Here is a 57301-nt window from a genome sequence, read left to right on the forward strand (position 1 = left end):
CGCCAGCCTGACGCCGTCGCAACTGCGGATACTGGAGGGGCTGAAGGCCGGGCGGCTGAACAAGCAGATCGCCTTCGATCTCGGCGTGTCCGAAGCCACCATCAAGGCGCACCTGACCAGCGTTTTCCGCAAGCTGGGCGTCCACAATCGGACCCAGGCGGTGATCCTGGCCAAGTCGCTGGATCCCAGCTAGCTCGACACGCCAGTCAGCTCGACAAAAAGGCTTTCAACGCCGCCGGCTTGATCGGCTTGGGCAGCAGGACCGCCCCGGCCGCCGTCGCCTGTTCGTTCAGGCCATCGCGGGTGTCGGCGGTGACCAGGGCGATGCGGCGCACGCCGTGGGGCCGCAGCCAGTCAATGACGGCGAAGCCTTCCGGCCCGTCGCCGAGGTGTAAATCGACCACGGCGGCGTCGAAGGGACCCTGAGCCGCCTTGGCCGCCGCCACGCTGGACACCAGCGTCGGCTTCGCGCCCCAGCGGGTGAGAAGGGCGTTCAGCGCATCCAGGATCACCGGCTCATTGTCCACGCACAGCACCCGCAGGCCCGCCAGCGGCAGGCGCGCCTCGCGCACCGGCGCGACCTCGGGGATCACGTCGGCGGGACTGCGCGGCACGGTGATGCGGAAGATGGTGCCGCGTCCGATGCGCGAGCTGAGCTCCAGCGGATGGTCCAGCAGGCTGGACAGGCGGCGCACGATGGCCAGGCCCAGGCCGGCGCCCGGCTCGTCCACCGCACCGGGCAGACGCACGAACTCGCCGAAGACGGTCTCGTGATCGGAATCGGGGATGCCGCGCCCGGTGTCGCAGACGAACAGCTGCACCGTCTCGCCCTGCCGCCGCGCCCCGACCAGCACCCGACCTGTGTCCGTGTAGCGGATGGCGTTGGCCACCAGGTTCTGCAGCATGGATCGCAACAGATCGCGGTCGGACGCCGCCCACAGGCGGCTGGGCATGATGGTCAGGCGCAAGCCCTTGGCCTCGGCCACGGGTGCGAACTCGCGGCGCAATTCGTCGAACAGGCCGCCCAGCGACAGTTTGGTCACATTGGTCCGCACCCCGCCGGCCTCCAGCTTGGACAGGTTCAACAGGGCGGTCAGCAGGCGGTGGGCGCTGTCGATGGCGCGGTCGGCGTTGACGGCCAGGGTGCGGCTGGTCGGCTCCGTCAGCGCAGGCTCCTCCTTCAGCGCGGCGATGAACAGGCGGGCGGCGTGCAGCGGTTGCAGCAGGTCGTGGCTGGCGGCGGCCAGGAACCGGGTTTTGGAGGCGGTGGCGTCCTCGGCGACGCGACGGGCCTCGTCCAGCCGGGCGGTGCGATCCGCCACACGCGCCTCCAGCCGTTCGTTGGCCTCTTCCAGTTCGCGCGCGGCGCGGCGCAAGGCGGTGATGTCGGTGTAGCTGGTGGCGTATCCCCCGCCGGGAATGGGCGCGCCCGAGGATCGCAGCACCCGGCCGTCGGGCTGTGCGCGTTCATGGTCGTGGGGGATGCGGCGGCTCAGCGCCTCCAGCCGCCGCTCGACCCAGGCCTCGATATCGTTGGGGCTTTCGCCGCGCTCGGCGTTCAGGCGATAGATGTTGGCGATGGGCAGGCCGACGTGGACGAAGCCGACGGGCAGTTCGAACATGGAGACATAGCGCCGGTTCCAGGCGGTGACGCGCAGATCTTCGTCCACCACGATCACGCCCTGATCGATGTTGTCCAGCGTGGTCTGCAGCAGGTCGCGGTTAAACTGAACGGCTTGCGACGCCTCGTCCAGCATCCGCACCACGTCCTCGGGCGCGCGTCCGACGCCGGCCAGGGCCGCTGCGATGACCCGGCGAGCCGAGGCTGCGCCGATGGCGCCCGCCAGCATCCGTTCCGCCGCGCGGGCCAGGGCGGCGTCGGCCGGATCGGCGTCGCGCAGTCGAGTGTCGGTCTCGCGTCCCCAGGCGGAGAAGGCGCGCTCGGCCCGCTCGTCGCCGATGAAGCGGGCGACCAGGGCGCGCAGGTCGCCGACCGAGGCGCCCGATGGCGAAGGCCTGGCCTCCATCCAGTCCGGCCCCAGCCGATCCACGAAGGCGCGGGCCTGGACCCGGTCGATCAGACGGGGCTGAGCGAAGCGGGACACCCCGACATAGGCCGCCAGATTGAGCCCCAGGCTGACGAAGACCCCCAGGGCCAGTGGATCCTTGACCCCCAACATGACGTGCAGGTGCCAGGGCGCGCCGGGCGCCAGCTGGGGCAGGGCCAGCATGACGATCCAAACCGCCATCCCGACCGTCATCCCTGCCAGGGCCCCGTGCGCATGGCCGCCGCGCCAAAGGACCGCGCCGAACAGGGCGGGCGCCAGCTGGGCCATGGCGGCGAAGGACACCAGGCCCATGGCCGCCAGACCGCGCGACTGATCCGTCGCCTGATAATAGAGCCAGGCCAGCAGCAGGACGGCGACGATGGCCGCACGTCGAACCTGAAGGATGGTCCCCGCCATGTCCGAGGCGTCGCCCCGCACCCGCCAGCGATCGCGCGCCAGGAAGGGCAGGATCAGGCTGTTGGACACCATGGCCGACAGGGCCACGGCCTCAACGATGACCATGGCGGTGGCCGCCGAGAAGCCGCCGACGAAGACAAGCGCCGTCAGCATGGTCTCGCCACGTTCGAACGGCAGGGCCAGCACCAGCAGGTCGGGGTTTACCGCCGGCGCGAACAGGGCGCCCGCCGCCACCAGCGGCAGCACCGCCAGACTGGTCAGCAGCAGATAGAGGGGAAAGATCCAGCGCGCCCGCTTCACGTCCGACGGCTGGGCGCCCTCGACGAAGGCGACGTGGAACTGACGCGGCAGGCAGAAGATGGCCAGGGTCGACAACAGGGTGATGGCGGTGAAGCGCGGCGTGACCTCGGGCGGGGAGGCCAGGGCCCCCAGGCCTTCGATGATGCGCGGCGGCGAGCCTTCGTTGAGCAGCAGGACCAGGGCGAAGACGGCGACGAACAACAGGGCGCCCAGCTTGACCATCGACTCCAGGCCGATGGCCTGGATCAGGCCGCGATTGTGCTCGGTCAGGTCGGGACGGCGCGCCCCGAACAGGATGGCGAAGAAGGCCAGCACGCCCGCCAGCACCAGCACCGTCAGTCGCTCGGACCCCGCCACCGGCGTGCCCGCCGTCAGCAGGGCGCCGGCCATCGACAGTGACTTCAGCTGAAGCGCGATATACGGCAGCGACCCCAGGATGGCGACGACCGTGACCGCCGCGCCCAGGGTCTGGCTCTTGCCGTAACGCGAGGCCACGAAGTCGGCCATCGAGCCGACGTTCTCGCGCCGGGCGGCGGCCGCGATCCGGCGCCACATCGGGAACAGCAGCGTCAGGCCGATCACCGGCCCGATATAGATGGGCAGATACTCCCAGCCGTCCCGCGCCGCCGTGCCGACCGCGCCGTAATAGGTCCAGGAGGTGCAGTAGATGGCCAGGGACAGGGCGTAGACCGACGGACCCAACCCCTTGCCGCGCGCCCGCGCCGCCGGCCGTTCCTGATACCAGGCGACGGCGAACAGCACCGCCATATAGGCGGCGACCAGGCCGAGGATCGTCAGGCTGAACATGGGGGCATCTGAACCGGGCAGGGGCTGTTTCACAAGCGAAAGGCGGGCCGTCTCGCGACGACCCGCCCCTCGTTCCGCCTGAAAGCAGGATCAGGCGTTCAGATCGACGTCCTTGCCTTCCTTGACCAGCAGGAAGCCTAGCACGACCGTCGCGAGGGCGACGATGATCGGATACCAGAGACCGGAGTAGATGTTGCCGGTCGCCGCCACGATGGCGAAGGCGGTGGTCGGCAGGAAGCCGCCGAACCAGCCGTTGCCGATGTGATAGGGCAGGGACATGGAGGTGTAGCGGATGTTGGTCGGGAACATCTCGACCAGGGCCGCCGCGATCGGTCCGTAGACCATGGTCACGTAGAAGCCGAGGATGAACAGGATCAGCACCACCATCGGCTTGTTGACCAGGGCGCTGTCCGCCTTGGCCGGATAGCCGGCGGCGGTCAGAGCCTCGCCCAGTCCGGCGTCCCAGGTCTTCTTCTGGGCGGCGAAGTCGGCGGTGGTCATGGCGTCGCCGCGGAAGCTGGGGACCACGGCCTGATCGCCGATGCGGACCTCGGCGACCGTCCCGGCAGGCGCCGCGACGTTGGTGTAGGTCACGCCCGCCTTGGCCAGATAGGATTTGGCCACGTCGCAGGAGTGGTTGAACACCGTCTTGCCGACGGGATCGAACTGCAGATTACAGTCGGCCGGATCGGCATAGACCGTCACCGGCGCCGAGGCGGCGGCGGCGGCGAGACGCGGGTTGGCGGCCTGGGTCAGGGCGTTGAACAGCGGGAAATAGGTCAGGGCCGCGATCAGGCAACCGGCCAGAATGATCGGCTTCCTGCCCACCTTGTCCGACAGCCAGCCCCAGAAGATGAAGAAGGGCGAGGCGGCCAGAAGCGCGATGGTCAGCAGGACGTAGACCAGGGTGGCGTCGACCTTCATGACCCGCTCCAGGAAGAACAGGGCGTAGAACTGGCCCGTGTACCAGATGACGGCCTGGCCCGCGGTGAGGCCGATCAGGGCGATCAGCACGATCTTCAGGTTGGGCCATTTGCCGAAGCTGTCCTTCAGCGGGGTCTTGGAGCCCTTGCCCTCGGCCTTCATCTTCTTGAAGGACGGGCTCTCGGCCAGCTTCAGACGAATCCACAGGGAGACGCCCAGCAGCAGGATCGAGACCAGGAACGGAATGCGCCAGCCCCAGTCGGCGAAGGCTTCCTCACCGACCGCAAGCCGGACGCCGAGGATGACCACCAGGCTGAGCACCAGACCGGCGGTGGCCGTGATCTGGATGAAGGAGGTGTAGAAGCCGCGCTTGCCCTTGGGGGCGTGCTCGGCGACGTAGGTGGCGGCGCCGCCGTATTCACCGCCCAGGGCCAGGCCCTGGATCAGGCGCATCAGCACCAGGATGATCGGCGCGGCGATGCCGATGACAGCATAGGGCGGCAACAGGCCGACGACGAAGGTCGACAGACCCATCAGCAGCATGGTGACGAGGAAGGTGTTCTTGCGTCCCCAAAGGTCGCCCAGCCGCCCGAAGACGATGGCGCCGAAGGGCCGCACCGCAAAGCCGGCGGCGAAGGCCATCAGGGCGAAGATGTAGCCGGTCGTCTCGTTGACGCCCGAGAAGAACTGGACGGTGATGATCGCCGCCAGCGAACCGTAAAGATAGAAGTCGTACCACTCGATGACGGTGCCGACCGATGAGGCGAGGATGACCAGGCGATCGCTGCGATCGACGGTGTGTTCCTCTTCCCCAGACGCAATTGGAGCGTCGGTAGCCATGATCCATTTCCTCCCAAGTCGCCGTTATCGGCCGTTCTGCGCATCCCTGCGGATACGTGGACGCCGACATTGACCGAGAGGGAGGCGGCTGGAGAGAGCGACTTTGGTCGAGGATCGCCGGTCGCCAAGGCGACCTTGGAGTCGAGGGTCTATCAGCCGTCGATGGAGAGGACCGGTCCCAGTTTGGGCTGGACCTTGCCGCGACGCGCGCTGCGACGCTTCAGCCAGCCGCGGATGCGGGTCTGGATCGGATTGTCGATGGCGAAGTGGAAGGCGAAGGCGAAGGCGACGGCCGCCGCGACGCCCAGGCCCCACAGGCCCCATTGGGCGGCGACGGGCAGAGAGATGCGGGCCTCCACGGCGTTGACCACGCCGAACCAGACGATGCGGATCACCTCGTTGGAGATGAACATGGAGAAGGAGACCATGGCGGCCGTCTCGACCAGTTTGGAGGGTTTCTTCACCGGCACGGCGCCGGCGGCCAGGATGATGATCGAGATCAGGGTCAGGGCGGCCAGGGCGTGCTTGTCGTGAAGCTCAAGCGCGAAGAAGCCGACGGCGGCGAGCACGCCGGTCCAGCCGGCCAGGCGCGGGGCGATCCAGACCTTCTGGGCGAACCAGGCCAGGCACATCCCCAGGAAGAACAGCGGCAGGGCGCGGATGATGCCGTAGCGCATGGGCATCTGATAGACGGGATAGCCGAGGAAGTGCCAGCAGAGCTGGTTGGCGACCAGATAGACGCCGACGCCGACCGCCAGCGCCGACCATGGACCCAGACGCATCAGGCCGCGAATGATCCAGGGGAAGGCCAGATAGCAGCCGATCAGGGCCGAGATCGACCAGGTCGGGGCGTTCCAGCCCAGGCCGCCGTGAACGCCGTAAGACTGGAGCAGCAGCAGCTGGGCGGGCAGCTGGTCCCAGGCGAACCATTCGGGATTGCGCGGTGGTACGCCGGCGGCGGCAGCCAGCAGCACGAAACCGACCAGCGACAGGCCCATGATCAGGTGGGCGGGCACGACGCGCAGGAACCGCTTGAGGAAGAAGTCGCCCGGCGACAGCCGGCCCTTGTCCACCGCCGCGCCATAGACGCGCATCAGCACATAGCCGCTGTCGATCAGGAAGAAGTTGGTCAGCAAAAATCCGCCGCGCTCGAAGATCGGATTGATCACGTGCGCCAGGGGGACAGGCCCCGCCGCCTGGAAGTGATGCAGGATGATCAGGAAGGCCACGATGAAACGCAAAGCGTCCAGCCAGCCGCCGCGCGCGATCTGAACTGTCTCATTGCGGGTCGAAATGACGGACCAGGGCATCGTTGGAGCCTCCTTCCGGCGTCTCGCCGCAAGAGATGCGCCAGTTCGCGCGATTGGGGAAACCCTAGCCGCGCACCAGACGCAGGAACTCTTCGCGGGTGCGGGGATCGTCGCGGACGACGCCGATCAGGTGGCTGGTCGACAGGCTGGCGCCCGGCGCGTTGACGCCGCGCAGGGTCATGCAGCTGTGCTCGGCCTCGATGACGACGCCGACGCCGTGCGGCTTCAGCACGGTCTGGATGGCTTCGGCGATCTCGGAGGTCATCTTCTCCTGGATCTGCAGGCGCCGCGCGAAGCCGCGCACGACGCGGGCCAGCTTGGAGATGCCGACGACGCGGTCGGTCGGCAGATAGGCGACGTGCGCCTTGCCCACGACCGGCAGCATGTGGTGCTCGCAGAAGCTGACGAAGCGGATGTCCTTCAGCACGACCAGCTGGTCGTAGCCGCCCGTCTCCTCGAAGGTCTTCTCCAGATAGGAGAGGGGATCGACCTCATAGCCCTCGAACAGTTCGCGATAGCTGCGGGCCACGCGGGCCGGGGTCTCCAGCAGGCCTTCGCGGTCGGGATTGTCGCCCGCCCATTCGATCAGGGTGCGGACGGCGGCTTCGGCGTCGGCCTGGGAAACCTTGGTGGTGCGGGCGTCTGTCATGGGGCCTACATAGCGGGGCGGTTAAGGGAATGGGAGGGCCTGTCCCGACCCTTTACGAAGCGCGGCCGTTTTCAGACCTCGGCGCCGAGAAAACACCGTCTGAATGGTGCACTTCGTCTCAAATCCAGACTACGCCGCGTAAAAAAACACCGTCTGAATAGTGCACTTCGTCTGAAACCGGAGGCGGGTTCAGGTCAGGCTGAATGGTCAAGTCGGGATGCGTACGGCGAGGTTCAAGGCTTGTCGCGAGACTTTCGGACCCGGGTCGCTGTCGTGCGACAAGCGCCGCTTGTAACCTTCTTCATTTCCGTGCGTTACGGCTCAGCTAAAGGCGAGAGGACGGCATGACGGACGGCGAGATCAAGCAAGACCAGGCCGCCTTCGGGATCGCCGGACTGGACGACATTCTGGCCGGGGGGCTGGAACGTGACCGGCTGTATCTGCTGGAAGGCAATCCGGGCACCGGCAAGACGACCGCCGCCATGCGGTTCCTGATGACCGGCGTCGAGCGCGGCGAGACCACCCTCTACATCACCCTGTCCGAGACGGAAGAAGAGTTGCGCGCCACGGCGCGGTCGCACGGCTGGTCCCTGGACGGGATCGAACTGTTCGAACTGGTGCCGCCCGAAAGCCTGCTAGACGAACAGCAGCAGCAGAGCCTGCTGTATTCGTCGGACCTGGAACTGGGCGAGACCAGCCGGATGATCCTGGAGGCGGTCGAACGGCTTCAGCCCCAGCGGGTGGTGATCGACAGCCTGTCGGAAATCCGCCTGCTGGCCCAGGGGTCGCTGCGCTATCGCCGTCAGGTGTTGGCGCTGAAACACTATTTCGCCAAGCGCGGCGTGACCGTTCTGCTGCTGGACGACTTGACCACCGACGCCAATGACAAGACGGTTCACAGCGTCACGCACGGCGTGATCCAGTTGCAGGAACTGGCGCCGGAATATGGGGCCGAGCGGCGCCGGGTGCGGGTGATGAAATATCGCGGGCGTCGCTTCCGCGGCGGCTATCACGACTTCACCATCAAGACCGGCGGGCTGGAGGTCTATCCGCGCATCGTCGCTTCAGAACACCGCACCCGGTTCAAGCGTGAGCCCATGTCCAGCGGGGTGGCGGGCTTGGACGCCCTTTTGGGCGGCGGCATACAGCGGGGTTCGAGCGCGCTGATCCTGGGGCCGGCCGGCACCGGCAAGTCGCTTTTCGCCGTCAGCTTCGTGATGTCCGCGATCGCGCGGGGCGAGAAGGCGGCCATGTTCATCTTCGATGAGGAGCTGGGTCTGCTGTTCGCGCGGATGCTGGAGATCGGCATCGATCTGCAGGCCTGCGTTGACGACGGCTCGCTGATCGTGGAGCAGGTTGATGCGGCGGAGCTGTCGCCGGGCGAGTTCGCCGCCCGCGTTCGGGACTGCGTTTCCAAACGAGACATCAAGACCGTCGTGATCGACAGCCTGAACGGCTATCAGGCCGCCATGCCGCAGGAGCAATTCCTGGTGCTGCACATCCACGAACTGCTGCAATATCTGAACCGCCAGGGAGCTTCGACCTATCTGACCGTGGCCCAGCACGGGCTGGTCGGGGACATGAAGGCGCCGGTGGACGTGACCTATCTGGCCGATACGGTGGTGTTGCTGCGCTATTTCGAGGCGGCGGGCCTGGTGCGCCGCGCCATCTCGGTGATCAAGAAGCGCGCCGGCGGCCACGAGAAGACCATTCGCGAGTTCGATATCGGTACAGGCGGCCTGACGCTGGGCGAGCCGTTGTATGGTTTCCAAGGCGTCCTGCGGGGCGTGCCCAACTTCGTAGCCCAGGACGGCGAAGGTCTGATGGGCGATTCTTCCGCATGACCCGGGGGGGAGAGCTTTCGGAACGCGCCCTGATCCTGGCGCCTGCCGGCCGGGATGCTGTGGTGGCCGCCCAGATCCTGACCGAGGCGGGGACGGTGGCGCAGGTTTGCGACACGTTGGACGACCTTCTGGCGCGCATGATCGAAGGCGCGGCCCTGGCCGTGGTCGTCGAAGAGGTGATGATCAACGGCGACCTCAACGCCCTGTCCGCCTGGATCGAAGGCCAGCCGTCCTGGTCGGATTTTCCTTTCCTGGTGCTGAACCGGCGCGGCGGCAGCGTCGAGCGTAATCCGGCGGCGCAACGTCTGTCGCAAACCCTGGGCAATGTCAGCTTTCTGGAACGGCCGTTTCATCCGACGACCCTGGTCAGTGCTGTGGACACGGCCCTGCGCGGTCGGCGCAGGCAGTATGAGGCGCGTGAGCGGATCGTCGAGATTCAGCGCGCGGAGGCCCTGCTGGAACGTCGGGTCGCGGATCGCACCGCCCAGCTGGAAGCGGCCAACCGCGAACTGGCCGCCCAGATCGTCGAGCGCGAAAAGGCCGAGACGGCCCTGCGTCAGGCGCAGCGTCTGGAGGCCGTCGGCCAGCTGACCAGCGGCGTGGCGCACGACTTCAACAACCTTTTGACCGTCGTGCTGGGCAATGTCGATCAGTTGAGGAAGAACGAGACCGATCCCAAGGTCCTGCGTCGGCTGGACATGATGCGCGAGGCCTCGCAGCGCGGGGCGCGGCTGACGGCGCAGATGCTGGCCTTCTCGCGTCGGCAAAAGCTTGAGCCGCGCGCCGTCGATTTGAACGAGACGGTGCGCAGCATGGGCGACATGCTGCAGAGCGCCATCGGCGGCAGCGTGCATATCGAGCCGCCGCAACTGGCGACGGACCTGTGGCCGGCGATGATCGATCCGACGCAGATCGAACTGGTCATCCTGAACCTGGCCATCAATGCGCGCGACGCCATGGAGGTCGGGGGGGCGCTGACCATCCGCACCGAAAACGCGCGGCTCGATGCGTCAGGACGGCCCGACGATCTCCCGGCCGGCGACTATGTGGTGGTGTCGGTCAGCGATACCGGCTCGGGCATGACCGACGAGGTTCGAGCGCGGGCGTTCGAACCCTTCTTCACCACCAAGGACGTCGGCAAGGGATCGGGCCTGGGGCTGAGCCAGGTGTTCGGCCTGGCCAAACAGTCCGGCGGCGGGGTCAGCATCGATACCGAGGTCGGCAAGGGCACGACGATCCGCATCTTTCTGCCCCGCGCCGACGCCGCGCCGACGCAGGAGCGCGAGCCGAGCGGCGAACTGCTGGCCGCGCGCGACGCCGGCATGGTCGTTCTGGTGGTGGACGACGACGAGGCGGTCAGGACCGTCACCGCCGGCTACCTCAGCGATCTGGGATACGACGTGATCGAGGCCGACAGCGGCGGGGCGGCGCTGGAGACGCTGGACCATCATGACAGGATCGACGCCATGGTGCTGGACTTCGCCATGCCGGGGATGAACGGCGGCGAGCTGGCGAAGGAACTGAAGGCGCGCCTGCCCGAAGCGCCCATCCTGTTCGCCACCGGATACGCCGACGCCGAGGCCCTGACGGACGTGGGCGAGGACATGATCGTGCGCAAGCCGTTCACCCAGGCCGAACTGGCGCGCAAACTGTCTCGCACCCTGGCGGCCTGATCCCCACGAATACGCGTTTGGTTAGCGGCCTGTTAACCATCCTGTCGGCATTTTCTGCCCAGTAGTTTGGGAGCGGTGTCGATGAACGGCGCAGAAGTTCTGGATGTCGGGCGCGACGCCATCTGGCTGACGATACAACTGTGCCTGCCGGTCCTGATCGTGGGCCTGGTGGTGGGCGTGGTGATCGGCCTGTTTCAGGCCCTGACGCAGATTCAGGAACAGACCCTGATCTATGCGCCCAAGATCATCGCCATCTTCGTGTCCCTGATCCTGTTCCTGCCGCTGATGGGCGCGCTGTTGGGCGGCTTTATGCGCCAGATCGCGGCCCGCATCGCGGGGATGTAGTGGAGGCCGCCTTATGGACTCTTGGGCAACCGCCGATCAGGTCTGGGCCGGGGGACTGATCTTCGCCCGGATCGCGGCGATCCTGATGCTGATCCCCGGTTTCGGCGAGACCTATGTGCCGCCGCGCGTGCGGCTGTCGCTGGCCCTGCTCATCAGCCTGGCGCTATGGCCGGTGGTGCGCGGATCGCTGCCGGGCCTGCCCGACAGCCTTGGCCTCATGGTCGGATGGATCATCCGCGAGGTGGCCGTCGGCCTGATGATCGGTCTGTTGCTGCGGATGTTCATGACGGCCTTGTCGACGGCGGGTGAGATCATCTCGTTGCAGACGACGCTGAGCTTTTCCCAGACCGCCAACCCGATGCAGGCCCAGCCGGGCACGACCATCGCCGCCTTTCTGACCCTGCTGGGGGTGACGCTGCTGTTCGCCACCGACACCCATCACCTGTTCATCGCCGGCATGGTGGGTTCCTATCGCCTGATCTCGCCGGCCCAGCCGCTGGTGATGGCCGACTTCACCCAGATGGCGGTACGCACCCTGAGCGACAGCTTCATGCTGGGGGTCCAACTTTCGGCGCCGGTGCTGGTGTTCGCCCTGATCTTCAACCTGGCGTCCGGCCTGGTGGCGCGGGTCATGCCGTCCTTCCAGGTCTATTTCGCCGCCGCGCCGCTGAGCGTCATCCTGGGCCTGTCGATCTTCGCACTGAGTCTCGGCGCGCTGGGCACCATCTTCATCGACCGCTACCGCCGTCTGGCGGAGTATTTCGTGTTCGGAGGCCCCAGTGGCTGAAGGCGCGGATCCCGAGTCGAAAACCGAAGAGGCGACCCCGCGAAAGCTTGAGGACGCCCGAAAGAAGGGCGACTCGGCCAAGTCGCCCGATGTCGCCCAGGTGATGTCGCTGGCGGGCGCGGCGGCCGTGATCCTGATGGGCGGGGGATGGTTCGCCTCGTCCATCGCCGAACAGATGCTGCCCTTCATCGCCGCCCCGCACGAGATGCTGGGCACGCTGAACTCGGGCGCCGGCAACCAGATCATGGTGCGCACCGTCTGGGCCATCGCGCCGTTCCTGGGGGCGGTCATGCTGGCGACCATCCTGGGCGGGGTCGGGGGCAATCTGGCGCAGTCGGGCCTGATCTTCACCGCCGAGAAGCTGAAGCCGAAATGGTCGGCGGTCAGTCCGCTGCAGGGGTTCAAGCGGATCTTCGGACCCGACGGCCTGATGCAGTTCGTCAAGACATTCCTGAAGCTGATCGCCGTCTGCGTGGTCTGCTGGATGGTGCTGAAGCCGCACCTGCGCGAGTTCGAGAACATGGTCTCGATGAGCCCGCTGGCGATCCTGCCGCTGGCGCGCGACATGGCGGTGTCGCTGTTCTTCGCCTCGATTCTGTTGCTGGCCGCGACGGCGGGCGCCGACTTCGTCTGGCAGAAGATGCGCTTCGCCAAGCGGATGCGGATGACCAAGGAAGAGCTGAAGGAAGACTACAAACAGTCCGAGGGCGACCCGCACATCAAGGCCAAGCTGAAGCAGATCCGCATGCAGCGCAGCCGCCAGCGGATGATGGCCAATGTGCCCAAGGCCACCGTCATCGTGACCAACCCGACCCACTATTCGGTCGCTCTGCGCTATGAGCCGGACCAGGGAGACGGGGCGCCGATCTGCGTGGCCAAGGGCGTCGATGCCTTGGCCTTGCGCATTCGGGAGGTGGCGACCGAGCACGGGGTGCCGATCGTCGAGAACGTGCCGCTGGCGCGCGCCCTGTACGCCGCCGTCGAGGTGGACGAGATCATTCCGCGCGAGCATTTCGACGCCGCCGCCAAGATCATCGGCTTCGTCTTCCAGTCCAGAAAGCGTCGGTAAGAGTGCGTCAGGATTTGAGCGTATGATCTGGCCACTGATTCGCGAGGCTGCATGACGTCCACCCGACGCCCTTCGTTCGATATTCTGTCGGCCGTGATGGCGTTCGGCGTGGTGGCGGCCATCGCCGCCCTGGCCTATCCGGCGTTTCGCGACAATCCGACCTCGGCGCCGGGACTGGTGCTGATCCTGACGGTGGGAGCGATCGCGCTGATCGGCCTGTTCGGTTTCCGACGGGCCGCCAACGCAAAGCCCAGCAGCGACGCGGCCATCGAGGTGCTGGAGGCCATGGCCGAGCCGGCCGCCCTCGTGTGGGATTCAGGACAGATCCTGGCGTTCAACACCGCCTGGGCCGTGGCCAACGGCGCGACGGGCGCCCTGCCGCGCGGCAAGTCGGCCCAGGCCCTCTACATGGCCTTCGCCCAGGCGCGCAAAGGCGAGCCGGGCCGCGCCATCGTCATGATCGGCGCGCGCGAAGTCGAGGTCGTGATCGGCCAGGCGGGCGAGGGACGGTTTCTGATGCGCGCGGCGCCCGACGCGGTCCTGCCCATCACCCTGGCTCCTGTGCATGCGCCCGCAGCCGCGACCGGAGAGGCGCGCGCCATGGCCGCCGGGGCGCCGTTCGGTTCGGCCGTGATCGGCGGCGACGACCTGTTCTCCGGCCGGGCGGAAGAGGCCAATCCGGCCCTGGCCGTGCTGACCGGGCCGGGCGCCGCGCGCGATGCGGCCTTCGGCGATCTGTTCGATCCGGGCGGCGTCGCCGAGGCGCGGCTGAAGCTGGCGGCCGGGTCGTCGGGGCCGATCGAGCTGATCGCGCGGGCCTATCCCGACAAGATGCTGCACCTGTATGTGGCGCCCGAGGGCGACAAGCGACGCATCTGGCTGTTCGACGTGTCGGGCCAGAAGTCGATGGAGCTGCAGCTCAACCAGGCCCAGAAGATGCAGGCTGTGGGCCAGTTGGCCGGCGGCGTGGCGCACGACTTCAACAACCTGCTGACCGCGATCCAGCTTCAGCTGTCGGGCCTGCTGGAACGTCACCCGGTGGGCGATCCGTCCTACGAGGGGCTGAACGAAATCCGGCAGACGGCCATTCGGGCGGCGGATCTCGTTCGCAAGCTGCTGGCCTTTTCGCGCAAGTCGACCGTTCGCCGCGAGCGGCTGGACCTGGGCGAACTGGTGGGCGAGTTCGCCATCCTGCTGCGGCGTCTGCTGCGCGAGGACGTGCGGCTGGAGACGGATTACGGCCGCGACCTGCCGGTGGTGCTGGCCGACAAGTCCCAGCTGGAGACGGCGGTGATGAACCTGGCCGTCAACGCCCGCGACGCCATGCGCGGCGTGGTCGAGCCGGGCGCCGGCGTGGTCACCATCGCCACGCGCCGCCTGACGGGCGACGAGGCGCGGGCCCTGGGCTGGGTCGATGCGCCGACGGACGAGGTCGCCCTGATCGAGGTGTCGGACACCGGCCCCGGCGTGCCGCCCGAGCTGGTGGACAAGATCTTCGAGCCCTTCTTCACCACCAAGGCGGTGAACGAGGGGACGGGCATGGGCCTGGCCACCGTCTACGGCATCGCCCAGCAGGCGGGTGGCCATATCACCGTCAGCAATATCGAAGGGGCGGGCGCCGCCTTCCGCATCTTCCTGCCTGCCGCCGGCGAGGCGGAACTGGCCGAGGTTCAGCCGGTCGAGGTCAAGGTCAAGGCGCCGCGCGACCTGTCGGGCGCCGGACGCATCCTGTTCGTCGAGGACGAGGACGCGGTGCGCGGCATCGCCGCCCGCCTGTTGCGCCAGCGCGGCTATGAGGTGATCGAGGCCGCCGACGGCGAGGAGGCCCTGTTGCTGGCCGAGGAATACGCCGGTCAGATCGACATGATGATCTCGGACGTCATCATGCCGGGGCTGGACGGGCCGTCGCTGCTGAAGAAGGCGCGGCAGTATCTGGGCGATGCGCCGGTGATGTTCATCTCGGGCTATGCCGAGAGCGACTTCTCGGACCTGTTGCAGGACGAGGTCGGGGTGTCCTTCTTGCCCAAGCCGCTGGACATCAAGACCCTGGCGGAGCGGGTGAAGCAGGAACTGCACGCGGGCTAGAGCCATCTGCGCTTGAGTTGATGCGGGCCTGGGAGGGGTTCATCACAACGGGCGCGACGAGATCACGGCGAACACGACGAGACCGAATACGCGTCGGCTCCTTTCAACTTCATGTTCAGGCCGTTTATCGATCTGCGGCTTCGCCGCCGCAGGCCATCAAGACGCTCCGAACCGGACACGGCTCCGTCGTGTTCGCCGTGACCTCGTCGTGATCGCTGTGACGAACCTTTTCTGGATTACGCTGATGCGTTGGTCGGTCTGACTCAGCCGCCGAATGTTCAGGCGGCGCGGCGAAGCGCCGAGGGCGCCTTTACATACAGGCCGCGGCGGCCGTTGACGGCGCGGAAGGCGACGGTCTCGCCCTCCAGTTTCTCTTCGGCGCCCAGGAACAGGCAGCCGTCGTCGACCAGGCGGCGTTCCAGCCCGTCCAGCAGACGGGCCCGCCGCGTCGGCTCCATGTCCGACAGGACGTTGCGGCAGAAGATGACGTCGAACCGCGCGTCGTCGGTCGGCTCGTCCAGCAGGTTGGCGCGGCCGAAACGCACGGCGTCGGCCAGTTCAGCCTTGACCATCCACTGGTCGTCCATCGGTTCGAACCAGCGCAGCATGGTCTTGGCCGTCAGGCCGCGCTGGATCTCGAACCCGGTGTAGAGACCGGAGCGGGCCTTCTCGATGGCGCGTTGCGACAGGTCGGTGGCGACCAGTTCGACCGGCACGCCGAGCTCCAGCCCGGTCATGGCGATGGACCAGGCCTCTTGCCCCGTCGAGCAGCCGGCCGACCAGATCTTGATCCGACCGTCAGGCCGCGCCTTGGACAGGGCCGGCAGCAGTTCGCTTTCCAGGATGCGGAAGGGGATGCGGTCGCGGCGGAACCAGGTCTCGGCGTTCAGCAGGGCCTCGATCACCGACCAGGCCAGGGAGGCGACCGGATTGGCCCACAGGTTCGACAGCAGGGCCTCGACATTGGCGTAGCCCTCGCGCCGCGCGATCGGCCCCAGCCGGTGTTCGGCCAAGTGGATGCGATCCCGCGACAGCCGATAGCCGGCGCGGGTGGCGAGGAGGGACTGCAGTTTGTCGAAGTCCTCTGGGGTCATGCGGCGATCGCTCCGACCTCCGTCAGCTTGGATTGCAGGATCTCGCCGTCGAACGGCTTCATAACATAGTCGTCGGCGCCGGCGGCCAGAGCCTCGGCGATCCGTTCAGGGCGGGTTTCGATCGTGCAGAACAGCACCTTGGGTCGTTTGCCGCCCGGCATGGCGCGCAGGCGGCGCAGGAAGGTGATGCCGTCCATCACCGGCATGTTCCAGTCCACCAGCAGAACGTCGGGCATGGCGCCGGTGCAGTATGCGAAGGCCTCGGCCCCATCCGCCGCCTCGTCGACCTCATAGCCCAGGCCCTCGACGATGCGACGCGCAACCTTGCGGATGATGCGGCTGTCGTCGACGATCAGGCAGGTTCGGAAGTCCAAGATCGATCCCTCAAAAACACAGCGGCTTTCGCCCGAGGCGCATGGACCCTTTTTATCCCAGACGCCAGTTAATGAGTCGTTTGGAAATGCCTCAGACCGGCATTCGGGCGACCAGTGCGACCTTTCCGTCTTCAACCTTGACGCGTAGCGCGCCGCCGGCCTCGTTCACGGTCAGCCACAGCCAATAGGGCTGGATCCATTGTCCGGCCAGGCCCTCGGTCAGGCGCTCGCCTGCCAGGCCGACGACGGCTTCGGGCTTCAGACGGGCTCGTGCGCCTTCGGCGAACCCTTCCAGATAGATCATGCCGTCCTCGACCCGAGACTGGATCACGGCGACGCCGCCCATCGGCAGGGCGCCCATGGTCAGATAGGCCAGATTGGTCAGGGCGCGGGCCTGGGGCTTGGTGAATTCGCCATCGCTGATGCGCCAGTCCATCGCGGCGCGGCCGCCCTGAACCATGCCGGACACCAGGCCTTCGATCTCGCGCGCGGTGAAACGTTCGCTGGTGGTGGCCGCGCCGAAAGCGACGCGGGCGAAATGCACCAGGGCGACCATCTTCCTGGCGCTCTGTTCGATCAGGGCCAGGGCGTCGTCGCGCATGTCCTGAGCGGTCGGATCTTGCATCAGGTCCAGGCCGGAAACGATGGCGCCTGAGGGGCTGATGAAGTCATGGCACAGCTTGGCCGCGATGTAGGTCGCCAGCTCCGTCCCATCGACGGGAAGGTCCAGCGGAGCGGCATCTGTGTCGTGGATGGATGTCATGATGTCTGGCGCGCTCAGGTCACAGTTCGTGTCGCGCGCGAAGTTGGAGTGATTTGCTGGTTCATGGAACCGCCCGGATGGTCTATCGACCCGCCAATGACGACCTCTTCCTCTACCGCTCTCGCCCGCGACCTGAAGTCCGGTGCGCTTTCCCTGGCCATCGCCGAGATCGCGGAGGAGGCCGCGCGGCTGATCCTGCCCTATTGGCGCGCAGGCACGGCGGTCGAGACCAAGTCCGACGACAGCCCGGTGACCCAGGCCGATCGCGCAGCCGAGGCCCTGATCCTGGAACGGCTGGCGGCCCTGTATCCCGGCGTCCAGACGGTCGCGGAAGAGGCGGTTTCGGCGAACGGCGCGCCCGCCAGCGCAGAGGACTGGTTCTGGCTGATCGATCCGCTGGACGGCACGCGCGGTTTCGTGCGCGGCGGCGAGGCCTTCACGGTCAATATCGCCCTGATCCATGGCGACCATCCCGTGGCGGGCGTGGTGACGGCGCCGGCGACGGCGACGACCTGGCGCACCGACAAGCCCGAGGGCGGCGCCTTCCGCCGTCAGTTCGGCGCGCTTCAGGCTGGCGAGGCCCATGCGGGCGAGGACTGGCGTCCAATTAGGGTGCGCGACCGTCCTCAGGAGGGCATGGCCCTGCTGAGCCACAGCGTCACCGACGAAGAGGCGACGCGCCTGGCCGCCCGTCATGGCTGCTCGCGCTGGCAAGGAACGGATTCGTCGCTGAAATTCTGCCTGATCGCCGAGGGACGGTTCGACGCCTATCCGCGCACCGGCCCGACCTCGGAATGGGACACCGCAGCGGGTCAGGCGGTTCTGGAAGCGGCCGGCGGACGTGTGCTGGCCGACGACGGTCAGCGACTGTCCTATGGCAAGGCCAAGTTCCTGAACGGCGCCTTCGTCGCCATGGGCGGCTGAAGGCCTAGCGTCTCGCGTTCGCCAGCAGGGCCTCGGCCCGCTCGGCCAGAGCCTCGACGCCGAGTTCGCGCGCCGTCATGGCGGCCTCGCCCAGGATCAGACCCAGATCGGTCGGGGCGTCGCCGCCCAGACGATGCCGCGCCAGCAGGATTTCCACCATGCCGATCTGATCGGCGGCCCAGTCCAGCGGCGTCGCCGTCGCCATCCGCGCCCTCAGGCGCGTTTCCAGCGTCATCAGGGCGGTCAGGTTCTTGACCGCTTCGGCCAGGGCGACTTCGCGCGCAACACGACGTTCGCGCACCAGGGCGCCGATGATCAGTTCGCCGCCCTGCGTCAGGGCCTCGGCCTGGGTCAGCAGCATCAGCGGCTGGGCGTCGTCGTCGACGCGCAACACCTGAATGGCGGCCCAATCCAGCGGGCTGTGGTCCGGGGTGAACTGATCGGCGGCGGCGTCGAACATGATCCGGCCCTGGGCGCGGGCCTCTTGATGTCCCGCGATGGCGGCCAGCGCCGACAGGCCCGCGCCGCACAAAGCCAGGGCGCGGGCGCGGGTCAGGGGGCGATGATCCGGCGAGGCGGTCTCGACCAGGGCGCCCAGGTCGCGGCCGGCCTGATCCAGCAAACGCACGTCGCGCTGGACCACGCCCATCTCCAGCGACAGGGCCGCGCTGTCCATTCGCAGGTCCATGTCGTGAGTGTCGTCGCTGCGCACCGCTGCGTCCATCAACACGGCGGCGTCGGACAGGCTGGCGACATCGCCGCTCAGCCGGGCCGTGCGGACCTTGAGCCGGGCGTGCAGCGCGGCCATGCCCGCCGTGATGCGTCGGCTGCGCGGGCGACCGACAGCCGCCAGGGTGGCGAGGGCCCGGTCCAGTCGCGCGGGATCGCCGCACAGGTCGAAACGCAGCATCAGCACCGCCGCCTTGTCCATGGCGGCCAGGGCGATCTGATCCTCGCCCACGGCGGTGCGCGCCAGGCTGTCGGCGCAGCGTTCGGCACGATCCAAGCTGTCGGACGCGCCGCCGCGCCGGGCATGTTCGCGCCAAAGGGCGCAGGCGCGGTGCTCGGTTTCGAACGGACGGGCGCAGGACACGCGGCCTGAATCTATCGTCTCGCGGCGCGCCTCGGCCTGCAACAGGTCCACGCCGATCAGCTCGACCCAGCCCAGGTCTTCACTCTCGCGCGCCTGGGCGAAGAGTTTTCGAAGATCGCGGCCGAATTCGAACATGCGCTTGACCTCAGTTATCCCGCTTCGGGACGCAGACTGCGTCTCTCGGGGCGTCCAATGCAAACGCAGCGCCGCGAAAGCGGTTCGGCTTGACCTTATGCGGACTTTCATCAGTCCAGGTTCGGCGTCTTCTGCTGGCAGCGTTGCAGGGCGGCTCTGGCCTCGGACGCATCGCCGTTCAGCGACTGCACGGCCGCGATGCGCGCCCGCGTCTGATCGGCCTCGGCGGCCGGCGCAGGCTTGCCCGCCGCCGTCGCGGCCTGCATCGCCGCCAACGACCAGTAGAGGGCCGCATCGTACAGCCGCCGCCCCTGCGCGCTCTCCCCGCCCTCAAGCTCAGACGCCGCCTGGGTCAGCCCCGCACAGCGCACGGCCTCGTCATACGAGACCAGCCCCACAGACGGGGCGGCCTGCAGCATGAAGACAGCGCTGGAGAGGGCGAGAAGCGACGACATCCCGCGATCATGGCTCAGCGACGTGACCAAAGGAAGTCGTTTGGCGCGCCGAAGCTCAGCCCCGTTCCTTCGTCTTGGTGAAGGCGATCTTGGGGAAGCGTTCGCCGACGTAGCCGGTTTCCCAGCTCGACTTGGCCAGGAAGACCGGGGCCTGGTCAATGTCGCGGGCCATCTGGGGGCGGTATTTGCCGCTGAAGTCCTCGATGTCGGCGTCCGTGCCCCCTGAGGCTGGAGTGACCCAGCGGGCTTCGGCGTAGGGTGACGGTTCGAAGATGACGTCCAGGCCGTATTCCTCGCCTAGGCGGTCGGCCATGACCTCGAACTGAAGTTGGCCCACGGCGCCGACGATGAAGTCTGAGCCGATCTCGGGGCGGAACAGCTGGGTTACGCCTTCCTCGGCCAGGCCTTCCAGCGCCTTCTTCAGGTGTTTGGCCTTGAGCGGATCTTTCACCCGAACCCGTTGCAGGATTTCCGGCGCGAAGTTGGGCAGGCCGGCGAAGCGAACCACGCCGCTCTCTGATAGGCTGTCGCCGACCCGCAGCACGCCGTGGTTCGGAATGCCGATCACGTCGCCGGCGAAGGCGTCGTCGGCCAGTTCGCGGTCACTGGCGAAGAACATGATCGGCGCATTGACCGACAGGGACTTGCCCGTGTTCTGCACCTTCAGCTTCATGCCGCGCTTGAAGGCGCCGCTCGCCATGCGGAACATGGCGATCCGGTCGCGGTGGTTGGGGTCCATGTTCGCCTGGACCTTGAAGACGAAGCCGGTGACTTCGTTCGCGCCCGGTTCGACCACGGTCTCGACGGGGGCGGGGGCGTTGCGAGTCTCGGGCGGAGATTCCTTCCTGGCCTTCATCGTCTTGGGCGCCGGGGCCCAGTCGCCGATGGCCTTAAGCAGTTCGTCGATGCCGAAGTGGCGCAGGGCCGAACCCCACAGCACCGGCGTCATGTGACCTTCGAGGAAGGCCTGACGGTCAAAGGCCGGATAGCCGCCCTCGACCAGTTCGACGGCCTCGGCCAGATTGTCCTGCTCGCCGGCCTCGAAATATTGCGCCGCCTGGTCCAGCGGCAGGGCGGGAGGGTGGTCCGGGTCTTCGGCCGAACCGGCGATCTTGCGGGTATAGGGCTGGAACCGGCCGGTGCCGACCTCGACCATGCCGCGCAGGCGATTGCCGCTCTCGGCCGGCCACCAGATCGGGGCCGGGTCCAGCTGAAGCCGCGACGCGATGTCGTCCAGCAGGGTCATCGGGTCCTGGGCCTCGCGGTCCAGCTTGTTGATGAAGGTGATGATCGGAATGTCGCGCAGGCGGCAGACCTCGAACAGTTTCAGCGTCTGCGGCTCGATCCCCTTGGCGGCGTCCAGCACCATGATGGCGCAGTCGGCGGCGGTCAGGGTGCGATAGGTGTCTTCGGAAAAGTCCTCGTGCCCCGGCGTGTCGAGCAGGTTGAACATCTTGCCGTCGTGCTCGAACGTCATGACCGAGGCGCTGACGGAAATCCCGCGCTCCTTCTCGATCTTCATCCAGTCAGACCGGGTGCGCCGGTTCTCGCCGCGCGCCCGCACGGCCCCGGCCGCACGAATGGCGCCGCCGGCCAGCAGAATATGCTCGGTCAGGGTCGTCTTGCCCGCATCCGGGTGGGCGATGATGGCGAAGGTCCGGCGGCGCGCGGCTTCTTCAGGCAGGGTCAAGGAGGACATGGCGCGCGACTACCCCGCCGCGCGCCGAAAGTCACTCGCTGGCGGGCGCTGGGGCGGATTCAGCAGCCGGGGACGTCTCGCCGCCTTGGCGTGAGCGGTAGCTGCCGATCAGGGTGCGCGCGATGGCCGAGCCACGGTCGCCGTGCGGGTTGGACGCCATCGGTTCGAGCATGGCGATCGCACGATCATATTCACCGCGTGCAGCATGAGCCTGGGCTGTCGATAGGCGGATGGAGGGGATCTGCGGCGCGAACTCCACGGCGGCCAGCAGGGTTTCCATGTCGTTGTCGTTCGGGAAGCCCGGCGCGCCGTTGCGCGTCGTCGACAGCATGGAGAGCGTTCTGAAATCTGTGTCGTCCAGCGCATAGGCGCGGGCCAGATACCGACGGGCCTCGCCCATCGCTGTCATGTGATCGACTTCCTCGTCGTCTCTGGCGGTCATTATGCTTTCGGCCAGGAGGAGAAGGGACTCCGTATCGTCCGGTTTCGCCTCGACCAGGTCGCGCACGATGGTCTCGCCGGCCTGACGATCACCCATGCGAATCTCGGCGCGGGCCAGCAAGCGTTGCGCGAACGGGTCGTTGGGGAAGGCGGCGGCGCGGTTACGCACTTCAGACAGGAGGATGGCGCGTTGATCCTCGTCGTTGCTGACGTTGGATAGGCGCAGGTTCAACAGTAGCAGCGAATCTTCGCCGGGCGACAACGTCGTCACGGTCACTTGCGGGACAGGAAATTGCTCGGCCGAGAAGCTCTTCATCGGCACGCGGCCTCGTACATAGACCTTCAATGCGCGATCGATTTCAGCCATCGCCATGCCGGTCGCCGCCTCCAAGGCGGCGGTCGATGATTCGCCTGCGCGAAGGCGGCTGAAGTAGTTGAGCATCTGCCGTGTTCGCGTCGGATCAGACATCAGCCAGTGGGTCAGCAGCCACGCCTGAGCATAGTACATGGCGACGGCGTTCCCATCGCCATACTGACTTGGGCGGTTGGTGACGATATCGGCCATGGGCAGCCAGCGACCGTATTGAAGCCAATCCGCCCGCCCCTTGTTGAAGTCGCCGATGGCCACGCGGCGAGGCGACAGGTCCGCCGTCATGAAATATTCGGCGTAGCCTTCGATGAACCAGCCCGGATAGCCGGAGCCGGACGATCCCATCATGAAGTGGTGGGCGTATTCATGCAGCAGGGTGTCCAGGCTGCCGCGTTCGCGCACGGCGATGGCGAAGACGCCATCCTCGCTGGGTCGATAGAAGCCGGCGATGGTTTCGGGAATACCCGGCCAGACTTGGCCCAAACTGCGGCGGTCGCCGACCAGATAGATGGCCAGTTTCCTGGGCGCGCGGGCAGCGGGATCGGCGCCGTGCAGCAGACGCAGCGAGCTTTCGAACAGTTCCAGCTGGAGGGCGTTGTCGCGCAGGACGCCGGCGTCACCGTCGCTGTAGACAATGAAGCCGGCCGTTTCGGCCCGCCGCCATTCGGCTGAGGCTGGACTGGCCGCACAAAGAAGAACGGCAAGAACGATCAGCGCCGCGCGCCACTGGTCCTTGAGCCTCATGCATCCCCCGATACTGATATCCTAATCAAGTCATGCAATCCGAGCGGGTGTTCGTCCAGTCGAAAACGCTGGGCGACCCTCTTTGAAATAACCCCTCGCCATCAGGGGATAATGGAGTCATGCTATCTTCTGGAGGAGACGATCAGGCCGTCAGAGTCCGACGCTCCCCTCCCGGATCGATCCGGGATCATAGGGAAAGGACAAAGACGATGGCTGTCATCCATCCTCAAGACCGTATCGCCCATACGCCGCGCGAGCATGCGCCCCTTCATCCGGCCTTGGGGCTGGCGGTCGGGTTCGGCTTTATCGTGGCCGTGGCGACGCTGGTCCACGTGGTCTTCAACGCGGTCTTCTGACTGCGTTTTCGGGCCGCGATCAGGCGGCCAGGCGGTTCCAGACGGCGCGGTCTGCGGAGACGGCGTCAAGGCGACGGCCCTTGGCCTGAAGCTGATGCATGACCTGCTGCGGCAGGGCGCAGAAACGCGGCTCGACCAGGTCGGGGTCGCAGGCGACGGCCGGGGCGGCGAACAGGGCGGCGTTCACGTCGGGGCTGCGCTGAGCGATCAGCCAGGCTAGGCGGCGCGCGCGTTCGGGATCGTTGCGATGCAGCAGCGGGTCCTCGGCGAACAGTTCGCAGCCCAGTTCGAGCACATAGTCGAACTCCAGCTTCTCGAACCGGCGCGTGTCGGCGGGCGTGGCCGGGCAGGCCTCGTCCAGGTCGAACACGACATCGTTCAAAAGAAACAGCATGGGCGATACGCTCGACTGGCCGGACGCGAGTTCGTCCGTAAGCTCACAATAGGCGCCGCCGCTTGCAGTCCCGTTCACGGACGCGGTTAAGAGTTTCTGACCGAGCGCGGGCGTCGCACGGCCTGATTTCGACGAAAAGCGACCCCGATGACGCAACGTGACCCTTGCGGAGCGGCGCGGGCTCGGCTTACCTGATCACGCATTGTTACAGGTCCGGCGTCGCGCCGGGGAGAGGCCGTCATGACGACCCATGAAGATCGCGCCGGGCTGAAGGTCGCGGGCGAGCTGATCGCCCTGATCGAGCAGGATGTGCTGCCGGGGCTGGGCCTGGATGCGGCGAGCTTCTGGGCCGGGGCGGCGAATATCTTCGAGCGGTTCGCGCCGGAGAATCGGGCCTTGCTGGAGCGACGCGACGCCTTGCAGGCTCAGATCGACGACTGGCATGGGGCGCGGCGGGGCCAGCCCTATGACGTGGGGGCGTCGGAGGCCTTCCTGAGAGAAATCGGCTATCTGGTCGATGAGCCGGCGGCCTTCACCATCGGGACCGAAGGCGTGGACGCCGAGATCGCCCAGATGGCCGGGCCGCAGCTGGTGGTGCCGGTGCTGAACGCGCGCTTCCTGCTGAACGCCGCCAATGCGCGCTGGGGCAGCCTGTATGACGCCCTGTACGGTACAGACGCCCTGGGCGATCTGCCGGCCGGCGGCGGCTACGATCCGGCGCGCGGGGCGCGGGTGGTGGCGCGAGCCAAGGCCTTCCTGGACGAGGCGGCGCCGCTGGCCGAGGGGTCGCATGCGGATGTGGGCGGCTGGTCGGTGGTGGACGGCGCCCTGTCGCCGGCGCTGAAGGATGCGGGACAGTTCGTCGGCTTTGCGGGCGAGGCGGCCGCGCCGTCGTCGATCCTGCTGGTCAATAACGGCCTGCATATCGAACTGGTCATCGACCGCAGCCATCCGGTCGGGCGGGGCGATGCGGCGGGGCTGGCGGATGTGGTGCTGGAATCGGCCCTGACGACCATCGTCGATCTGGAGGATTCCGTCGCCGCCGTCGATGCGGCGGACAAGGCCGAGGCCTATCGCAACTGGCTGGGCCTGATGCGGGGCGACCTGTCGGCGACGTTCAGAAAGGGCGGCGAGACCCAGACCCGCGCGCTGGAGCCGGATCGCCAGTGGACGGCGCCGGACGGATCGTCGGTGATCCTGAAGGGGCGCAGCCTGCTGTTCGTGCGCAACGTCGGACATCTGATGACCACGCCGGCCATTCGTCTGGCCGACGGGTCGGACGCGCCCGAGGGGGTCATGGACGCGATCGTGACCAGCCTGATCGCCCTTTATGACATCAAGGACCTGGGGGCGTTCGCCAACAGCGCGACCGGCTCGGTCTATATCGTCAAGCCCAAGATGCACGGGCCGGACGAGGCGGCCTTCACCAACCGGCTGTTCGACGCGGTCGAGGACCTGCTGGCCCTGCCGCGCCATGCGATCAAGGTCGGGGTGATGGACGAGGAACGCCGCACCTCCGCCAATCTGGCGGCGTGCATCCAGGCGGTGAAGGACCGGATCGTCTTCATCAACACCGGCTTCCTGGACCGCACCGGCGACGAGATCCACACCGCCATGCAGGCCGGGCCGGTGGTGCGAAAGGCGGACATCAAGTCCAGCGCCTGGATCACGGCCTATGAGGCGCGCAACGTCGCCATCGGCCTGAAATGCGGCCTGTCGGGCAAGGCCCAGATCGGCAAGGGCATGTGGGCCGCGCCGGATCGGATGGCCGACATGCTGGAGCAGAAGATCGCCCACCCCAGGACGGGCGCCAACACCGCCTGGACCCCGTCGCCGACGGCGGCGACCCTGCACGCGCTCCACTATCACGCCGTCGATGTGTTCGCGGTTCAGAAGGCGGTGGCGGAGCAGCCGACGCCGGGGCTGGAGGCCCTGCTGACCCCGCCCTTGGCCCACGGCGCTGAGTGGTCCGAGGACGAGGTGGCGGCCGAGCTGGACAACAACGCCCAAGGCATCCTCGGCTATGTGGTGCGCTGGATCGATCAGGGGGTCGGGTGTTCCAAGGTGCCGGACATCCATGACATCGGCCTGATGGAGGACCGGGCGACGCTGCGGATCAGTTCGCAGCATATCGCCAACTGGCTGCTGCACGGGGTCTGCACGGCCGATCACGTCGAGGCCGCCTTCGCGCGCATGGCGGCCAAGGTCGATGGCCAGAACGCGGGCGATCCGCTGTATCGGCCGATGGCGGCGAACCCGAAGGCCAGCCTGGCCTATCAGGCGGCGCGGGCGCTGGTGTTCGAGGGAGTGGCGCAGCCGAACGGATACACCGAGCCGCTGCTCCATGCCTGGCGGTTGAAGGCGAAGGCGGAACACTAAAAACCCGTCACCCTCGGGCTTGTCCCGAGGGCCTACGGCTGAGGCAGATGCGAACCATTGGTATGGATCAAGATCGTCGATCCATCTTCATGAGACGTGCGGCGGATAGGTGGGCCCTCGGGACGAGCCCGAGGGTGACGGATTTTTCTAATCGGTCTTTCTGCTCGGCGGAGGAAGCGTTTCCGTCGCCTCAACCTCGTCGTCGGCCATCACGTCGTCGGCGGCGTCGTTGGCGGTCTGGGCGCTGCGGTGGGGGGCGACGGGTCGCGGCGCGGCGCCCACGCCGTAGCCGAGCCGCTTCAGGGCCTCGTCGCCTTCCAGGCCGAATGCGCTGCGGATACGCAGGTCGGTCTGGGGGAAGGGCACCTCCATGCCGGTGGCGTCCAAGGCGTCGGCGATCAGCCAGGTATAGGCGGCGTGCATGGCGGCGGGCCGCTTGACCGCCTCGCGCGTCGGCCAGACCAGTAGTTCGAACGACAGGCCCTTGTCGCCGAAGGCCACCAGCCAGACCTGGCTCTTGCGGGCCTCGGTCTCGGGCAGGGTGAAGGGGCTGGCGCGGGCGGCGGCCAGAACCGCGTCGCGCACCTTGCCCCGGTCCGACCCATAGGCGACCGAGAACGGCACGTGGATGCGGCGGGTGTCGCCCTTCAGCGTCCAGTTGGTGACCGGCTGTTCGATGAAGCGCGAGTTGGGCACCAGGACATTGACGTTGTCGTTGGTGCGGACGCGGGTGGCCCGCGGGCCGATCTCCATGATGGCGCCGCGAATGCCGATGTCCTCGATCTCGATATAGTCGCCGACCGACACCATCCGGTCGAAGATCAGGAACAGGCCGGAGACGAACTCCTTGACCACGCCCTGCAGGCCCAGACCCACGCCGATGCCCAGGGCGCCCGCGAACACCGTCAGCGACGACAGGTTCAGTCCCGCCGCCGACAGGGCCGACATTACGGCGATGACGATGATGGCGTAACCCGCCAGCCGCTCCAGCAGATAGACGGCCTGGCGGCTGCGATCCGCCCGTTCGCGCAGTCGGCGCAGGGACCGCGTCACCAGCCAGTGGGCGGCGAAGGCGACCAGCAGGATCACCCCGGCGCTGGTCAGGCCCCCGATCGTCAGATTGGCCCCGGCGATCCGCACGACCTGCGACTGTTCGATGGCCGCGAGGTCCAATTGTCTGATCGGATGGGTCATTGACTCCAGAGCGCTTGGCGAACGGTCAAGGTTCCACCCTCGCGCCCGAACCGGCCGAACGTCGAGGGGTCAGATGCTGAAATCCTCGGTCGAGAACCGGCCGTCCAGCCAGGCGACGATGCGTTCGGCCGCGTCTTCGGGGGACATGGTGGTGGTGTCCACGACGATCTCCGGCGCCTCGGGGGCTTCGTAGGGGCTGTCGATACCGGTGAAATTCTTCAGTTCGCCGGCGCGGGCCTTTTTGTAGAGGCCCTTGACGTCGCGCTGCTCAGCGACCGCTAGGGGGGTGTCGACATAGACCTCGACGAACTCGCCCGGTCCCAGCAGGTCGCGGGCCAGGCGGCGTTCGGCGCGGAAGGGGGAGATGAAGCTGACGAGGACGATCAGACCGGCGTCCACCATCAGTTTCGACACCTCGGCGACGCGGCGGATGTTCTCGACCCGGTCCTCCTCGGTGAAGCCCAGGTCGCGGTTCAGGCCGTGGCGGACATTGTCGCCGTCCAGCAGATAGGTGTGGCGGCCGTCGGCATAGAGGCGCTTTTCGACCAGGTCGGCGATGGTGGATTTGCCCGCACCCGACAGGCCGGTCAGCCAGACGACGCGGCCCCTTTGGTTCTTGATCGTGGCGCGCGCCGCCTTGTCCACCGACAGGGCCTGCCAGTGGATGTTGTGGGCGCGGCGCAGGGCGAAGTTCAGCAGGCCGGCCCCGACCGTCCGGTTCGAGATTCGGTCGATCAGGATGAAGCCGCCCAGGTCCTTGTTCTGAACATAGGGGGCGAAGGCGACGGGGGCGTCCAGCGACAGGTTGCAGACGCCGATTTCGTTCAGCTCCAGCCGCTTGGCCGGCTGATGCTCCAAGGTGTTGACGTTCACCTTATGCTTGGGCTCGGTGATGGTGGCGCCGACCAGTTTGGCGCCGATCTTGAGCAGGTAGGGGCGGCCCGGCAGCAGGGGTTCGTCGTCCATCCAGACCACGGTGGCCTCGAACTGATCCGCCGCCTCCGGCGGCGCGTCGGCCGAGGCCAGGACGTCGCCGCGCGAGACGTCGATCTCGTCGGCCAGGGTCAGGGTGATCGACTGGCCGGCGACGGCCTGGTCCAGATCGCCGTCGGCGGTGACGATGCGGGCGACGGTGGAGGTGCGGCCCGACGGCAGGACGCGGACGGGATCGCCCGGCCGCACTGTCCCGGCGGCGATCTGGCCCGCGAAACCGCGAAAGTCGAGATTGGGCCGGTTGACCCACTGGACCGGCAGGCGGAACGGATCGGCCTGCAGGTCGTCGCCGACCTCCAGCGTTTCCAGCAGGCTCATTAGCGGCGGCCCGGCGTACCAGGGCGAATGTGCGCTGGCCTCGGTGATGTTGTCGCCACGAAGGGCCGACATGGGGATGGCGTCAAAGGTCTTCAGCCCGATCTGGACGGCGAAGGCGCTAAAGTCAGCGACGATGGCGTCGAACACATCCTGGGACCAGCCCATCAGGTCCATCTTGTTCACCGCCAGGATCACGTGACGGATGCCCAGCAGGCTGACCAGATAGGCGTGACGCCGCGTCTGGGTCAGGACGCCGCGACGGGCGTCAATCAGGATGACGGCGGCGTCGGCGGTCGAGGCGCCGGTGACCATGTTGCGGGTGTACTGCTCGTGGCCCGGCGTGTCGGCGACGATGAATTTGCGCTTTTCGGTCGAGAAGAAACGATAGGCCACATCAATGGTGATGCCCTGCTCCCGCTCGGCGGCGAGGCCGTCGACCAGAAGAGCAAAATCGATGTCTCCCCCTTGCGTGCCGACGCGGCGGCTGTCCGCCTCCAGAGCCGCCATCTGATCCTCGAAGATCATCTTGGAATCGTACAGAAGCCGCCCAATCAGGGTGGACTTGCCGTCGTCCACGCTGCCGCAGGTGATGAAGCGCAGCAGGCTCTTGTGCTGGTGGGCGGTCAGATAGGCGTCGATGTCGCGGGCGATGAGGTCCGATTGGTGAGCCATCAGAAATAGCCCTCCTGCTTCTTCTTCTCCATCGAGGCGGACTGGTCGTGGTCGATCATCCGGCCCTGGCGTTCCGAGGTGGTGGTCAGCAGCATTTCCTGAATGACCTTGGGCAGGGTCGCGGCCGTGCTCTCGACCGCCCCGGTCAGGGGGTAGCAGCCCAGGGTGCGGAAGCGGACGGACTTCATCTGCGGCGTCTCGCCGGGGCGCAGCCGGAACCGGTCGTCATCGACCATGATCAGCGCGCCGTCGCGTTCGACCACCGGCCGTTCAGCCGCCAAATACAGGGGCACGATCGGGATCTGCTCCAGGTGGATGTATTGCCAGACATCCAGCTCGGTCCAGTTGGAGATGGGGAAGACGCGGATGCTCTCGCTAGGCCGTTTGCGCGTGTTGTAGAGCCGCCAAAGCTCGGGCCGCTGGTTCTTGGGATCCCAGCGGTGTTCGGCTGTGCGGAAAGAGAAGATGCGCTCCTTGGCCCGCGACTTCTCCTCGTCGCGGCGGGCGCCGCCGAAGGCCGCGTCGAAGCCGTGCAGCGACAGGGCCTGTTTCAGCCCCTCGGTCTTCCACAGATCGGTGTGCAGGGCCGAGCCGTGATCAAACGGATTGATCCCGCGCGCGACAGCATCAGAGTTCTGGTGAACCAGCAGTTCGACGCCCAGGTCCGCCGCCGCCTGTTCGCGCATCGCGTACATGGCGCGGAACTTCCACGTCGTGTCGACGTGCAGCAGGGGGAAGGGCGGTTTGGATGGATAGAAGGCCTTCTTCGCCAAGTGCAGCATCACCGCCGAATCCTTGCCGATCGAATACAGCATCACCGGGCGCTCCACCTCGGCCGCCACCTCGCGCATGATGTGGATGGCCTCGGCCTCCAGGCGCTGAAGATGGGTCAGGCGCGCGGCAGGCAGGGCGGCAGGTCTTCTGGTCAAGGTGGCGGTGGTCACCGGGGCGTCTCCGTCGAACGCCATGTGACAACGCCAATGCGCGTCGGGGGACAAGCGATGGATACTGCTGCTTGCTATGAGATTTTCGGCCTGCGGCGTCCGAAACGGGCGCTGCGACGTAAAGGAACTAGGGTCGCCAAGCGCGGCTTATGGCTTCAAACGGAAACGCTCATGTCCAGCATGAAATCCCTGATGGCCTCGGCCATCGCAGCTGTCGCCCTGGCCGGCTGCGTGACCGCGCCGTCGCCTTCCGAATATCGCGCGCCCCAGCCCGCCAAGCCGGTGGATGTCCAGCGCCTGTGGTCCGGGCGTTGGCACGAGATCGCGCGTCTGCCGGATCGGTTGACGGACGGCTGCGTGGCGGGCGCATCTATCTACACGCCGGTGGAGGGCACGCGCGTCGACGTGCGCGACACCTGTCAGGTCGGCACGCCGCAGGGCAAGGAAAAGGCCATCGGCGGGCGGGGCGAAATCCTCGATCCGGGGACCAACGCCAAGCTGAGGGTCAAGTATCTGGCCGGTTTCGTGACCTGGGATTACTGGGTGCTGGACCGGGCCGACGACTACAGCTGGTTCATCTCGGCCGATCCGACGTTCGAGCGCCTGTTCATCTACACCCGCGACCTGCCGACCGAGGTGCAGGTTCGAAGCTTGACGGACCGGGCGCGGGCGTTGGGCTATGATGTCAGCCGGCTGGAGTTTCCGGCGCAACCCGCTCGGTAAGGGCCACGATCATGACCGCGACCTCCAGATCCCTACTCGCCTCGACGGTGTTGGCGGCGACCCTGGGATTGGGGGCCTGTGCGGGCGGCCAGGCCTTGCCGACCGAGGCGGGTTTTGGTCCGAACCCCGAACTGCCCGCGCCGCGTCAGGGCCTGCTTCCGACGGTGAAGATCGCGCCTGCGACAAGCTGGCCCCAGGGCGCGACGCCGGTCGCGGCGGCGGGGTTGAGGGTGCAGGCGTTCACGACGGGGCTGGATCACCCGCGCTGGCTCTATCGCCTGCCCAACGGCGACATTCTGGTGGCCGAGTCGAATGCACCGCCTCCGCCTGAGGACAAGAAGGGCGGACTGAGGGACTGGGTGATGGGCAAGGTCATGGCCAGGGCCGGCGCCGGGGTGCCCAGTCCCAACAGGATCGTCCTTCTGCGCGACGCCGACGGCGATGGGGTCGCGGAGACGAAGACGGAATTCCTGACCGGCCTGAACTCGCCCTTCGGCATGGTCCTGGTGGGGGAGCGCCTCTATGTGGCCAATGCCGATGCGGTGGTGGTCTTCCCCTATCGGACGGGCCAGACGCGGATCGACGCCGCCGCGATCAAGGTCGCGGACCTGCCGGCCGGTCGCAATCACCACTGGACCAAGAGCCTGGTCGCCAGCCCGGACGGCAGCCGGCTCTATGTCGGGGTGGGGTCCAACTCGAACGTCGGCGAGAACGGGCTGGACGAAGAGGTGGATCGCGCCGCCATCCTGGAGATCGACTCGGCGACGGGGACGCGTCGGGTCTATGCCTCGGGCCTGCGCAATCCGGTGGGCATGGACTGGAACCCAAAAAGCGGCAGGCTGTGGGTCGCGGTCAACGAACGCGACGAGATCGGCGACGATCTGGTCCCCGACTATATGACCTCGGTGACGCCGGGCGCCTTCTATGGTTGGCCGTGGAGCTATTACGGCCAGCACGTCGATGTGCGGCCGCCACCCAATCCTGCGATGGTCGCCCGCGCGATCCGGCCGGACTACGCCCTGGGCGCCCATACCGCCTCTCTGGGGCTGACGTTCGGCGAGGGGGCGACCCTGTTGCCGCCCGCCTTGCGGAGCGGCGCCTTCGTCGGCCAGCATGGGTCTTGGAACCGCAGCGTGCGCAGCGGTTACAAGGTGATCTTCGTGCCGTTCGTGGACGGCCGTCCGGCCGGTCCGCCGCAGGATGTGCTGACCGGCTTTCTGAACGCCCAGGGTCAGGCGCAGGGACGGCCGGTGGGGGTTCAGATCGACCGGCTGGGCGCGCTGCTGGTCGCCGACGACGTGGGCAATGTGATCTGGCGCGTGACCGGTGCTTGAGGTGCCGCACAAAAAAAGCCCCGGTCGAAACCGGGGCTTTCTTCTATTTGACTGCGATCAGTTCAGCGGTTGAACCGTGATCGCCGGAGCGGCGGGCGTGGTCACGACCGGAGCCGGGGTCGAAGCCGCCGCCGGAGCGGTGTTCAACTGGCTGGTGCTCGCCGCCGGAACGGACGGGGCCGCATAAGGCTGAGGACCTGTCGGGACAGCAGGCGTTTCGACGCGTGCGGCGGCCGGGCGTTCAGCAGCCGGGGCGGCGCGACGGGCAACCGGCTCGGCGCGCGGTTCGGCACGACGGGCGACCGGAGCGGGGGCAGCCGGCGTCGGCGTGGCGGTCGGGGCCTGTGCGGTCTCCATCGGCGCGGCCGGCGTCACGGGCGTCTCGGCGGCGGTCATCGCGGCGGGCGCAGTCTGCATCGCAGGAGCCGCCGCCTCCGTGGAAGGCGCGGGCGCCGCCTGTTCGCCGCCGCCCATCATCATGGCGACGCCGCTGCCCAGCAGCACGACGGCGCCGATCGGGGCCAGGATCATCCAGGTCTTCACCGACTTCTTGGCCTTGGTGTTGCGGGCGTAACGCGGCACGAAGGTTTCTTCGGTGCGGGCTTCGGTATTGGCGTTGGCGTAGGTCATCGACATTGTTTCAGTCCTCCATAACGTTGATCAACCAACCCGCCGTCCCGCGACGCCGTTCCGCCGCCGGCGCAAAAGCCCCGAAGAAACACCGTTCCTGCCCGGAATGAGGCGACAATCGCGCCCTTTGCGGCCGGATCAGCGGGGAATGCGGCAATAAAAAGCAGGCGACGCCTCTGGATTTCCCCGGCGTCAACAGAACAAATGGATCACGGCTGACGCCAATCCGTCGGGTTCGCGAGGGATCGCGGACGGCGCGGTTGACCCGACGCCCCCCCTTCGTCCATCACCGGACAGGGTGGAACACGCATTGACCGGAGACACGGCGCGCATGGGTTTTGTAGCGAATATCCGTCGGGACGTCCGGTTCGCTCGCGGCCTGTTCCGCCTGCTCAAGCGCATCAAGCCGATCGAGCTGGACAGCGACGTCCTGCTTTGCGACGACTTCGAAGAGGCTGTGGACAAGTTCGCCGACAATATCGCCATCGACGACGGTCAGCGCACCCTGACCTATCGCGACCTGGACGCCATGGCCAACCGCTTCGCCCACTGGGCCAAGAACCGGGGCCTGCGCCGCAGCGACACCATCGCCCTGATGATGACGAACCGGATCGAATATCTGGCGGCGTGGATCGGCTTCTCCAAGGTCGGCATCGCCACGGCCCTGATCAACACCAATCTGGGCGGGCAGGGGCTGGCCCACTGCCTGGCCATCTCGAAGGCCTTCAACGTCGTCGCCGACGAGGACTGCTGGCGCCAGATCGAGGAGGCGCGGCCTCTAGTCGATCACAACCTGGCGCTCTGGGTGTTGGGCCTGCCCGACGACCTTGAGACCAGCGACCGTCGCGGCCTGGACAAGCCCGTGCGCGGCGGCTCGTCGGTGCGGCCGTCCAAGTCGGCGCGCGAGGGCCTGACCAACCGCGACACCGCGCTTTATATCTATACGTCGGGCACGACTGGCCTGCCCAAGGCGGCGCGCATCCCGCATTCGCGCGCCCGCACCTATATGCGCGCCTTCGCCGGCGCCACGCGTTCGACGCCCGAGGATCGGATCTTCAACGTCCTGCCGCTGTATCACTCGACCGGCGGTCTGGTCGGGGTGGGCGCGGCCCTGCTGAACGGCGCGCGGCTGGTGATCCGCAAGAAGTTCTCGGCCAGCACGTTTTGGCCCGACGTGCGGTCGTCGGGCGCGACCATGTTCGTCTATATCGGCGAGCTGTGCCGCTATCTGGTCAACTGTCCGCCGCAAGAAGACGAGACCAAGCACAAGCTGCGGCTGGCGTTCGGCAACGGCCTGCGCGCCGATGTCTGGCCCGACTTCCAGAGCCGGTTCCGCATTCCCGAGGTGCTGGAGTTCTACGGTTCGACCGAGGGCAACGTCTCGCTGTTCAACTTCGACGGCAAACAGGGCGCCATCGGTCGCGTGCCCGGTTTCCTGAAGTCGCAGATCAATATTCGCCTGGTCGAGTTCGACGTCGAGACCGAACAGCCCATACGAGGCCCCGACGGCCTGTGCCGTCTGGCGCGGGTCGGCGAGGTGGGCGAGGCCATCGGCCTGATCGGCAACGACATCCGCCACGACTTCTCGGGCTATGCCGACAAGGCCGCCTCGCAGAAGAAGATCCTGACCGACGTGTTCAAGAAGGGCGACCGCTGGTTCCGCACCGGCGACCTGATGAAACAGGACGCGGAGGGCTATTTCTACTTCGTGGACCGGATGGGCGACACCTTCCGCTGGAAGGGCGAGAACGTCTCGACCTCCGAGGTCGAACAGGTGCTGATGGATGCGCCGGGCGTGACCGAGGCCATCGTCTATGGCGTGCCGGTGCCGGCCCAGGACGGCAAGGCGGGGATGGCGGCGCTGGTGGTCGAGGGCAAGTTCGACGCCCAGGCCTTCTCCGACCATGTCGAGGCCAAGCTGCCGGCCTATGCCCAGCCGGTGTTCCTGCGGTTGATCAAGTCGGCGGAAACGACCGGCACGTTCAAATACAGGAAGGCCGATCTGGTCGCGGACGGCTTCGATCCCGAAAAGACCGGGACGGCGCTTTACGTGCGCGGCGGCAAGGCCGGGTATCAGAAGCTGACGGCGGCGGCGCGCACCGCGATCCTGAACGGCGAAGGCCGCATCTGAGGTCAGGAGACGGCGTTCGCGAAACGCCGTCTTAATGATTAACGGCGATGATCCCGATCTCTCGCGTCAGGATCGTTCGCTTTCATGTTCCAGATCATCGGCATCGTGCTGCTGTTCGGCCTCGTCTTCGGCAGCTACGCCATCTCTGGCGGCAAGTTCGAAGTGATCCTGCACGCCGCGCCCCACGAACTGATGGCGATCGGCGGCGCGGGCATCGCGGCCTTTATGATCTCCAACTCCATGACCGTGATCAAGGGGGCCATGGGCGGGCTGGGCAAATGCTTCGCCGGGCCCAAGTGGAAGAAGCAGGACTACAAGGACCTGTTGTCGCTGCTGTTTCAGCTGACCAAGACCATGAAGTCCAAGGGCGTGGTGGCGCTGGAAAGCCACATCGAAAAGCCCAAGGAATCTGCCATCTTCCAGAAGTACCCCAAGGTGCTGAAGGACCATTTCGCCGTCGACTTCATCTGCGACACCCTGCGGATGATGACGATGAACCTGGAGGATCCGCACCAGGTCGAGGACGCGATGGAAAAGCAGCTGGAAAAGCATCACCACGAGCATCTCGAAAACGCCCATGCGCTTCAGGTCCTGGCCGACGGCCTGCCCGCCCTGGGCATCGTCGCCGCCGTGCTGGGCGTCATCAAGACCATGGGCTCGATTACCGAGCCGCCCGAGGTGCTGGGCACCATGATCGGCGGCGCCCTGGTCGGCACCTTCATGGGCGTGTTCCTGGCCTATGGCCTGGTCGGCCCGTTCGCCGCACGCCTGACCGCGATCATCAATGAGGAAGCGGCCTACTACAAGATCATCCAGTCGGTGCTGGTGGCCCACTTGCACGGCAACGCCGCCCAGATCTCGGTCGAGATCGGCCGTGGCGACATTCCCTCCTCCGCCCAGCCGTCCTTCGGCGAGATGGAAGAAACACTGAACAACATCAAAGCCGACTGAGTGTCGACGGCTGCGGCGTGACGCCGCCCCGATCGCGCCTTGCCTGATCGTAACTTGCCCTCGCGCACACGGCGGCCCTATCGTTGCGGTGCAGGGCGCGTGCCCTCGCGCAAGCCTTCGGAGAAGTCCTCATGCGTATCACAGCCCTCGTCGCCGCATCGGCTGCGGTCCTGGTCCTGGCCGCTTGCAGCAAGGCGCCTGAAGAAAAGGCCGAAGCCCCCGCGACCGATGCGGTCGAGGCCGCCGGCAGCGCCGAGGAAGCGGCCCTGACGGTCGATCAGGCCGCCAAGGACGCCGAGGCCGCCGCCAACCAGGCCATCCAGAACGACACCGCCGCCACCACGGCCCCGGCTGCAACGACGATGCAGGGCGCGGACTCCTCCGCTGCTGCCCCGTCCCCCGCAGCCCCGGCCGAACCGCCCCACGCGCCCGCCGCCCACTAAAGAACGGTCGCAAGCCATCGATCAGGCCGCCTCGAACGAGGCGGCCTTTTTCGTCTGTGCGACGAAGGTGCTAGAGCCGCGCCATGATCTCCGATGACGACGCCTCGCCGCACCTGACCTGGACCGAAGAGGGCGAGCCGCGCTCGGGCCGGTTCGGCGATGTCTATTTCTCGCGCGACGACGGACTGGCGGAAACGCGGGCGGTGTTCCTGGACGGATGCGGCCTGCCCGACGCCTGGGCCGGGCGGGACTGTTTCACCGTGGCGGAGCTGGGGTTCGGCACGGGGCTGAACATCGCCGCCTTGCTGGACCTGTGGAGGCGGACGCGGCCCGAGGGCGGGCGGCTGCATATCTTTTCTATTGAGGGTTACCCGCTGACGGCGAACGAGGCGGCGCGGGCGCTGGGCGCCTGGCCCGAGTTGTCTGAGGCGACGCAGGCGCTGATCGACAACTGGCCGTCCGCGACGCCGGGCTTTCACCGCGTGGATTTGCCGGGCTTCGACGCCCTGCTGGACCTGGCGGTCGGGGACGCGGCCTGGGCGCTGGAGCAGTGGTCGGGGGCGGCGGACGCCTGGTTCCTGGACGGCTTCTCTCCGGCGCTGAACCCCGGGATGTGGTCGCCGCAGGTGATGACCCTGATCGCCGCGCGGTCGGCGCCCGGCGCGCGCCTGGCCACCTTCACCGTCGCCGGCGCCGTGCGGCGTGGCCTGGCCGAGCAGGGTTTCGTGGTCGAGAAACGCCCCGGTCATGGCCGCAAGCGCGAGCGGCTGGAGGCGCGTCTGCCCTCGACATTTGCGCCCAAGCCGCTTCCCAGCATCGCCGTGATCGGCGCCGGCGTGGCGGGGGCGTCGGTGGTGCGCGCCCTGAGAGATCAGGGCGTCAGGGCCGTGGTGTTCGAGGCCGAACGGCCGGGCGCGGGCGGATCGGGCTTTCCTGCGGCCCTGGTCACGCCGCGTCTGGATGCAGGCGATGCGGGCATCGCGGCCCTGCATGCCCAGGCGCTGGAGCGGGCGGTGCATCTCTATGCCGTGACGCCGGACGCGGTGACGGGCCAGGGGGTGCTGCAACTGCCCCAGGCGCCGCGCGATGCGGCCCGGTTCGACAAGATCGCGCGCCAGCCGATCTGGGCCGAGGGCGCGATGGCCGTGCTGGATGAAGACGCGGCCGCGACCCTGGCCGGCGAGGCGACGGGGCAGGGCGGTCTGTCGATGCAAGGCGCCTGTGCGGTGCGCCCCGCAGCCGTGCTGTCGGACTGGCTGGGCGATTCGGACATGCGCTCGGAGCGCGTGACGAGGCTGGCGCGGACCGGGGGCCGCTGGCGTCTGATCGGCGAAACGGACGCAATGCTGGCCGAGGTCGATGCGGTCGTGGTCGCCGCCGGCTGGGGATCGGCCGTCCTGCTGGAGGGGCATGATCCGACGCCGCGCCTGTCGCCGGTACGGGGACAGGCGGATTGGGTGGAGGGCGACGTGGGCGTCCATCCCATGGCCTGGGGCGGCTATGCGGTTCCGACCGGCCAGGGCGCCCTCTATGGCGCGACCCATGACCGGGGCGATACCGACACGGCGCCGCGCGCAGAAGATAGCGAGAGAAACCTGGCGACCTTGCGGGCGCGCCTGCCGGGTTTGGCCACGAAGATCGAGGCGGCGGGACAGGCGCAGAGCCGTGCGGCGGTTCGCGCCACCACGCCCGACCGTCTGCCCCTGGCGGGGGGGCTGGACGACGGTCTCTATCTGCTGGGCGGGCTTGGCTCGCGGGGCTTTTGCGTCGCGGCAGTGCTCGCGGAGCATGTCGCCGCCCTGATCCTGAACCGACCATCGCCCCTGCCGCGAGATCTGGCGGCGCGCGTTTCGCCGCACCGGGCGGCCGTCGTCGGCAATCCCCTTGCGCCCCCGTCGCCGGCGAGCGCAGGATAAGCTGGGGGGCTGTTTCGGGAGCCAAGCATGCATCGTCTCATTCTGTCCTCGGCCGCCGTCATGGCGCTGTCGGCCTGTGCGCCATCGCCCGGCGCGACGACGGCCAGCCGCGTCGACGCCACCCAGTGTTTCCGGCCCAGCCTGGTGCGCAACTTCACCGCCCCCAACGACCAGACCCTATATGTGCGCACGTCCGGTTCGGACGTGTTTCAGATCGACAGCACCTTCTGCCGCGACATGACCCGCGCCCTGTCGGTCGCGCTGGAGCCGCTCTCTGGATCGAACCTGTGCGTCGGCGATCAGGCGACCCTGCGCAGCCCGGCGACCGGGCCTCAGCCGTGCCGCGTCCGCATCGCCAGGAAGTTGACGGCCGAGGAGATCGCGGCCCTGCCGTCGCGGGATCGTCCCTGATCGGAAAAGCTTTGCAGGACCGTTCGGGAGATTGAATTCTTCCGCACACGGGTATGAAATGATCGTCTTGCCTGGGGAGGGAAGAGAATGATCAGAACAATCGGTCTTGCAGCGATGATGGCGGCAGCCGCCCTGGCGTCGCCCGTGGCGGCGGAAAGCTGGGCCGCGTTTTCGCGCAGCGACGCCGTCGTCTATCTCGTCGATCTGGACGGCCTGACGCCGGTGGACGGCGTGGCGACGACGCGGATGGCGCGGGTGCCGGCGCGCGGCGACGCCGCCAATCTGAGCCATGAGACCGAAGAGGTCATGGTGCGGTGTTCGGACGGCCAGTCGCGCTCTGGCGCGACCGTGACCTATGGGGCTGACGGCGCCGAAACCGACCGCTATTCCGAGGACACGCCGTGGGAGGCGACGCCCATCGGCGGCATCTACGGCGGCATCAAGTCCTTCGCCTGCGAAGACATGCGGCCTCAGACCACGGCGTTTCCGACCGTTGCGGCCTTCATCGCGGGCGGACGCGGCCAGTAGGCCGCGTCTGGACTGAGTCAGCAGACTTGAGACTGCATCAGCTATTCGGGCTCAGTTTTTTGAAGCAGGGCATCACGTTGGCCTTCGCCGCTGCACTGATTCAACTAGCTTACGACCCTGAGAGGGGATCGATGCTCAACTCCCTTTGTCAGAACCACAGGGTCCCAAACGGCTATCTTGGTGTGGTCCTCATCACTAGATAATTATCAGCCGATGTCTCAGCCCGCCCCGCCGTTTCCTATCCCCGATCAGTCGCAGATCGGGCTGGAGGCTTTCGGCTTTGATCTGAACAATCGCGAGATCGCCACACTAATCTACATCGCTCTGACCATCTTGGCGCTGCTGCTATGGCCCAAGATTCGCGGCAGCTTAGGCCGGCTTGTGAAGGCAGCATTTCATCCCAAGCTCACCGCGATCAATCTGGTGATGTCCCTATATGTCACTCTCTGCACAGCGTTGCTGGCTCTTGTGGGTGCCTGGGAATGGTCAAACCTCAAGACGACGCTCTTGTGGTGGATAACCGCTGGCTTCGGGGCGGTTTTCAGCGCGAGTCAGATCAAGGAACCAAAGCAGGCGATCCGCCGACAGCTGAGAGACGTTCTTACCTGGACCGCCGTGATCACCTTCGTCGCGGAGGTCCACAGCTTACCCTTGATTTGGGAGCTTGGGCTGCTGCCCTGCATCGTCTTGGTCAGTCTGATGCTCGGAATGGCGCAGGTTGGAAAAGAACACGCCATCCTGGTCGGTCCGCTAACATGGGTGTTGTCTTTCATCGGTTTCGGCTTTCTCGCCTTCAGTGTCGGCGGGATCATTCAGGATCCAATAGACTTTCTCGCCTGGCATCAGTTGCGAGAGTTCGCAGGCCCGCTGCTGCTCTCGCTGATGTTCATTCCCTTCATCGTCGGGTTGGCGGCGGTGATGATCTACGAGACCCAGTTCACCTCCCTCAGTTTCAGAGTCCAGGACGAGGCGTTGTTGCGATATGCACGGTGCCGCGCGCTCTTGGTGTTTGGGCTGGACACGGACGGTGCCCAACGGTTGACCCGTGCGATCCGCATGATGGACTCGCCTGATCGCGCCGCCGTCGATGCGGAGATCGCCACCATCAAGCGGTTGAAAAGGGTTGAAGCTGATCCGCCGGATGTCGATCCTGCCGCCGGATGGTCTCCTTATCGGGCGGGCCGCTTTCTCGAAAGCTATGGTCTGGCGACGCAGGACTATCATCGCTCTTTCAATGACTGGTGGAGCGAGGCCCCTTCCGTGAAGCTCACGGACCGCGCCTTCGCCGACCGGGTGTCATATTATGTGAGCGGGACCGAACATGCCGCCACCCGGCTCAGGCTCGTGGTGGAGGCGTCATACCAAAACGACACCGAGGCAGCGGACGAAGCGTTCAGGGTCAGGGCGCAATCGCTGCTTGCGGCTGTCCAAGCTACAAGCGCCACATTGCCGTCGCATCTGCTAGAAGATGGGCAGGAGTGCACAGTTGTCAGCAGACTGAACATCACGGTCTCCAAGACCATCTGGGGCGTTGAGCGCCTCGGTGGCTACCAGAGAAGCTTGGTCGTCCTCCATCCCGCGCACGTGATGACCCTCTCGGATTGAGCAGCCAAGAGCGCGTAGCGCAGGTCGATGTCACTCGCTTATGGCATCGCGTTTCGGTCCGATCGCACGGCGCTATGCAGGCCCGATAGCTGTGGCTTCAGTCTCATTTGTTGTGGCCCGAGTCTCAGCTCTAGTGACCCGGTCCACGCGTCCCTCTCGCCGTCAGACATCGACGGCGGCGTCCAGGGCGTTTTCCTGGATGAACTCGCGGCGCGGTTCGACCACGTCGCCCATCAGTTTGGCGAACAGGTCGTTGGCGTCTTCCTCGTGCTCGACCGAGACCTGCAGCAGGGTGCGGGCGTTGACGTCCAGCGTCGTCTCCCACAGCTGCTCGGGGTTCATCTCGCCCAGACCCTTATAGCGCTGGATCGACAGGCCCTTCTTGCCGGCGTCCAGCACCGCGTTCAGCAGGTCCAGCGGCCCGCGAATGGTCGTGGACTTGTCCTTGCGGCGATAGGTGGCGGGGGCGACGAAGACGCCGTCGAAAGCCCCTGCGCGTTCGGCTAAACGACGGGCGTCCAGCGAACGGATCAGGGTCTCTTCCAGGACGATGGTTTCCTGCACCGCGCGACGGGTGCGGGTGAAGACCACGGCGCCCTGTTCGCCGGGCGCGCCGGTCCAGTCGCCGTCGCCCTCTTCGGCATAGAGGTTCAGGCGCACGGCGGCGGCGGCCGATGCGGTCGCCATGTCCGAGGTTTCGGCGAACAGGCCGGCCAGGGCCGCCTGTTCGATGGCGAAGGCCGGGGCGCGCTGGCTGAGGCGATCGACGCCGGCGCTGAAGCTTTTGGCCTCGCGCACCAGGGATTGTAGGTCCAGACCCAGGCGGCGTTCGCCGGTCGACAGGTCCAGCTCGGCCTCGGACGAGCCTTCCTCGATCAGGTAGGAGTCCATCTCGGACTGATCCTTGAGGTAGCGGGACTGCTTGCCCTTGGCGACCTTGTAGAGCGGCGGCTGGGCGATATAGACGTGGCCGCGCGTGATCAGCTCGGGCATCTGACGATAGAAGAAGGTCAGCAGCAGGGTGCGGATGTGGGCGCCGTCGACGTCGGCGTCGGCCATCAGGATGATCTTGTGATAGCGCAGCTTGTCGGCATTGAAGTCGTCGCGGCCGATGCCGGTGCCCAGGGCCAGGATCAGCGTCCCGATCAGTTCCGACGACAGCATCCGGTCGAAGCGGGCGCGCTCGACGTTCAGGATCTTGCCGCGCAGGGGCAGGACGGCCTGGTTCTCGCGGTTGCGCGCCTGTTTGGCCGAACCGCCGGCGCTGTCGCCCTCGACGATGAACAGTTCGGACTTGGCGGGATCGCGTTCCTGGCAGTCGGCCAGCTTGCCCGGCAGGCTGCTGATCTCCAGCGCCGACTTGCGGCGGGTCAGGTCGCGGGCCTTGCGGGCGGCCTCACGGGCGGAGGCGGCCTCAATGATCTTGGCGACCACCTGTTTGGCCTCGACCGGGTGTTCCTCGAACCATTGCGACAGCCCCTCGGAGCACAGGCCCTCGACGGCAGGGCGCACCTCGGACGAGACCAGCTTGTCCTTGGTCTGCGACGAGAATTTCGGATCCGGCACCTTGACCGACAGGACGCAGGTCAGGCCCTCGCGGGCGTCTTCGCCGGTGACGGAAACCTTCTCCTTCTTGCCGGCGCCCGAGCTCTCGATATAGCCGCCCATGATGCGGGTCAGGCTGGCGCGGAAGGCCGACAGGTGGGTGCCGCCATCCCGCTGGGGGATGTTGTTGGTGAAGCACAGCATGGTCTCGTGGTAGCTGTCGTTCCACCACAGGGCGAGATCGATCTCGATCCCTTCCTTCTTGCCGCGAATGACGATGACGTCCTTCAGGATCGGCGTCTTGGACTTGTCGAGGTGGCGCACGAAGGCCTCCACGCCGCCCTCATAGTGCAGGATCATCTCGACCGGCTCGGCGTGGCGCTGATCGGCCAGCTTGATGACCACGCCCGAGTTCAGGAAGGCCAGCTCGCGCAGCCGGTGTTCCAGCGTCTTCAGGTCGAAGTCGATGTGGCTGAAGGTCGTGACCGAGGGGAAGAAGGTGACCTCGGTGCCGCTCAGCGGCTTGCCGGTGTCCTCGCGGATCGGGGCGTCGCCGGTGATCTCCAGCGACTTGACCGTGTCGCCGCGCTCGAACCGCATCTGGTGCGCCTTGCCGTCGCGATAGATCTTCAACTCCAGCCAGTCGGACAGGGCGTTGACCACGGACACGCCCACGCCGTGCAGACCGCCCGAGACCTTGTAGGAGTTCTGGTCGAACTTACCGCCCGCGTGCAACTGGGTCATGATGACCTCGGCCGCCGAGACGCCTTCGCCCTCGTGGATGCCGGTGGGAATGCCGCGGCCGTTGTCGGTGACGGTGACCGAGCCGTCGGCGTTCAGGATGACCTGAACCAGGTCCGCGTGGCCGGCCAGGGCCTCGTCGATGGCGTTGTCCACCACCTCATAGACCATGTGGTGCAGGCCCGAGCCGTCGTCGGTGTCGCCGATATACATGCCGGGACGCTTGCGCACCGCGTCCAGGCCTTTGAGAACCTTGATGGAATCGGCGCCGTATTCGGGCATGTCGGCAATCGGATCGGTCATGAAGTCATTGGCTCTGAAGTCCCGACCGGGACGGGGAGGGAGCGCCGCGTGGAGCACTCGAATCGACGGCGGAGTCGCACCGCGCCGAAGCCCGCAACATATAGGAAATTTGACGGGAATTGCGAGCGAAACGGCGGCTCAGCGCCGTGTTTGCGACCGATGAATTCCAGTCAGTTCGGAAACGCCGTGTCGGCGAAAGCCTGTGCCAAATCGCGGCGTGTGTGGAGAATGCGCCATACCACGACCTCATGCCCCACGGGGGCGTAGCAGATCAGGTAGGGGAAGCCTCGCAACGTCCATGTCCGAAGGTCCGGGATGCCCAAGGCGCCGCCGACAATCGGTGATCCGGCCTCAGGCGCTGCGGCCAGAACGACATAGGCCGCGTCCAGGGCGTGGACAAAGCGCACTGCCGTATCGAAGCTCGCCTCCTGGACGTAATGGTCGACGATGATGTCGAAGTCGCGATCAGCGCTGCTCAGCGACCGGATCGCGTATGATCTCACCCTTGGCCACGCCGAGCGGTTTCGATGCGATCCAGACGACGTTTGAAATAGTCAGCATCGACCGTTTCACCGGGACCGGAGTCTCGACCTTCGATCAGCATGTCGCGGATGCGCTTCTTATCCTGCTCCTGACGCACCAGAGCCAGTACGTAGTCGCTGTCGGCGGTCAGGCCCTGATCGGCGACCTGAGCGTCGATGAAAGCCTTCAAGGAATCCGACAGGGAGAGGGTCATCGTCGCCATATCCCGAAGATAACGGAACGGCGAACCGTCGGCAATCTAGTCGGTTTCCAGCGCGCCGCCGGCGACGCGGACGAACTGGGCGCGGCCTTCCAGACCGGCGAACAGGTCGCGTTCGGTGCCGGTCATGAAGGCCTGGAGGTTCAGCGCGACGATCTCGTCGAACAGGGCCGCGCGGCGGCGTTCGTCGAGGTGGGCGGGGGCCTCGTCCAGCAGCAGGACGGGGCGGGCGGCCCCGGCGACGGCCTGATCTGACAGGCGGGTGATCTGGGCTAGGATCAGGTTGAGGACCAAGGCCTTCTGCTCGCCCGACGACCCCTCGGCGGCGGGGCGCTGCTTCTCGCGGTGCAGCGCGGTCAGGTCGGTGCGGTGCGGGCCGAACAGGGAGCGGCCGGCGGCGCCGTCACGGGCGCGGGCGCGGGCCAGCCCTTCGCGGATCGCGGCGGCGATCTCGTCTTCTTCGGCCCCGGCCTCGGCCATCTGTTCGGCGGGACCGTCCAGCCCCAGGTCGGCCTGGGGGAAGGGACGGTCGCGGCGGGCGTCGATGGCGGCCTGGAGCGCGTGCAGGGCGGCGACGCGGGCGATGGCGGCGCGGGCGCCTGACTCGCCCAGGCGCAGCTCCAGCGCGTCCAGCCAGACCGGGTCGGCTTCGCGTCCGTCGGCCGCATCGTTCAGCAGGCGCAGCCGTTCGCGCAGGGCCTTTTCATAGATCGAGACGCTGGCGGCGTGATCGGGATCGGCGGCGAAGACCAGCCGGTCGAAGAATTTCAGCCGCTCGGCCCGCGCATCCGAGAACAGCCGATCCTGCTCGGGCGTGGCCCAGACGGGGCGCAGATAATCGAGCAATCGGCCCGGCTGGGCCGTTTCGCCGTCGATGCGGACGATGCGCCGCGCAGCCCCCGCCGCCTGCACGCCCGTGCCCAGCCGCGTCTCGTCGTCCAGTTCGACCATGACGGCCCAGGCGCGGCCGGTCGCCTCGCCGGGCTCGCGACGACCCATCTCGGCGGCGGTGGCCCCGCGCAACCCCTTGCCGGGGGTCAGCAGGCTGATCGCCTCCAGCAGATTGGTCTTGCCCGCCCCGTTCGGCCCATGCAGCACCACGGGGCCGGAGGTCATCTCCAGCCGCGCGCCCGCATAGGAGCGGAAGTCGGTGAGGGTGAGGGATTGGATCAAAGAGCTAACGTGAAAACGCTATTTGCGCCGCCGCTCAGACCCACCACGAGGAAACAGGAAATTTCCCACCAGCAATCCGAATCCAAAAACAGATGCGGTTGTCGTGGTTATCACCGCAATGAATTCGGGTGTTTCCAACCCCATTCCAAGAGGCTTGAGCGAGAATTGCGCTAAAGTCAGGACTATAAGGAAGCCAACCCACGCCTGCATTATGCCATAGGAAATTTCTGAAAACCGGTCACGGTGCTCAAGAATTTGAGTGTGCTCACGCCCCTCAAGTTCGCTTGCCGCCTTCTCGGCCAAGCGTTCGCTATCACCTGTGAGGGCGACGTTCCCGCTTTCGACCTTAAGCGCCAATTCGCTCCACCTTCTTGGCGTAGACTTGCTGGATCAGGGAGAATGGGATTTGGCGTTTATCAGCTTGGCCAATTTTTTTGACTAGTATGCCCCATGGTTCATTGGGCGCATGCGTGGCCTCGACGAGCCATGCATCAGATTTGGCCTTATATTCGTCCCAGACCGGACGGAGCTCTTCGGCCAAACCAGTTGGAATTTCTGGCTCCTTAAAGTCCAGCGTTTCCCAGTCCAGCTCTGTCGCCTTGTGCGTAATAGGGGTGGAGCCGCAGTCCTTAAATTCGAGGTAGACCTCTCGAACCACGGGGCCAAATTGCCAAGCCTCTACGTCCTCAGAGAAAAGCTCTTCGCCCTTATTTCCCGCGTACCAAGCGTAACAAAAGTACAGAATTTTCTGAAGCTTAAGTTGACGTATCGGAATGCCTTCTTCTTTGGCCCGATCCAAAATGTAGTTGGCCACCGCAAGGGCGGTTGTCTTAGCCATGACGCCCTCCATTTCCGCTCTGGCTAACCCAGAGGTCCGTTCCACATATGTTCACTGTAGCACGGTTCAAAGGCTGAAGGAATCCGTTGCGTCTCACACCCGCAGCGGCATCAGCACATACTGAACGCCCGGATCGGCCGGGTCGAGGACCAGGGTGGGCGAAGCCGGGTCGGCGAAGCGGAAGGCGGCGTTTTCGCCTGTGATCTGGCCGGCGACGTCCAGCAGGTAGCGGGCGTTGAAGCCGATCTCGAACGGCTCGTCGGAATAGCCGATCTCGACCTCTTCCTCGGCCTGGCCGGCTTCCATGTTGCGCACCGTCAGCTTCACCCGGTCGTTGTCGAAGGCCAGTTTCACCGAACGGCTCTTCTCGGCCGAGATGGTGGCGACGCGGTCGACGGCCTTGGCGAACAGGGCGTTGTCGATGTCGGCCTGTTTGTCGTTGCCCTTGGGAATGACGCGCAGATAGTCGGGGAAGGCGCCGTCGATGACCTTGGAGGTCAGGGACGCCTCGCCCATAGAGAAGCGGATCTTCTGGGCCGAGACGGTGACCTCGACCGGGCCGCCGGCGTCGTCCAGCAGGCGGCGGACCTGATCGATGGTCTTGCGCGGCACGATCACGCCGGGGCCGCCGGCCGCGCCCTCGGGCGCAGGCGTCTCGGCCAAGGCCAGGCGGTGGCCGTCGGTGGCGACGGCGCGCAGCAGGGGCACGCCGGCCTCCGACACCGTGTGGAGGTACAGGCCGTTCAGATAGTAGCGGGTTTCCTCGGTCGAGACCGCGAACCGGGTCTTGTCGATCAGGCGCGCCAGGTCTTCCTTGGGCATGACGTAGGAGGCGCCGGCGCTGTCGGTCGACATGACGGGGAAGTCGCCTGCCGGCAGGACCGGCAGGTTGAACCGCGACCGACCGGCCGAGACGACCAGGCGGGGATCGTCGCCCGAATAGAGCAGCGAGACCTCGGCGCCTTCCGGCAGCTTGCGCACGATTTCGTACAGGGTGTGGGCGGGGGCCGTGATCTGGCCCTCGACCTGAACCTGGGCCTCGGCCTCGTCCACCATCTCCATGTCCAGATCGGTGGCGGCGAAGGCCAGCCGGTCGCGGCCTGCGGACAGCAGAACGTTGGACAGGATCGGAATGGTGTTTCGACGTTCGACGACGCTCTGGACGTGGCCCAAGGCCTTGAGGAGCGCGGATCGTTCGATGGTCAGCTGCATGTCGTCTCGCCCGGCGCGGCCGATTCGCAGATGGCCGCGGTTAAGTGACCTTGGACACTAGCGGATTAGGCGCATGCTGCAAGGAAGTGGCGTGTGGTTAGTGGCGAGTGGCGAGTGGATAATGGGGGCAAGTCGGCAATACGGGGAGATTTTCCCTCGCTCGCCACCCGTCACTCGCCACTCGACACTTAAAATCAGCCGCGAAGCTTGCGCGTCAGGGCCTCGACATCGCGGGCGATCTGGTCGTCCTGCGGCATCAGCTCCTCGATCTTGCGCACACCGTGCAGGACCGTGGTGTGATCGCGACCGCCGAAACGACGGCCGATGTCGGGATAGGAGCGGGTCGTGTGCTGCTTGCACAGATACATGGCGATCTGGCGGGGACGGGCGACTGCACGGGTGCGGCGCTCGCTGAGCAGATCGGCCTGTTTCATGTTGAAGTGGTCGGCGACCGTCTTCTGGATCTCGTCCACGGTGATGCGGCGCTCGGGGCCGCCGCGCATGGCGGCGCCCAGCAGGGTCGAGGCCTCGTCCACCGAGACGGAAGACAGGCGCGATCCGGCGGCGGCGGCTAAAGTGTTCACGGCGCCTTCAAGCTCGCGCATCGAGCCGGGGGTGCGATCCACCAGCTGGGCCAGAACTTCGGGATTGGCCTCGCCCTGAACGACGCCCAGCGCCGACAGGGCCTTCAGACGGTTCTGGGCCACGGCGATCTTCAGCTCGCGGTCGCCCGCCTCGACCGGGCAGGTCAGGCCGGCGGCGAGGTGGCTGCGCAGGCGCGGCTCGACCTCGGTCAGGGCCATCGGCGCGCGGTCGGCCGAGAAGACGATGCGTTTGCCGTCCTCGATCAGGGCGGTCAGGGTCGAGAGCAGTTCTTCCTGGGTGCTCGTCTTGCCGCCCACGAACTGGACGTCGTCCAGCAGCAGCATGTCGGCGCTCCGCAAGCTTTCCTTGAAGGCGGCGGTCGAGCGGTCCTGCATCGCCTTGACGAAGGTGGACAGGAAGCGTTCGGCGGTCAGATAGACCACCTTGGCCTCGGGCCGCAGGCGCTGGGCTTCCCAGGCGATGGCGTTCAGCAGGTGGGTCTTGCCGTAGCCGTAGGGGCCGCAGAAGAAGACCGGGTTGAAGTGACCGTCGGCCCAGCTGGCGACCTGTTTGGCGATGGCCAGGGCGAAGGCGTTGCCCTGACCCTCCACGAAGCTGTCGAAGGTCAGGCGGTCCTGCAGGCCGGCGGCGCGCACGGCGCGGGCGCCGTCCGCGCTTATGGGGGTGGCGCTGATCGGGGCGGCGGGCGCGATATGGGGCGTCGAGGCGAAGGCGGCCAGGCGCGGCGCGGCGTCCCCCGCATTGCCTGACAAGACGGCCGAGGCCGGCGGGGCTGAGCCCACCTCGGCGCGGCAGCGCACCTCAAGGCGGCGGTTCAGGCCGTCCAGGCCCAGCCACAGCTCGTTCATGCGGCGCAGGGCGTTCTTGCGCACCCAGTCACGGGCATAGGCGGTGGGGGTGACCAGGATCAGGCCGCCGGCGTTGTCCAGCCGGACCGCCGACGGGGCGATGTAGGACGAGAAGGGGCCGTCGCCGATCTCGGCGCGCAGACGCAGAGAGGCCTCGCTCCAGATGCGGTCCGGGTCCGTCATTCCCGACGTCTTCGTTCCGCCCGCCATCGCCGTTGCGCCCCCAACCATCTTGCCCGCCCAGTTCAAAACCAAATCCGACCTTCCGCGACTTCAGGGCGATGGTTCAGGGACGACTTCTCCTGCGCCGAAAAGCGATGCTTTTCGGACGGGGTCGAACCTCTGGACAGACATCTCCCGCCGACGCGAAACCAAGTCCCGCGCCGTCTTCATCCGTGCTGGGATGGAAGTGCGTTAGAGGCCAAAACTTACGCTGCGAGCCGGGTGGGTCAACGCTGATTCGTTGGTCGATTCGCAGTTAAATTGTTTGACTCCGTCAAACCCTGATCCTGCTTGGAATTTCCGGCGAACTGTCGCTCGACGAGCGACGATTTCAAAAATGCACCTTAGCGACACAACGCAAAACGCCGAAGGAGCATGCGCTCCTTCGGCGTTGATATTGCTGTATAATCCCACAACGAAACAGCGACAGCTGCTCCGTCTGCGTCGGATTAAATTTGGCTCAGGCGGCCGACAGCTTCTTCAGCTGGGCGGCCAAGCGCGACACCTTGCGCGAGCCGGTGTTCTTGTGAACGACGCCCTTGGAGACTGCGCGCATCAGCTCGGATTGAGCTTCGACGAAAGCGGTCTTGGCGACGGCGGCGTCGCCGCCGGCCAGAGCTTCCTGGAACTTGCGCAGATAGGTGCGGACGCGCGAACGGCGCGCCTTGTTCACTTCGGTACGCGCTTCGATCTTGCGGATCGCCTTGCGGGCGCCGGGGTTGTTGGCCATGTCAAACCTTCGAACGGAAAACGCCGCGGAGCACACGTCCACGGCGCGGAAATCTCAAGAGGGCGGGCCTATAGCCGAAAGCCCGGGGGCGGTCAACGCGGAGTCTCAGTCAGATCGACTCTCGATCCTGGACGACGCCGCTGCGGGCCGTGTCGGCGCTAGTTGATAAACCTTATTCAACGAACGGTGTGGCAGGGTCTGGACGAACCGGAACCCGCATGCCCAGATTCTCAGTTTCGCTTATTGCCGCCCTCGTTCTGACAGGGCTGTTTGTCCCCGTCTCGCTGGCCCAAAGCCAGGCCTCCGTGTCGGCCCGCACGCCGTTGGCTTTGGCGCAGGCGGTGGAACGTCGTGCGGGTGCGACGGATTTCGCGGCGCTGGAATCCTTTGGCCGTGAGGCCATGGAACGGCGCGACCGCGAGGGGCTGAACCGACTTTATCATGTGGCCTGGATTTTGTTGAACCAGGGCGAGTTTGATCGCGCCAAAGCCTGGAACGACCGGCTGGCGCAGGCCGCTCGTCGGCAGGGCGACAAGCGATATATGCAGATCGCTCATCTCAACGCCCTGACGCTGCGCTACGATCAGGGCGACACGGCCGCCGCCGAGGAGATGCGATACATCTCCCAGACCGAACAGGACTGGTTCGCCCGCACCCACGCCATACGCATCTGGGCCCTCGCCTTGATGGACCAGGACAAGATCGGCGAGGGACTGAGCCTGCTGACCAATGCGGACGCCCTGATCCCCGACAACGCCCCCTATGCGAACGCGGCGCGGGCGGGACTGTGGGAGATGACCGGCATCGGCCTGCTGAAGCTGAACGACATCACGGGCGCTACCGCCGCCTTCGGCCGGTTCGAGATCGACTTCGCCAATCCGGCCTATCCGCGGCCGGATTTCGACGCCGTCTACAATCTGGCCAGGCTTTCGAGCCAGATCGGCGACGCCGTCCAGGCGCAGCGCCTGTATCTGATCCACCACCGTCTGACGCAGCGCGCGCGGTTGCCCAGTCTTTCGGTCTATGACGCCAATCTGTGCGCCATCGTCGCCGAGGCCCGACAGGCGCCAGGGGATGTGCTGCAGTGCCTGGCCCCTTATGGCGAGGACCTGGGCGAAGCCGCCTTCCTCGCCGCTCATCTGCTGCCCGCACGGGCGATCGCCCGTGCGCAGACGGGACAAATCGCCGAAGCGCGCCGCGACCTTGAGCAGATGCGACGGCGTCAGGACGAAGGCGCCCGGCGTGACGAGGAGGCTTCGGAGCTGCCGCATGTGGAGGCGGAAATCTTGTTCGCCGAAGGACGCCCGGCCGAGGCCTATGAAAGGCTGCGAGAGCATGCCCGACTAGACAAGATCGCGGACGCCAGCCGCTTCAGCGCGGGTATTCGCCAGGTCACCGGCGACATGCAGCAGCAGCTGACCCGCCGCCGCGAACAGCTGGAAACCGCGCGCGCCAACACCCAGCTGCAGGGCGACATCATCGACACGCAGAGATGGCTGATGGGGATCGCCGCCGTCTTTGGCCTGGTATCGGTCTTCGGCCTTGTGTGGCTTTGGCGTCAGTCGCGGAAGCTGCGGATCGCGCAACGACGCGCGGAGGAGGCGAGCCGGTCGAAATCTGAATTCCTCGCCAATATGAGCCATGAAATCCGCACGCCGCTGAATGGGGTTGTGGCCATGGCCGACGCCCTGTCCCGCGCAGGCCTCGATCCCCGCGAGCGAGAGATGGCCGAGGTGATCCACGCTTCGGGCGTCACCCTGGAACGTTTGCTGTCCGACATTCTGGACACGGCCAAGATCGAGGCGGGCCAGATTTCGCTGGAGCGCGCCACCTTCGATCTCGGCGACACGGTGCGCGGCGTGGCGGCCCTCTACCGTCCTCGCGCCGAGGAAAAGGGCGTGGATCTGCGCCTGGAGGTCGAGCCGGCGCTGGACGTCGCCGTCGAGGGGGATGTGGTGCGGGTGCGCCAGGTCCTCTCCAATCTCATTTCCAATGCGATGAAATTCACCGAACGGGGAGAGGTGTCGATCGGCGTGACGTCCGTCGGCGAGGGGCGGGTGAGATTTTCCGTGACGGACACCGGCTGCGGCTTCGACGCCGAACAGAAGAGCCGCATCTTCTCGCGCTTCCAGCAGGCGGACGGATCGATCACGCGCCGTTTCGGCGGCACGGGTCTGGGGCTGACGATCTCGCGCGATCTGGTCGAGCTGATGGGCGGTCAGTTGGAGTGCGACGGCGAACCGGGCGTCGGCGCCCGGTTCTGGTTCGAGATCCCGCTCGCGCCCGCCGCCGCGACGCCGATGCCGGCGCGGGTCGAGCCGGCGGCGGAGATGGTCTTCCCCGCGCGCATCCTTCTGGCCGACGACCATCCGGCGAACCGCAAGGTCATGGAGATCATGCTCGGCGGCCTGCCGACCGAACTGGTCCTGGTCGAGGACGGGCAGCAGGCGGTGGAGGCCTTCCGCAACGGCGGCTTCGACCTGGTGCTGATGGATATGCAGATGCCTGTCATGGACGGGCTAAGCGCCACCCGAGCCATCCGCAGCCTGGAGAAGGAACAAGGCCGGGCGCGCACGCCCTTGGTCATGCTGACGGCCAACGCCTTGCCCGAACATATCGAAGCGGGCCGCGCGGCGGGGGCGGACGGTCATCTTTCCAAGCCGATTACGATGCAGACCTTGATCGCCGCCGTGGCCGCAGCCGTGGAAAAGGTGAGCGGGCCTGAGCCGAAGGCGCCGACTGGCGAGTTGAGCAATCCGCTCACGCCTTTGCAGATGGACTAGGTGTTCAGGCGCGAAGTCATCGTGCCTGACGCCGTTCTCGATTGAGGAAGTCGCACGCCAAGCGGTGATTTAAACGGCGCAGATCGCGCTTTCCGTCGCGACTTTTTTCGCTGTGTTGAAAGGGTGCAACGCTTTCTGTTTCTTCATGAATTGTGTCGTTTTACGGCCATGTTTGTACCGTCCTGCAAGGGGCTGAATTCGTTTCCCGGACCGTCGTTCCATGACCCAGATCGCGCTTATGTTGTTGGCGCTGGCCCCCACGGCCGGCGTCGCCCAGACCACGGCCGCCCAGACCACCGCGGCCCAGACTCCGCAGGAAGAGCCCACGACGGTGCTGCCCGATGTCGAGGTCACGGCGGCGCGTCGCGGTGTGGCCCTGGGCGGGCAGGAGCCGATCGTCTCCTATGACGCCGCTCAGATCCAGGCGTTCGGCGCGACCAACATCGGCGAGCTGATCACCCTGCTGGAAGCCCAGACCCGCAGTGCGCGCGGCGGGTCGCCGGTCTTCCTGGTCAATGGACGCCGCATCTCGGGCTTCCGCGAGATCCGCGGCATCCCGCCCGAGGCGATCGAGCGTTTCGACGTCCTGCCGGAGGAGACGGCCCTGTCCTATGGCTACAGCGCCAATCAGCGGGTGGTGAACATCGTCTTGAAGGCGGACTTCAAGTCCCTGACGGCCTCGGTCAACGTCAGCCGGCCGGAGCAGGGCGGTCGCACCACGACCGCCAGCGAGAACAACGTCCTGCGCATCGCCGGGGGCGACCGCTGGTCGCTGGACATCAACGGCACGACCGCCAACACCCTGTTCGAGACCGAGCGCGATATCGACCGTAGCGCCACGGCCGGTGGAGCAACCGGTGATCAGGCGAACGCCTATCGCACCCTGCTGCCCAAGACCGACGAGGTTTCGGTGGCCGGAACCTACAAGCACGACCTGAACGACAAGGTCGGAATGACGCTGAGCGGCAGTCTGGAGGACTCCAGCAGCTTCAGCTACCAGGGCCTGCCCAACCTTCTTCTGAACGTGCCGGGGACCAATCCGTTTTCGCCGTCTGGCCAGGACGAGACCCTGTTCAGCTATCTGGACTTGCCCGGCTCCCTGACTCGCAAGACCGATACCCGCACCGCCGAGCTGGGCACGGTCTTCGACGGCTATGTGGGCGATTGGCGCTGGACGGCGACGGGGGAATACAGCCGCGTCGAGACCGACACCTCAACCGGGCGAGGTGTGGATGAGGTCGCGCTGCAGGCCTTGATCGCGGGCGATCTGACGGTCAATCCCTTCGGCGATCTGACCAGCCGGGCCACGGTCAATCCACGTGACACCGCCAACTCGCTGGCTCAGACGGCGACGGCGGAACTGGTGCTGAACGGCCGGCCGTACGAGCTGCCGGCGGGGGACATCACCTCGACCTTCAAGGTGGGGGCCGGCTATCAGTCGCTGGACTCCGAGAGCGTGCGCTCCGGCGTGGCTGTGGATCGGTCGCAGTCGCGCAATTCGGGCAGCGTCCAGGCCAACTTCGACCTGCCGATCTCGAACGTCGATCGCGGCATCCTGCCCAAGATCGGCGACCTGTCGGCCAATGTGAACCTGGCCTATCAGGAACTGTCCGACTTCGGCGGCGTGTCGTCGGTCGGGGCCGGTCTGAACTGGTCGCCGGTCGAGCGTCTGTCGCTGTCGGCCAACTATTCCGACGAGGGCAAGGCGCCGACGGTCCAGCAGTTGAACGACCCGACGATATCGACGCCCAATACGCCGGTGTTCGACTTCCGCAACAGCCAGACCGTCGAAATCAATCAGATCACCGGCGGCGACCCCAATCTGAAGGCCGAGGATCGGCGCATCCTGAAGCTGGGCATGAACTGGCAGCCCGTGTCGGCCCAGGATTTCCGGCTGAACCTGGCCTATACCCGCACCGAGGCGGATAACGAGATCTCCAGCTTCCCCGCCATCACCCCGGATCTGGAAGCGGCCCTGCCTGATCGGTTCGTGCGCGACGCCGACGGCAATTTGCTGTCCATCGACGCCCGGCCGCTGAACTTCTTCAAGCGCGAGCAGCAGGACGTGCAGTGGGGCTTCAACTTCTCGCGACCCTTCGGCAAGCCGAACCCACCAGAGGCCGGTCAGCGGCCGGGCGGCGGACGCCCCGGCGGCGGCATGATGATGGGCGGCGGCCCGGGCGGACCCGGAGGTCCCGGCGGCGGCGGACGGATGCGCGGCTCGCGCGGGCCGGGGATGCAGCCGGGCCAAGGCATGTTCAACCTGTCGCTGACCCACACCTGGCGCGTTCAGGACGAGGTCGTGATCCGCGAGGGTCTGGAGCCGCTGGACCTGCTGGACGGCGACTCGATCTCGGGTTCAGGTGGTCAGTCGCGCCATGAGGTCCAGCTTCAGACCGGCCTGTTCAAGAACGGGCTGGGCGCCTTCGTCAACGCCAACTGGCGTGCGGGCACCACGGTCAACGGCGACGCCCTGGGCTCGCCCGATCTGGACTTCTCGGGACGCACGACGGTCAATCTGTTCGCCTTCGCCGACCTGACCCAGCGCACGTCCTGGGTCGAACGCTTCCCGTTCCTGAAGGGGACGCGGATCGGTTTCGGGGTTCAGAACATCTTCGATGACCGGGTTTCGGTGACCAGCAGCGACGGCGCCACGCCGATCAACTATCAGCGCGACTATCTGGACCCGCAGGGCCGCGTCTTCCGCATCAACCTGCGCAAGATCCTGTTCTAGGCGACAATGGCGAGGGATGGGGGGCGGGCTGCGGCCCGCCTTACGGCCAGACGGTCGCCAGCGCGATCATCACGACGGCGGCGCCGAGCGCCAGGGGGAAGAACAGACGGTCAGACATCGGTCGACTGTTACCGCCGTGCGCCCGATGCGACAAGCGAGGCGACGGCTTGGTCCCGGCGAGCCTTGACCGACTTCGGAGGGCGTCCTACCCCGAAAGACCGTATTCCAAAGGACCGACCGAATGCCGCGACTGATCCTGCTCCGCCATGGCCAGAGCCAGTGGAACCTCGAAAACCGCTTCACCGGCTGGGTCGACGTCGATCTGACGGCGGAGGGCGAGGCCCAGGCGCGTCACGGCGGCGAGCTGATCGCCGAGGCCGGGTTCAAGCCGACGGTCATGTTCACCTCGGTCCTGACGCGCGCCAAACGCACCGGCGCCCTGGCCCTGCAGTCGGCGGGCCTGACCGACGTGCCGGTGATCGAGGACTGGCGCCTGAACGAGCGCCACTACGGCGGGCTGACGGGTCTCAACAAGGCCGAGACGGCGCAGAAGCACGGCGAGGACCAGGTCAAGGTCTGGCGCCGCAGCTATGACGTGCCGCCGCCCCCTCTGGCGCCCGGCGGCGAGTTCGATTTCGAGGCCGATCCCCGCTATGCGGGCAAGGCCATTCCCGACACCGAAAGTCTGAAGACCACGCTGGACCGGGTCAAACCCTATTGGGACGCCGAGATCGCGCCGCGCCTGAAGGCCGGCGAGGACGTGCTGATCGCCGCCCACGGCAACTCTCTGCGGGCCATCGTCAAACTGCTGTTCGGCGTGCCGGACGACCAGATCGTCGGCGTCGAAATCCCCACGGGCAATCCGCTGGAGATCGACCTGGACGCGGAGCTGAAGCCCACCGCCGCCCGCTATCTCGACTCCGCCCGCGCCGAAGCGCTGCCGACCGCATCATGAGCTGGAGCGACGCCGACCAGGCCTTCATGGCCCAGGCCATCGCCCTGGCGACGGGGCGAATGGGCGAGACCTGGCCCAATCCGGCGGTCGGCTGCGTCATCGTCAAGGACGGCCGGGTGATCGCACAGGCCGCCACCGCGCCGGGCGGCCGCCCCCACGCCGAGGAGCAGGCCGTGCCTGCCGCCGGCGCCGAGGTCGTCGGTTCGACCGTCTATGTCACGCTGGAGCCGTGCGGCGCCCGGTCATCGGGCCGCAAGTCGTGCGCCCACTTCCTGACCGAGGCCGGGGTGGCGCGCGTCGTCATTGCCTGCCTTGACCCGTCGCCCTTCGCCGCCGGCCGGGGCACCGAGCGCCTGCGCGCCCAGGGCCTGACCGTCGAGACCGGCCTGATGTGCGAGGAGGGCGCCTACCTGTGCGAAGGCTTCCTGCATCGGCTGGAAACCGGCCGACCCATGGTGCGGGTCAGCGAGGACGGCGTCGGCTTCGACGGCCGCTTCGTCGCCTCACCCAAGGCCGATCTGGTCACCGAACTGAAGCGGCTGGGCGAGGCGGGCTATACGCGCCTGTGGACCGGCTCTGGAGAGCTGGCCGAGGCATTGGAGGAGCAGGGCCTGCTCAGCGTCTGACAACCACCTGTCGTTCAAGGGTTTCTTAAGTCAGACGGGCGCAATGTGTCGAAATGGCACTGGCGGAACCCATCGTGAGAAAACGCCTGACGCAGGCGGAGCTGGACCTGGTCTGCGCCCGGCATGACCGG

49 protein-coding genes (2 of these 49 running past the window's edge) are annotated in these 57301 nt (G+C 66.7%); 24 read left to right on the plus strand and 25 right to left on the minus strand.

Features of this window, described 5'->3' with window-relative positions:
* Positions 1-193 carry the 3' portion of a response regulator transcription factor gene (locus EGY25_RS08510; RefSeq protein ID WP_135194568.1) on the plus strand. The gene continues 419 nt to the left of window position 1, outside the view, so the window shows 193 of its 612 coding nt (coding positions 420-612); its start codon lies beyond the left edge, outside the window; the stop codon is at positions 191-193.
* A gap of 13 nt (positions 194-206) precedes the next feature.
* Here EGY25_RS08510 and EGY25_RS08515 read toward each other — a convergent pair whose 3' ends face one another.
* The 4 genes from EGY25_RS08515 to folE all read right to left on the minus strand — a co-directional run bounded on the left by EGY25_RS08515 (position 207) and on the right by folE (position 7295).
* On the minus strand, positions 207-3572 hold the full coding sequence (locus tag EGY25_RS08515; RefSeq protein ID WP_135194569.1) for a hybrid sensor histidine kinase/response regulator: 3366 nt from the start codon (positions 3570-3572) through the stop codon (positions 207-209).
* Between the two features lie 90 nt (positions 3573-3662).
* On the minus strand, positions 3663-5336 hold the full coding sequence (locus EGY25_RS08520; protein WP_135194570.1) for an MFS transporter: 1674 nt from the start codon (positions 5334-5336) through the stop codon (positions 3663-3665).
* A gap of 152 nt (positions 5337-5488) precedes the next feature.
* Entirely contained in the window at positions 5489-6646 is a 1158-nt protein-coding gene (locus EGY25_RS08525) for an acyltransferase family protein (RefSeq protein ID WP_135194571.1), read from the minus strand.
* 64 nt (positions 6647-6710) lie between these two features.
* Entirely contained in the window at positions 6711-7295 is a 585-nt protein-coding gene (folE, locus tag EGY25_RS08530; protein WP_135194572.1) for a GTP cyclohydrolase I FolE, read from the minus strand.
* 344 nt (positions 7296-7639) lie between these two features.
* Between folE and EGY25_RS08535 the strand changes: the two genes are divergently transcribed.
* The 6 genes from EGY25_RS08535 to cckA all read left to right on the plus strand — a co-directional run bounded on the left by EGY25_RS08535 (position 7640) and on the right by cckA (position 15098).
* Positions 7640-9139 (plus strand): ATPase domain-containing protein, encoded by a 1500-nt coding sequence (locus tag EGY25_RS08535; protein ID WP_135194573.1) that lies wholly within the window; start codon positions 7640-7642, stop codon positions 9137-9139.
* Positions 9136-10812 carry a response regulator gene (locus EGY25_RS08540; RefSeq protein ID WP_135194574.1) on the plus strand — a complete coding sequence of 559 codons (1677 nt, stop codon included), beginning with the start codon at positions 9136-9138 and terminating at the stop codon, positions 10810-10812. Before EGY25_RS08535 ends, EGY25_RS08540 begins: the two co-directional genes overlap by 4 nt.
* Positions 10813-10893: 81 nt before the next feature.
* The gene (gene fliQ, locus EGY25_RS08545) at positions 10894-11157 is read left to right on the plus strand and encodes a flagellar biosynthesis protein FliQ (protein ID WP_135194575.1); all 264 of its coding nucleotides are present in this window, start codon (positions 10894-10896) and stop codon (positions 11155-11157) included.
* 13 nt (positions 11158-11170) lie between these two features.
* Positions 11171-11944: a flagellar biosynthetic protein FliR gene (gene fliR / locus EGY25_RS08550; protein WP_135194576.1), complete on the plus strand. Its 774-nt coding sequence runs from the start codon at positions 11171-11173 to the stop codon at positions 11942-11944.
* Complete coding sequence (gene flhB / locus EGY25_RS08555; protein ID WP_135194577.1) at positions 11937-13013, plus strand: flagellar biosynthesis protein FlhB; 1077 nt, start codon at positions 11937-11939, stop codon at positions 13011-13013. Before fliR ends, flhB begins: the two co-directional genes overlap by 8 nt.
* A gap of 51 nt (positions 13014-13064) precedes the next feature.
* Positions 13065-15098: a cell cycle histidine kinase CckA gene (cckA, locus tag EGY25_RS08560; RefSeq protein WP_135194578.1), complete on the plus strand. Its 2034-nt coding sequence runs from the start codon at positions 13065-13067 to the stop codon at positions 15096-15098.
* A 278-nt stretch (positions 15099-15376) separates the two neighbouring features.
* On the opposite strand, the gene EGY25_RS08565 is transcribed toward cckA, so the two are convergent.
* The 3 genes from EGY25_RS08565 to chpT all read right to left on the minus strand — a co-directional run bounded on the left by EGY25_RS08565 (position 15377) and on the right by chpT (position 17329).
* Positions 15377-16192, minus strand: a complete 816-nt coding sequence (locus tag EGY25_RS08565) for a CheR family methyltransferase (protein ID WP_135194579.1) — start codon at positions 16190-16192, stop codon at positions 15377-15379.
* On the minus strand, positions 16189-16566 hold the full coding sequence (locus tag EGY25_RS08570; protein ID WP_135194580.1) for a response regulator: 378 nt from the start codon (positions 16564-16566) through the stop codon (positions 16189-16191). Before EGY25_RS08570 ends, EGY25_RS08565 begins: the two co-directional genes overlap by 4 nt.
* 91 nt (positions 16567-16657) lie before the next feature.
* Entirely contained in the window at positions 16658-17329 is a 672-nt protein-coding gene (gene chpT / locus EGY25_RS08575) for a histidine phosphotransferase ChpT (protein ID WP_135194581.1), read from the minus strand.
* A 96-nt stretch (positions 17330-17425) separates the two neighbouring features.
* On the opposite strand from chpT, the gene cysQ reads away from it, so the two are divergent.
* Complete coding sequence (gene cysQ / locus EGY25_RS08580) at positions 17426-18253, plus strand: 3'(2'),5'-bisphosphate nucleotidase CysQ (protein WP_135194582.1); 828 nt, start codon at positions 17426-17428, stop codon at positions 18251-18253.
* Positions 18254-18257: 4 nt separating this feature from the next.
* Here the strand turns inward: cysQ and EGY25_RS08585 are convergent, their stop codons facing one another.
* The 4 genes from EGY25_RS08585 to EGY25_RS08600 all read right to left on the minus strand — a co-directional run bounded on the left by EGY25_RS08585 (position 18258) and on the right by EGY25_RS08600 (position 23190).
* Positions 18258-19481, minus strand: coding sequence for a hypothetical protein (locus EGY25_RS08585; RefSeq protein WP_135194583.1), 1224 nt, complete (start codon positions 19479-19481; stop codon positions 18258-18260).
* Positions 19482-19591: 110 nt separating this feature from the next.
* On the minus strand, positions 19592-19936 hold the full coding sequence (locus EGY25_RS08590; protein ID WP_135194584.1) for a hypothetical protein: 345 nt from the start codon (positions 19934-19936) through the stop codon (positions 19592-19594).
* A 55-nt stretch (positions 19937-19991) separates the two neighbouring features.
* Entirely contained in the window at positions 19992-21635 is a 1644-nt protein-coding gene (locus EGY25_RS08595; protein ID WP_135194585.1) for a peptide chain release factor 3, read from the minus strand.
* A 31-nt stretch (positions 21636-21666) separates the two neighbouring features.
* A complete protein-coding gene (locus tag EGY25_RS08600; RefSeq protein WP_135194586.1) occupies positions 21667-23190 on the minus strand; it encodes a hypothetical protein in 1524 nt (507 codons plus the stop codon).
* 209 nt (positions 23191-23399) lie between these two features.
* Here EGY25_RS08600 and EGY25_RS16525 point away from each other — a divergent pair, with 209 nt between their 5' ends.
* Positions 23400-23546 carry a hypothetical protein gene (locus tag EGY25_RS16525; RefSeq protein ID WP_167762517.1) on the plus strand — a complete coding sequence of 49 codons (147 nt, stop codon included), beginning with the start codon at positions 23400-23402 and terminating at the stop codon, positions 23544-23546.
* 19 nt (positions 23547-23565) lie between these two features.
* On the opposite strand, the gene EGY25_RS08605 is transcribed toward EGY25_RS16525, so the two are convergent.
* Positions 23566-23940, minus strand: a complete 375-nt coding sequence (locus EGY25_RS08605; RefSeq protein ID WP_135194587.1) for a hypothetical protein — start codon at positions 23938-23940, stop codon at positions 23566-23568.
* A gap of 240 nt (positions 23941-24180) precedes the next feature.
* Here EGY25_RS08605 and EGY25_RS08610 point away from each other — a divergent pair, with 240 nt between their 5' ends.
* Positions 24181-26319, plus strand: coding sequence for a malate synthase G (locus EGY25_RS08610; protein WP_135194588.1), 2139 nt, complete (start codon positions 24181-24183; stop codon positions 26317-26319).
* A 147-nt stretch (positions 26320-26466) separates the two neighbouring features.
* On the opposite strand, the gene EGY25_RS08615 is transcribed toward EGY25_RS08610, so the two are convergent.
* The 3 genes from EGY25_RS08615 to cysD all read right to left on the minus strand — a co-directional run bounded on the left by EGY25_RS08615 (position 26467) and on the right by cysD (position 30464).
* Positions 26467-27513: a mechanosensitive ion channel family protein gene (locus EGY25_RS08615; RefSeq protein ID WP_135194589.1), complete on the minus strand. Its 1047-nt coding sequence runs from the start codon at positions 27511-27513 to the stop codon at positions 26467-26469.
* A gap of 69 nt (positions 27514-27582) precedes the next feature.
* Positions 27583-29496: a sulfate adenylyltransferase subunit CysN gene (gene cysN, locus EGY25_RS08620; RefSeq protein ID WP_135194590.1), complete on the minus strand. Its 1914-nt coding sequence runs from the start codon at positions 29494-29496 to the stop codon at positions 27583-27585.
* Positions 29496-30464 (minus strand): sulfate adenylyltransferase subunit CysD, encoded by a 969-nt coding sequence (cysD, locus tag EGY25_RS08625; protein ID WP_135194591.1) that lies wholly within the window; start codon positions 30462-30464, stop codon positions 29496-29498. Before cysD ends, cysN begins: the two co-directional genes overlap by 1 nt.
* A gap of 147 nt (positions 30465-30611) precedes the next feature.
* On the opposite strand from cysD, the gene EGY25_RS08630 reads away from it, so the two are divergent.
* Both EGY25_RS08630 and EGY25_RS08635 read left to right on the plus strand, forming a co-directional pair.
* Entirely contained in the window at positions 30612-31163 is a 552-nt protein-coding gene (locus tag EGY25_RS08630; RefSeq protein WP_135194592.1) for a lipocalin family protein, read from the plus strand.
* An 11-nt stretch (positions 31164-31174) separates the two neighbouring features.
* Positions 31175-32497: a PQQ-dependent sugar dehydrogenase gene (locus tag EGY25_RS08635; RefSeq protein ID WP_135194593.1), complete on the plus strand. Its 1323-nt coding sequence runs from the start codon at positions 31175-31177 to the stop codon at positions 32495-32497.
* A gap of 57 nt (positions 32498-32554) precedes the next feature.
* Here the strand turns inward: EGY25_RS08635 and EGY25_RS08640 are convergent, their stop codons facing one another.
* Positions 32555-33127, minus strand: a complete 573-nt coding sequence (locus EGY25_RS08640) for a hypothetical protein (RefSeq protein ID WP_209308022.1) — start codon at positions 33125-33127, stop codon at positions 32555-32557.
* A 331-nt stretch (positions 33128-33458) separates the two neighbouring features.
* Here EGY25_RS08640 and EGY25_RS08645 point away from each other — a divergent pair, with 331 nt between their 5' ends.
* From EGY25_RS08645 to EGY25_RS08675, 7 genes are all read left to right on the plus strand, one after another.
* Complete coding sequence (locus EGY25_RS08645; protein ID WP_135194595.1) at positions 33459-35258, plus strand: long-chain-acyl-CoA synthetase; 1800 nt, start codon at positions 33459-33461, stop codon at positions 35256-35258.
* An 84-nt stretch (positions 35259-35342) separates the two neighbouring features.
* Positions 35343-36209: a flagellar motor stator protein MotA gene (gene motA / locus EGY25_RS08650; protein ID WP_135194596.1), complete on the plus strand. Its 867-nt coding sequence runs from the start codon at positions 35343-35345 to the stop codon at positions 36207-36209.
* Positions 36210-36340: 131 nt separating this feature from the next.
* Entirely contained in the window at positions 36341-36652 is a 312-nt protein-coding gene (locus EGY25_RS08655; RefSeq protein WP_135194597.1) for a hypothetical protein, read from the plus strand.
* A gap of 83 nt (positions 36653-36735) precedes the next feature.
* Positions 36736-38568 carry a tRNA (5-methylaminomethyl-2-thiouridine)(34)-methyltransferase MnmD gene (mnmD, locus tag EGY25_RS08660; RefSeq protein ID WP_135194598.1) on the plus strand — a complete coding sequence of 611 codons (1833 nt, stop codon included), beginning with the start codon at positions 36736-36738 and terminating at the stop codon, positions 38566-38568.
* Between the two features lie 27 nt (positions 38569-38595).
* Positions 38596-38979, plus strand: a complete 384-nt coding sequence (locus EGY25_RS08665; RefSeq protein WP_135194599.1) for a DUF6491 family protein — start codon at positions 38596-38598, stop codon at positions 38977-38979.
* An 87-nt stretch (positions 38980-39066) separates the two neighbouring features.
* Positions 39067-39507 carry a hypothetical protein gene (locus tag EGY25_RS08670; protein ID WP_135194600.1) on the plus strand — a complete coding sequence of 147 codons (441 nt, stop codon included), beginning with the start codon at positions 39067-39069 and terminating at the stop codon, positions 39505-39507.
* Between the two features lie 213 nt (positions 39508-39720).
* Positions 39721-41112 carry a hypothetical protein gene (locus EGY25_RS08675; RefSeq protein WP_135194601.1) on the plus strand — a complete coding sequence of 464 codons (1392 nt, stop codon included), beginning with the start codon at positions 39721-39723 and terminating at the stop codon, positions 41110-41112.
* Positions 41113-41274: 162 nt separating this feature from the next.
* Here the strand turns inward: EGY25_RS08675 and gyrB are convergent, their stop codons facing one another.
* The 9 genes from gyrB to rpsT all read right to left on the minus strand — a co-directional run bounded on the left by gyrB (position 41275) and on the right by rpsT (position 50072).
* Positions 41275-43701 (minus strand): DNA topoisomerase (ATP-hydrolyzing) subunit B, encoded by a 2427-nt coding sequence (gene gyrB / locus EGY25_RS08680; protein WP_135194602.1) that lies wholly within the window; start codon positions 43699-43701, stop codon positions 41275-41277.
* A gap of 170 nt (positions 43702-43871) precedes the next feature.
* Positions 43872-44204 (minus strand): type II toxin-antitoxin system RelE/ParE family toxin, encoded by a 333-nt coding sequence (locus EGY25_RS08685; protein WP_135194603.1) that lies wholly within the window; start codon positions 44202-44204, stop codon positions 43872-43874.
* Positions 44201-44437, minus strand: a complete 237-nt coding sequence (locus tag EGY25_RS08690) for a ribbon-helix-helix domain-containing protein (RefSeq protein ID WP_245159401.1) — start codon at positions 44435-44437, stop codon at positions 44201-44203. The genes EGY25_RS08685 and EGY25_RS08690 overlap by 4 nt, the downstream gene beginning before the upstream one ends.
* Before the next feature lie 45 nt (positions 44438-44482).
* Positions 44483-45616: a DNA replication/repair protein RecF gene (recF, locus tag EGY25_RS08695; protein WP_135194605.1), complete on the minus strand. Its 1134-nt coding sequence runs from the start codon at positions 45614-45616 to the stop codon at positions 44483-44485.
* A gap of 18 nt (positions 45617-45634) precedes the next feature.
* Positions 45635-45973, minus strand: a complete 339-nt coding sequence (locus EGY25_RS08700; protein WP_135194606.1) for a hypothetical protein — start codon at positions 45971-45973, stop codon at positions 45635-45637.
* On the minus strand, positions 45963-46454 hold the full coding sequence (locus EGY25_RS08705) for a Panacea domain-containing protein (RefSeq protein ID WP_167762518.1): 492 nt from the start codon (positions 46452-46454) through the stop codon (positions 45963-45965). Before EGY25_RS08705 ends, EGY25_RS08700 begins: the two co-directional genes overlap by 11 nt.
* Before the next feature lie 93 nt (positions 46455-46547).
* On the minus strand, positions 46548-47666 hold the full coding sequence (dnaN, locus tag EGY25_RS08710) for a DNA polymerase III subunit beta (RefSeq protein ID WP_135194608.1): 1119 nt from the start codon (positions 47664-47666) through the stop codon (positions 46548-46550).
* A 194-nt stretch (positions 47667-47860) separates the two neighbouring features.
* Entirely contained in the window at positions 47861-49303 is a 1443-nt protein-coding gene (gene dnaA, locus EGY25_RS08715; protein ID WP_245159402.1) for a chromosomal replication initiator protein DnaA, read from the minus strand.
* 499 nt (positions 49304-49802) lie between these two features.
* Complete coding sequence (gene rpsT / locus EGY25_RS08720; protein ID WP_135194610.1) at positions 49803-50072, minus strand: 30S ribosomal protein S20; 270 nt, start codon at positions 50070-50072, stop codon at positions 49803-49805.
* A 218-nt stretch (positions 50073-50290) separates the two neighbouring features.
* Between rpsT and EGY25_RS08725 the strand changes: the two genes are divergently transcribed.
* The 5 genes from EGY25_RS08725 to EGY25_RS08745 form a co-directional block, all read left to right on the plus strand.
* Positions 50291-52855: a hybrid sensor histidine kinase/response regulator gene (locus EGY25_RS08725; protein ID WP_245159403.1), complete on the plus strand. Its 2565-nt coding sequence runs from the start codon at positions 50291-50293 to the stop codon at positions 52853-52855.
* 220 nt (positions 52856-53075) lie between these two features.
* Positions 53076-55589, plus strand: a complete 2514-nt coding sequence (locus tag EGY25_RS08730) for a TonB-dependent receptor plug domain-containing protein (RefSeq protein ID WP_135194612.1) — start codon at positions 53076-53078, stop codon at positions 55587-55589.
* A gap of 241 nt (positions 55590-55830) precedes the next feature.
* Positions 55831-56544: a 2,3-diphosphoglycerate-dependent phosphoglycerate mutase gene (gene gpmA, locus EGY25_RS08735; protein WP_135194613.1), complete on the plus strand. Its 714-nt coding sequence runs from the start codon at positions 55831-55833 to the stop codon at positions 56542-56544.
* On the plus strand, positions 56541-57170 hold the full coding sequence (locus tag EGY25_RS08740) for a bifunctional diaminohydroxyphosphoribosylaminopyrimidine deaminase/5-amino-6-(5-phosphoribosylamino)uracil reductase RibD (protein WP_135194614.1): 630 nt from the start codon (positions 56541-56543) through the stop codon (positions 57168-57170). Before gpmA ends, EGY25_RS08740 begins: the two co-directional genes overlap by 4 nt.
* A 53-nt stretch (positions 57171-57223) precedes the next feature.
* Positions 57224-57301, plus strand: partial view of a pentapeptide repeat-containing protein gene (locus EGY25_RS08745; RefSeq protein WP_135194615.1) — the beginning only. 1188 nt of this gene lie beyond the right edge of the window; 78 of the gene's 1266 nt are visible here — the first part of the coding sequence; the start codon lies at positions 57224-57226; its stop codon lies off the right edge, out of view.

Source organism: Brevundimonas intermedia, assembly GCF_004614235.1.
GTDB lineage: Bacteria > Pseudomonadota > Alphaproteobacteria > Caulobacterales > Caulobacteraceae > Brevundimonas > Brevundimonas intermedia_A.

Excerpts from the sequence above, each read along its gene's own strand:
- EGY25_RS08515 (WP_135194569.1), bottom strand. The coding sequence starts at position 3,572 with ATGTTCAGCCTGACGATCCTCGGCCTGGTCGCCGCCTATATGGCGGTG.
- EGY25_RS08520 (WP_135194570.1), bottom strand. The coding sequence starts at position 5,336 with ATGGCTACCGACGCTCCAATTGCGTCTGGGGAAGAGGAACACACCGTC.
- EGY25_RS08525 (WP_135194571.1), bottom strand. The coding sequence starts at position 6,646 with ATGCCCTGGTCCGTCATTTCGACCCGCAATGAGACAGTTCAGATCGCG.
- folE (WP_135194572.1), bottom strand. The coding sequence starts at position 7,295 with ATGACAGACGCCCGCACCACCAAGGTTTCCCAGGCCGACGCCGAAGCC.
- EGY25_RS08535 (WP_135194573.1), top strand. The coding sequence starts at position 7,640 with ATGACGGACGGCGAGATCAAGCAAGACCAGGCCGCCTTCGGGATCGCC.
- EGY25_RS08540 (WP_135194574.1), top strand. The coding sequence starts at position 9,136 with ATGACCCGGGGGGGAGAGCTTTCGGAACGCGCCCTGATCCTGGCGCCT.
- fliQ (WP_135194575.1), top strand. The coding sequence starts at position 10,894 with ATGAACGGCGCAGAAGTTCTGGATGTCGGGCGCGACGCCATCTGGCTG.
- fliR (WP_135194576.1), top strand. The coding sequence starts at position 11,171 with ATGGACTCTTGGGCAACCGCCGATCAGGTCTGGGCCGGGGGACTGATC.
- cckA (WP_135194578.1), top strand. The coding sequence starts at position 13,065 with ATGACGTCCACCCGACGCCCTTCGTTCGATATTCTGTCGGCCGTGATG.
- EGY25_RS08565 (WP_135194579.1), bottom strand. The coding sequence starts at position 16,192 with ATGACCCCAGAGGACTTCGACAAACTGCAGTCCCTCCTCGCCACCCGC.
- chpT (WP_135194581.1), bottom strand. The coding sequence starts at position 17,329 with ATGACATCCATCCACGACACAGATGCCGCTCCGCTGGACCTTCCCGTC.
- cysQ (WP_135194582.1), top strand. The coding sequence starts at position 17,426 with ATGACGACCTCTTCCTCTACCGCTCTCGCCCGCGACCTGAAGTCCGGT.
- EGY25_RS08585 (WP_135194583.1), bottom strand. The coding sequence starts at position 19,481 with ATGTTCGAATTCGGCCGCGATCTTCGAAAACTCTTCGCCCAGGCGCGC.
- EGY25_RS08590 (WP_135194584.1), bottom strand. The coding sequence starts at position 19,936 with ATGTCGTCGCTTCTCGCCCTCTCCAGCGCTGTCTTCATGCTGCAGGCC.
- EGY25_RS08595 (WP_135194585.1), bottom strand. The coding sequence starts at position 21,635 with ATGTCCTCCTTGACCCTGCCTGAAGAAGCCGCGCGCCGCCGGACCTTC.
- EGY25_RS08600 (WP_135194586.1), bottom strand. The coding sequence starts at position 23,190 with ATGAGGCTCAAGGACCAGTGGCGCGCGGCGCTGATCGTTCTTGCCGTT.
- EGY25_RS16525 (WP_167762517.1), top strand. The coding sequence starts at position 23,400 with ATGGCTGTCATCCATCCTCAAGACCGTATCGCCCATACGCCGCGCGAG.
- EGY25_RS08605 (WP_135194587.1), bottom strand. The coding sequence starts at position 23,940 with ATGCTGTTTCTTTTGAACGATGTCGTGTTCGACCTGGACGAGGCCTGC.
- EGY25_RS08610 (WP_135194588.1), top strand. The coding sequence starts at position 24,181 with ATGACGACCCATGAAGATCGCGCCGGGCTGAAGGTCGCGGGCGAGCTG.
- EGY25_RS08615 (WP_135194589.1), bottom strand. The coding sequence starts at position 27,513 with ATGACCCATCCGATCAGACAATTGGACCTCGCGGCCATCGAACAGTCG.
- cysN (WP_135194590.1), bottom strand. The coding sequence starts at position 29,496 with ATGGCTCACCAATCGGACCTCATCGCCCGCGACATCGACGCCTATCTG.
- cysD (WP_135194591.1), bottom strand. The coding sequence starts at position 30,464 with ATGGCGTTCGACGGAGACGCCCCGGTGACCACCGCCACCTTGACCAGA.
- EGY25_RS08630 (WP_135194592.1), top strand. The coding sequence starts at position 30,612 with ATGTCCAGCATGAAATCCCTGATGGCCTCGGCCATCGCAGCTGTCGCC.
- EGY25_RS08635 (WP_135194593.1), top strand. The coding sequence starts at position 31,175 with ATGACCGCGACCTCCAGATCCCTACTCGCCTCGACGGTGTTGGCGGCG.
- EGY25_RS08640 (WP_209308022.1), bottom strand. The coding sequence starts at position 33,127 with ATGACCTACGCCAACGCCAATACCGAAGCCCGCACCGAAGAAACCTTC.
- EGY25_RS08645 (WP_135194595.1), top strand. The coding sequence starts at position 33,459 with ATGGGTTTTGTAGCGAATATCCGTCGGGACGTCCGGTTCGCTCGCGGC.
- motA (WP_135194596.1), top strand. The coding sequence starts at position 35,343 with ATGTTCCAGATCATCGGCATCGTGCTGCTGTTCGGCCTCGTCTTCGGC.
- EGY25_RS08655 (WP_135194597.1), top strand. The coding sequence starts at position 36,341 with ATGCGTATCACAGCCCTCGTCGCCGCATCGGCTGCGGTCCTGGTCCTG.
- mnmD (WP_135194598.1), top strand. The coding sequence starts at position 36,736 with ATGATCTCCGATGACGACGCCTCGCCGCACCTGACCTGGACCGAAGAG.
- EGY25_RS08665 (WP_135194599.1), top strand. The coding sequence starts at position 38,596 with ATGCATCGTCTCATTCTGTCCTCGGCCGCCGTCATGGCGCTGTCGGCC.
- EGY25_RS08670 (WP_135194600.1), top strand. The coding sequence starts at position 39,067 with ATGATCAGAACAATCGGTCTTGCAGCGATGATGGCGGCAGCCGCCCTG.
- EGY25_RS08675 (WP_135194601.1), top strand. The coding sequence starts at position 39,721 with ATGTCTCAGCCCGCCCCGCCGTTTCCTATCCCCGATCAGTCGCAGATC.
- gyrB (WP_135194602.1), bottom strand. The coding sequence starts at position 43,701 with ATGACCGATCCGATTGCCGACATGCCCGAATACGGCGCCGATTCCATC.
- EGY25_RS08690 (WP_245159401.1), bottom strand. The coding sequence starts at position 44,437 with ATGACCCTCTCCCTGTCGGATTCCTTGAAGGCTTTCATCGACGCTCAG.
- EGY25_RS08705 (WP_167762518.1), bottom strand. The coding sequence starts at position 46,454 with ATGGCTAAGACAACCGCCCTTGCGGTGGCCAACTACATTTTGGATCGG.
- dnaN (WP_135194608.1), bottom strand. The coding sequence starts at position 47,666 with ATGCAGCTGACCATCGAACGATCCGCGCTCCTCAAGGCCTTGGGCCAC.
- dnaA (WP_245159402.1), bottom strand. The coding sequence starts at position 49,303 with ATGACGGACCCGGACCGCATCTGGAGCGAGGCCTCTCTGCGTCTGCGC.
- rpsT (WP_135194610.1), bottom strand. The coding sequence starts at position 50,072 with ATGGCCAACAACCCCGGCGCCCGCAAGGCGATCCGCAAGATCGAAGCG.
- EGY25_RS08725 (WP_245159403.1), top strand. The coding sequence starts at position 50,291 with ATGCCCAGATTCTCAGTTTCGCTTATTGCCGCCCTCGTTCTGACAGGG.
- EGY25_RS08730 (WP_135194612.1), top strand. The coding sequence starts at position 53,076 with ATGACCCAGATCGCGCTTATGTTGTTGGCGCTGGCCCCCACGGCCGGC.
- gpmA (WP_135194613.1), top strand. The coding sequence starts at position 55,831 with ATGCCGCGACTGATCCTGCTCCGCCATGGCCAGAGCCAGTGGAACCTC.
- EGY25_RS08740 (WP_135194614.1), top strand. The coding sequence starts at position 56,541 with ATGAGCTGGAGCGACGCCGACCAGGCCTTCATGGCCCAGGCCATCGCC.